This window comes from Phyllobacterium sp. 628 (assembly GCF_014189505.1).
Lineage (GTDB): Bacteria > Pseudomonadota > Alphaproteobacteria > Rhizobiales > Rhizobiaceae > Phyllobacterium.
In genome coordinates this window covers 3782791-3840461 of sequence record NZ_CP050301.1, presented here as the reverse complement: position 1 = coordinate 3840461, position 57671 = coordinate 3782791, and the positions used below count along the sequence as shown (strand labels likewise).

The 57671-nt window shown below is 56.0% G+C and carries 47 protein-coding genes, 1 tRNA gene and 4 pseudogenes (1 of these 52 running past the window's edge); 26 read left to right on the top strand and 26 right to left on the bottom strand.

Annotated elements, in window-relative coordinates; genetic code table 11:
- The 6 genes from HB779_RS20425 to HB779_RS20400 all read left to right on the top strand — a co-directional run.
- A protein-coding gene (locus tag HB779_RS20425) for a bifunctional diguanylate cyclase/phosphodiesterase (protein WP_188344040.1) crosses the window boundary here: on the top strand, nucleotides 1-681 show its 3' portion. Its footprint begins 1626 nt before the window's first position; the window shows 681 of its 2307 coding nt (coding positions 1627-2307); its start codon lies off the left edge, out of view; it ends in the stop codon at nucleotides 679-681.
- A gap of 120 nt (nucleotides 682-801) precedes the next feature.
- Complete coding sequence (locus HB779_RS20420) at nucleotides 802-948, top strand: DUF3096 domain-containing protein (RefSeq protein ID WP_091878304.1); 147 nt, start codon at nucleotides 802-804, stop codon at nucleotides 946-948.
- A gap of 146 nt (nucleotides 949-1094) precedes the next feature.
- Complete coding sequence (locus tag HB779_RS20415) at nucleotides 1095-1316, top strand: aa3-type cytochrome c oxidase subunit IV (protein WP_188344039.1); 222 nt, start codon at nucleotides 1095-1097, stop codon at nucleotides 1314-1316.
- A gap of 163 nt (nucleotides 1317-1479) precedes the next feature.
- Entirely contained in the window at nucleotides 1480-2814 is a 1335-nt protein-coding gene (locus HB779_RS20410) for a Re/Si-specific NAD(P)(+) transhydrogenase subunit alpha (protein WP_188344038.1), read from the top strand.
- Nucleotides 2814-3224, top strand: a complete 411-nt coding sequence (locus HB779_RS20405; RefSeq protein ID WP_188344037.1) for an NAD(P) transhydrogenase subunit alpha — start codon at nucleotides 2814-2816, stop codon at nucleotides 3222-3224. The genes HB779_RS20410 and HB779_RS20405 overlap by 1 nt, the downstream gene beginning before the upstream one ends.
- Before the next feature lie 10 nt (nucleotides 3225-3234).
- A complete protein-coding gene (locus tag HB779_RS20400) occupies nucleotides 3235-4635 on the top strand; it encodes an NAD(P)(+) transhydrogenase (Re/Si-specific) subunit beta (RefSeq protein ID WP_188344036.1) in 1401 nt (466 codons plus the stop codon).
- A 48-nt stretch (nucleotides 4636-4683) separates the two neighbouring features.
- Here the strand turns inward: HB779_RS20400 and HB779_RS20395 are convergent, their stop codons facing one another.
- The 3 genes from HB779_RS20395 to rpsU form a co-directional block, all read right to left on the bottom strand.
- Nucleotides 4684-5283: an NAD(P)H-dependent oxidoreductase gene (locus tag HB779_RS20395; RefSeq protein ID WP_188344035.1), complete on the bottom strand. Its 600-nt coding sequence runs from the start codon at nucleotides 5281-5283 to the stop codon at nucleotides 4684-4686.
- Nucleotides 5284-5294: 11 nt separating this feature from the next.
- Nucleotides 5295-6143, bottom strand: coding sequence for a tetratricopeptide repeat protein (locus HB779_RS20390; protein WP_244642719.1), 849 nt, complete (start codon nucleotides 6141-6143; stop codon nucleotides 5295-5297).
- Between the two features lie 114 nt (nucleotides 6144-6257).
- On the bottom strand, nucleotides 6258-6509 hold the full coding sequence (gene rpsU, locus HB779_RS20385) for a 30S ribosomal protein S21 (RefSeq protein WP_188344033.1): 252 nt from the start codon (nucleotides 6507-6509) through the stop codon (nucleotides 6258-6260).
- Nucleotides 6510-6917: 408 nt separating this feature from the next.
- Here rpsU and HB779_RS20380 point away from each other — a divergent pair, with 408 nt between their 5' ends.
- The 5 genes and pseudogenes from HB779_RS20380 (at nucleotide 6918) to HB779_RS20360 (ending at nucleotide 13645) form a co-directional block, all read left to right on the top strand.
- Nucleotides 6918-8171, top strand: a complete 1254-nt coding sequence (locus HB779_RS20380; protein ID WP_188344032.1) for a sarcosine oxidase subunit beta — start codon at nucleotides 6918-6920, stop codon at nucleotides 8169-8171.
- Between the two features lie 18 nt (nucleotides 8172-8189).
- On the top strand, nucleotides 8190-8558 hold the full coding sequence (locus tag HB779_RS20375; protein WP_188344031.1) for a sarcosine oxidase subunit delta: 369 nt from the start codon (nucleotides 8190-8192) through the stop codon (nucleotides 8556-8558).
- A gap of 4 nt (nucleotides 8559-8562) precedes the next feature.
- Nucleotides 8563-11574, top strand: a complete 3012-nt coding sequence (locus HB779_RS20370; protein ID WP_188344030.1) for a sarcosine oxidase subunit alpha — start codon at nucleotides 8563-8565, stop codon at nucleotides 11572-11574.
- A complete protein-coding gene (locus tag HB779_RS20365) occupies nucleotides 11567-12127 on the top strand; it encodes a sarcosine oxidase subunit gamma (RefSeq protein ID WP_188344029.1) in 561 nt (186 codons plus the stop codon). Before HB779_RS20370 ends, HB779_RS20365 begins: the two co-directional genes overlap by 8 nt.
- Nucleotides 12128-12465: 338 nt before the next feature.
- Nucleotides 12466-13645 (top strand): annotated as a pseudogene (locus HB779_RS20360) (alpha/beta hydrolase).
- Here HB779_RS20360 and HB779_RS20355 read toward each other — a convergent pair.
- The 4 genes and pseudogenes from HB779_RS20355 to cpdR form a co-directional block, all read right to left on the bottom strand.
- A pseudogene (locus HB779_RS20355) lies at nucleotides 13642-14131 on the bottom strand (MaoC family dehydratase). The pseudogenes HB779_RS20360 and HB779_RS20355 sit on opposite strands and share 4 nt — an antisense overlap.
- Nucleotides 14132-14283: 152 nt before the next feature.
- Nucleotides 14284-15672 carry a peptidase S41 gene (locus tag HB779_RS20350; protein WP_244642439.1) on the bottom strand — a complete coding sequence of 463 codons (1389 nt, stop codon included), beginning with the start codon at nucleotides 15670-15672 and terminating at the stop codon, nucleotides 14284-14286.
- Between the two features lie 180 nt (nucleotides 15673-15852).
- Nucleotides 15853-15927: transfer RNA gene (locus tag HB779_RS20345), tRNA-Val, on the bottom strand.
- 101 nt (nucleotides 15928-16028) lie between these two features.
- A complete protein-coding gene (gene cpdR, locus HB779_RS20340; protein ID WP_091878276.1) occupies nucleotides 16029-16391 on the bottom strand; it encodes a cell cycle two-component system response regulator CpdR in 363 nt (120 codons plus the stop codon).
- 270 nt (nucleotides 16392-16661) lie between these two features.
- Between cpdR and HB779_RS20335 the strand changes: the two genes are divergently transcribed.
- A complete protein-coding gene (locus tag HB779_RS20335; RefSeq protein WP_188344028.1) occupies nucleotides 16662-17552 on the top strand; it encodes an N-formylglutamate amidohydrolase in 891 nt (296 codons plus the stop codon).
- 248 nt (nucleotides 17553-17800) lie between these two features.
- Complete coding sequence (hisN, locus tag HB779_RS20330; protein WP_188344027.1) at nucleotides 17801-18574, top strand: histidinol-phosphatase; 774 nt, start codon at nucleotides 17801-17803, stop codon at nucleotides 18572-18574.
- On the opposite strand, the gene HB779_RS20325 is transcribed toward hisN, so the two are convergent.
- Both HB779_RS20325 and HB779_RS20320 read right to left on the bottom strand, forming a co-directional pair.
- On the bottom strand, nucleotides 18474-19559 hold the full coding sequence (locus HB779_RS20325) for an alpha/beta fold hydrolase (protein WP_244642438.1): 1086 nt from the start codon (nucleotides 19557-19559) through the stop codon (nucleotides 18474-18476). The two genes, hisN and HB779_RS20325, sit on opposite strands and share 101 nt — an antisense overlap.
- A 197-nt stretch (nucleotides 19560-19756) precedes the next feature.
- The gene (locus tag HB779_RS20320) at nucleotides 19757-20191 is read right to left on the bottom strand and encodes an antifreeze protein (RefSeq protein WP_188344026.1); all 435 of its coding nucleotides are present in this window, start codon (nucleotides 20189-20191) and stop codon (nucleotides 19757-19759) included.
- Nucleotides 20192-20488: 297 nt separating this feature from the next.
- On the opposite strand from HB779_RS20320, the gene HB779_RS20315 reads away from it, so the two are divergent.
- On the top strand, nucleotides 20489-20965 hold the full coding sequence (locus HB779_RS20315) for an Hsp20 family protein (RefSeq protein ID WP_188344025.1): 477 nt from the start codon (nucleotides 20489-20491) through the stop codon (nucleotides 20963-20965).
- Nucleotides 20966-21010: 45 nt separating this feature from the next.
- On the opposite strand, the gene HB779_RS20310 is transcribed toward HB779_RS20315, so the two are convergent.
- Nucleotides 21011-22060, bottom strand: a complete 1050-nt coding sequence (locus HB779_RS20310) for a low specificity L-threonine aldolase (RefSeq protein WP_188344024.1) — start codon at nucleotides 22058-22060, stop codon at nucleotides 21011-21013.
- Nucleotides 22061-22513: 453 nt separating this feature from the next.
- Here HB779_RS20310 and gltB point away from each other — a divergent pair, with 453 nt between their 5' ends.
- Nucleotides 22514-27232: a glutamate synthase large subunit gene (gltB, locus tag HB779_RS20305; protein WP_188344023.1), complete on the top strand. Its 4719-nt coding sequence runs from the start codon at nucleotides 22514-22516 to the stop codon at nucleotides 27230-27232.
- Between the two features lie 116 nt (nucleotides 27233-27348).
- Nucleotides 27349-28803: a glutamate synthase subunit beta gene (locus HB779_RS20300; RefSeq protein ID WP_188344022.1), complete on the top strand. Its 1455-nt coding sequence runs from the start codon at nucleotides 27349-27351 to the stop codon at nucleotides 28801-28803.
- Between the two features lie 43 nt (nucleotides 28804-28846).
- On the opposite strand, the gene HB779_RS20295 is transcribed toward HB779_RS20300, so the two are convergent.
- Both HB779_RS20295 and HB779_RS20290 read right to left on the bottom strand, forming a co-directional pair.
- Complete coding sequence (locus tag HB779_RS20295) at nucleotides 28847-30064, bottom strand: DUF459 domain-containing protein (RefSeq protein WP_188344021.1); 1218 nt, start codon at nucleotides 30062-30064, stop codon at nucleotides 28847-28849.
- A 14-nt stretch (nucleotides 30065-30078) separates the two neighbouring features.
- On the bottom strand, nucleotides 30079-31305 hold the full coding sequence (locus HB779_RS20290) for a lytic murein transglycosylase (RefSeq protein WP_188344020.1): 1227 nt from the start codon (nucleotides 31303-31305) through the stop codon (nucleotides 30079-30081).
- Between the two features lie 278 nt (nucleotides 31306-31583).
- Here HB779_RS20290 and galU point away from each other — a divergent pair, with 278 nt between their 5' ends.
- Both galU and HB779_RS20280 read left to right on the top strand, forming a co-directional pair.
- Nucleotides 31584-32486, top strand: a complete 903-nt coding sequence (gene galU / locus HB779_RS20285) for a UTP--glucose-1-phosphate uridylyltransferase GalU (protein ID WP_188344019.1) — start codon at nucleotides 31584-31586, stop codon at nucleotides 32484-32486.
- 168 nt (nucleotides 32487-32654) lie between these two features.
- Nucleotides 32655-33071, top strand: a complete 417-nt coding sequence (locus HB779_RS20280) for a hypothetical protein (RefSeq protein ID WP_188344018.1) — start codon at nucleotides 32655-32657, stop codon at nucleotides 33069-33071.
- Between the two features lie 88 nt (nucleotides 33072-33159).
- Here the strand turns inward: HB779_RS20280 and HB779_RS20275 are convergent, their stop codons facing one another.
- Nucleotides 33160-34920 carry an outer membrane beta-barrel protein gene (locus HB779_RS20275; RefSeq protein WP_188344017.1) on the bottom strand — a complete coding sequence of 587 codons (1761 nt, stop codon included), beginning with the start codon at nucleotides 34918-34920 and terminating at the stop codon, nucleotides 33160-33162.
- Between the two features lie 152 nt (nucleotides 34921-35072).
- On the opposite strand from HB779_RS20275, the gene HB779_RS20270 reads away from it, so the two are divergent.
- Complete coding sequence (locus HB779_RS20270; RefSeq protein WP_188344016.1) at nucleotides 35073-36068, top strand: SIS domain-containing protein; 996 nt, start codon at nucleotides 35073-35075, stop codon at nucleotides 36066-36068.
- Between the two features lie 322 nt (nucleotides 36069-36390).
- On the opposite strand, the gene HB779_RS20265 is transcribed toward HB779_RS20270, so the two are convergent.
- The 10 genes from HB779_RS20265 to HB779_RS20225 all read right to left on the bottom strand — a co-directional run bounded on the left by HB779_RS20265 (nucleotide 36391) and on the right by HB779_RS20225 (nucleotide 47787).
- The gene (locus HB779_RS20265; protein ID WP_371823881.1) at nucleotides 36391-36693 is read right to left on the bottom strand and encodes an NfeD family protein; all 303 of its coding nucleotides are present in this window, start codon (nucleotides 36691-36693) and stop codon (nucleotides 36391-36393) included.
- A gap of 20 nt (nucleotides 36694-36713) precedes the next feature.
- The gene (locus HB779_RS25800) at nucleotides 36714-36851 is read right to left on the bottom strand and encodes a hypothetical protein (RefSeq protein ID WP_371823880.1); all 138 of its coding nucleotides are present in this window, start codon (nucleotides 36849-36851) and stop codon (nucleotides 36714-36716) included.
- A 24-nt stretch (nucleotides 36852-36875) separates the two neighbouring features.
- Complete coding sequence (locus tag HB779_RS20260; protein WP_188344015.1) at nucleotides 36876-37886, bottom strand: SPFH domain-containing protein; 1011 nt, start codon at nucleotides 37884-37886, stop codon at nucleotides 36876-36878.
- A 134-nt stretch (nucleotides 37887-38020) separates the two neighbouring features.
- A complete protein-coding gene (hemH, locus tag HB779_RS20255; protein WP_371823943.1) occupies nucleotides 38021-39064 on the bottom strand; it encodes a ferrochelatase in 1044 nt (347 codons plus the stop codon).
- A 199-nt stretch (nucleotides 39065-39263) separates the two neighbouring features.
- Nucleotides 39264-41153: a bifunctional metallophosphatase/5'-nucleotidase gene (locus HB779_RS20250; RefSeq protein ID WP_188344013.1), complete on the bottom strand. Its 1890-nt coding sequence runs from the start codon at nucleotides 41151-41153 to the stop codon at nucleotides 39264-39266.
- A 180-nt stretch (nucleotides 41154-41333) separates the two neighbouring features.
- On the bottom strand, nucleotides 41334-41726 hold the full coding sequence (locus HB779_RS20245; RefSeq protein WP_188344012.1) for a hypothetical protein: 393 nt from the start codon (nucleotides 41724-41726) through the stop codon (nucleotides 41334-41336).
- Nucleotides 41727-41887: 161 nt separating this feature from the next.
- The gene (locus HB779_RS20240) at nucleotides 41888-42487 is read right to left on the bottom strand and encodes a LysE family translocator (RefSeq protein ID WP_244642437.1); all 600 of its coding nucleotides are present in this window, start codon (nucleotides 42485-42487) and stop codon (nucleotides 41888-41890) included.
- Between the two features lie 949 nt (nucleotides 42488-43436).
- Nucleotides 43437-44879, bottom strand: a complete 1443-nt coding sequence (locus tag HB779_RS20235; RefSeq protein WP_188344010.1) for a homospermidine synthase — start codon at nucleotides 44877-44879, stop codon at nucleotides 43437-43439.
- A gap of 152 nt (nucleotides 44880-45031) precedes the next feature.
- Complete coding sequence (locus HB779_RS20230) at nucleotides 45032-45919, bottom strand: DUF3445 domain-containing protein (RefSeq protein ID WP_188344009.1); 888 nt, start codon at nucleotides 45917-45919, stop codon at nucleotides 45032-45034.
- Nucleotides 45920-45921: 2 nt separating this feature from the next.
- Nucleotides 45922-47787, bottom strand: a complete 1866-nt coding sequence (locus tag HB779_RS20225; protein ID WP_188344008.1) for a M3 family oligoendopeptidase — start codon at nucleotides 47785-47787, stop codon at nucleotides 45922-45924.
- 350 nt (nucleotides 47788-48137) lie between these two features.
- On the opposite strand from HB779_RS20225, the pseudogene HB779_RS25795 reads away from it, so the two are divergent.
- Nucleotides 48138-48431, top strand: a pseudogene (locus tag HB779_RS25795) (DUF882 domain-containing protein); the annotation flags it as partial.
- A 70-nt stretch (nucleotides 48432-48501) separates the two neighbouring features.
- On the top strand, nucleotides 48502-50094 hold the full coding sequence (locus HB779_RS20220) for a DUF882 domain-containing protein (RefSeq protein WP_371823879.1): 1593 nt from the start codon (nucleotides 48502-48504) through the stop codon (nucleotides 50092-50094).
- A gap of 407 nt (nucleotides 50095-50501) precedes the next feature.
- Here the strand turns inward: HB779_RS20220 and HB779_RS20215 are convergent, their stop codons facing one another.
- Complete coding sequence (locus HB779_RS20215; RefSeq protein WP_188344007.1) at nucleotides 50502-51143, bottom strand: 2-dehydro-3-deoxy-phosphogluconate aldolase; 642 nt, start codon at nucleotides 51141-51143, stop codon at nucleotides 50502-50504.
- 35 nt (nucleotides 51144-51178) lie between these two features.
- Nucleotides 51179-51835, bottom strand: coding sequence for an N-acetylmuramidase family protein (locus tag HB779_RS20210; protein ID WP_188344006.1), 657 nt, complete (start codon nucleotides 51833-51835; stop codon nucleotides 51179-51181).
- Between the two features lie 123 nt (nucleotides 51836-51958).
- Here HB779_RS20210 and HB779_RS20205 point away from each other — a divergent pair.
- The 5 genes and pseudogenes from HB779_RS20205 (at nucleotide 51959) to modC (ending at nucleotide 56484) form a co-directional block, all read left to right on the top strand.
- Nucleotides 51959-52887: pseudogene (locus HB779_RS20205) on the top strand (rhodanese-related sulfurtransferase).
- A gap of 93 nt (nucleotides 52888-52980) precedes the next feature.
- Entirely contained in the window at nucleotides 52981-53697 is a 717-nt protein-coding gene (locus HB779_RS20200; protein WP_188344005.1) for a tellurite resistance TerB family protein, read from the top strand.
- Nucleotides 53698-53975: 278 nt separating this feature from the next.
- Entirely contained in the window at nucleotides 53976-54728 is a 753-nt protein-coding gene (gene modA, locus HB779_RS20195) for a molybdate ABC transporter substrate-binding protein (RefSeq protein WP_188344004.1), read from the top strand.
- Between the two features lie 2 nt (nucleotides 54729-54730).
- Nucleotides 54731-55414 carry a molybdate ABC transporter permease subunit gene (gene modB, locus HB779_RS20190; protein WP_188344003.1) on the top strand — a complete coding sequence of 228 codons (684 nt, stop codon included), beginning with the start codon at nucleotides 54731-54733 and terminating at the stop codon, nucleotides 55412-55414.
- Nucleotides 55411-56484, top strand: coding sequence for a molybdenum ABC transporter ATP-binding protein (gene modC, locus HB779_RS20185; RefSeq protein WP_188344002.1), 1074 nt, complete (start codon nucleotides 55411-55413; stop codon nucleotides 56482-56484). The genes modB and modC overlap by 4 nt, the downstream gene beginning before the upstream one ends.
- Here modC and HB779_RS20180 read toward each other — a convergent pair whose 3' ends face one another.
- Complete coding sequence (locus tag HB779_RS20180) at nucleotides 56485-57654, bottom strand: pyridoxal phosphate-dependent aminotransferase (RefSeq protein WP_188344001.1); 1170 nt, start codon at nucleotides 57652-57654, stop codon at nucleotides 56485-56487.
- Between the last annotated feature and the right edge of the window lie 17 nt (nucleotides 57655-57671).

Sequence of the window (57671 nt, the reverse complement as noted above, 5' to 3'; positions counted from 1 at the left end):
CATCCGGAGTTTGGCCCGATCTCGCCGGCCGAGTTTATTCCCATGGCGGAAGAGATGGGCCTGATCTCTGATCTGACCCGGAACGTTATCGAACAATCCATCCGGGATTGCAGCCAATGGGGTTCACGCATTGCTGTGTCGATCAACCTGTCATCCCATGATCTGCAAAATATGGATATGGCTGATATTATCCGCTCTGCCCTGCAGCGTTACAATGTCGAGCCGGAAATGATCGAAGTTGAAGTGACTGAAGGGGCGATCATCACGGACCGCGAGGCGACGGGTGGCGTTCTTGAAAGTCTGAAAGAAATGGGCCTGCAGGTTGCCATCGATGATTTTGGCACTGGCTATTCAAGCCTGAGTTACCTCAAGGATTTGCCCGTCACCAAAGTGAAGATCGACCGTTCCTTCATAACGGATATTACCGAGGAAGGCCGCTCGCTGAAGCTTCTGCGCGGTATTGTACAGATGACCCATGAGCTGGGCCTGTCCGTGACAATTGAGGGATTGGAAACACGGGAGCAATTTGCCCTGATCAACCGCTGGATCGGCGCCGAATATGTGCAGGGCTTTCTCTATGGCGCTGCCACGACGGCCGAGAATATTGCAAAGAATTTTGACATCGAGATGGTGCAATTGCAGGTGCAGCCGAAGGGTAGTTCAAGAGCCAGCATGAATTGAGCAGAAACTCTTGAAAGAGTTGCGCACCATCTTATCGATTATCGCGCTTGACGTGCCCGGTTTCTTATCGAAAACTCGCGCCGTTGACACAGCAGAGTTTCACAGGGAAGAACAGCTGCCATGATTGCACAAATCGCCATTGCGCCACTCGTAGCCTTGATCGCCGGGATCATTATTCTGATCGCGCCGCGCCTGCTCAACTACGTGGTTGCTCTGTACCTGATCATCATTGGTGTAACCGGACTTTTCCCGCATCTGCTCAGCTGACGCACGGCAGAGAATCGTTCAATCGGTAAAATTGGCATAGAGCCCAATTTTATCGGGCGAGGGGCTTTTCAGCGACCATCTGCGCATTGCGCTGTTGCAGGGTTTTCGCTATTGCCAATGGGACCAAGACTTTATGAGGTTTGAAGATGGCTGAACATCACGATACTGCACCGGCTGAACTGGGCGCACCTATGGACTACAATGAGCATGAAAGGACCTACAATCTTTTCCTCGCTCTGTCGAAATGGGGCGCGATTATCTGCATAGCCTTGGTTGCAGCAATGGCATTCGGCTTTTTCGCCGGCGGGTTTTTCTCCGCTATCATTCTGTTTATTGTTATTTGTGCGGCTGCCTGGTTCCTTCTTTAAAACGCGCTCCACACAGCGTTGTTCATATACCGGGCGGATAATCCTGCAGAAACCGCTTTTATGAGCGGACCCTTCTTCAGGATTGCCAATCGTCATGGCGGGACAGGCGCGCTGGTCTTCGGACCACTGTCTGTATAGTGGCAACATGTTGGGGGTGAGGGGCTTGGCTCAAACACTATTCATACCGAAAGAGACTGACGTTCACGAGTCGCGGGTTGGCGGTTCGGCGGAAACCGTCAAGAAACTTATCGGTCTCGGTTTTTCAGTGATTGTTGAAGGTGGTGCGGGTATTTTGTCCCGCATTCCAGATCGTGAATTTGAAGCGGCGGGCGCGAAGATCGGCAAAACAGCCGATATCAAGAACGCCGATGTCGTTTTGAAAGTCCGGCGGCCGTCGTCTGCCGAGCTCAAATCCTATAAAAAAGGTGCGGTTGTCATCGCGATGCTCGATCCCTACGGCAATGATGCTGCCGTCAAGGAATTGGCCGATGCCGGTGTCACCGCCTTCACCATGGAATTCATGCCGCGCATCACCCGCGCGCAGGTCATGGACGTGCTGTCCAGCCAGGCCAACCTTGCTGGTTATCAGGCAGTGGTTGATGCGGCTGAAGAATATGACCGCGCGCTGCCTATGATGATGACAGCGGCCGGTACAGTACCCGCTGCCAAGGTCTTCATCATGGGTGTTGGTGTTGCCGGTCTGCAGGCGATTGCTACGGCCCGCCGTCTCGGCGCGGTTGTCACGGCAACGGACGTGCGTCCCGCGGTGAAGGAACAGGTCGCCTCGCTGGGTGCCAAGTTCCTTGCGGTCGAAGACGAAGAATTCAAGGCGGCTGAAACCGCTGGCGGTTATGCCAAGGAAATGTCGAAGGAATATCAGGCCAAGCAGGCTGCGCTGGTTGCAGAGCATATTGCCAAGCAGGATATCATCATTACCACGGCCCTTATTCCCGGACGTCCGGCACCAAGGCTCGTAACGCGGGAAATGTATTCCCGCATGCGTCCAGGCTCGGTGATCATTGATCTGGCGGTTGAGCGCGGCGGCAATGTCGAAGGCGCGGTTGCAGGCAAGATCGTGGATGTTGATGGTGTGAAGATCGTCGGCCACCTCAATGTGGCTGGCCGTATCGCGGCTACCGCGTCGCAGCTTTACGCCAAGAACCTGTTCGCTTTCGTTGAGACGCTGGTCGACAAGGATGCGAAAGCCATCAAACTCAACTTCGAAGATGAACTGGTCAAGGCCACTGCGCTGACCCATGACGGCAAGGTCATTCATCCGAATTTTGCTTCGACGGCGACCGCACCTGTGGCAAAGCCTGCAGCCAAAAAAGCAGCGGCACCGGCGAAGGCAGCGACCGTAAAGACAGAGGCCCCCAAGGCTGAAGTCAAAGCGGAGGCCAAACCGGCAGCAGCCAAGAAAGCTGCACCCGCCAAAGCGGCCCCGAAAAAAGCTGCACCCAAGAAGACTGCCCCGAACCCGGCTGAAGGAGAGGCATGATGGCTGATACCGCACTCGAAAAAGCGCTTGAAAGTCTTAATCAGGCCGCAGACATGGTCCGTCAGGCCGCAGAAACCATGCCGGATGCGGCTGGTGCTGCAGCCCATGCAGTCACCGGTGGTGCCGTTGATCCTTTCGTGTTCCGCCTTGCGATCTTCGTCCTGTCGATCTTCGTCGGCTATTACGTTGTCTGGTCGGTGACCCCGGCGCTGCACACGCCGCTTATGGCAGTGACCAACGCCATTTCCTCAGTCATCGTGGTTGGCGCCCTGCTTGCCGTCGGTCTGTCAGCCAGCGGTTTTGCTACCGGCTTCGGCTTCATTGCCCTCGTGCTTGCCAGCGTCAACATTTTTGGCGGCTTCCTTGTGACCCATCGCATGCTCGCCATGTACAAGAAAAAAGAAAAGTGAGACCTGAGCAATGAGCGTAAATCTCGCAGCTTTTCTTTATCTCGTCTCCGGCGTCCTGTTTATTCTGGCGCTGCGCGGCCTGTCGCATCCAACCACCAGCCGTCAGGGTAATTTCTACGGCATGATCGGTATGGGTATATCGATCATCACCACATTGACCCTGGCTGAACCAAGCTTTCGCGGTCTCGGGTTGATCGTCATCGGTCTCGCCATCGGCGGCGGTGTCGGTGCCTATACGGCCCGGCGTATCGCCATGACAGCGATGCCGCAGCTGGTTGCGGCCTTCCACTCGCTGGTTGGTCTTGCCGCCGTCATGGTGGCTGCCGCTGCAATCTACTCGCCCAATTCCTTTGGGATCGGTGAAGTCGGTTCCATTCACGGGCAGGCGCTGGTGGAAATGTCGCTGGGCGTCGCCATTGGTGCGATCACCTTCACCGGCTCGATCATCGCCTTCCTGAAGCTCGATGGCCGCATGTCCGGCAAGCCGATCATGCTGCCGGGCCGTCACGTGCTCAATGCCGGTCTGGCAATCGCCATCGTTGCCCTGGTTGTGGCGCTGGTGATGAGCGAAAGCCATTTTGTTTTCTGGTTGATCGTTCTTCTTTCACTGGCTCTTGGCGTTCTGATCATTGTTCCCATCGGTGGCGCAGACATGCCCGTCGTTGTGTCGATGCTGAACTCCTATTCGGGTTGGGCTGCGGCCGGTATCGGTTTCACGCTGGGCAATCTGGCGCTGATCATCACCGGTGCGCTGGTGGGTTCCTCCGGTGCGATCCTGTCCTACATCATGTGTAAGGGCATGAACCGTTCGTTCATCTCGGTTATTCTTGGTGGCTTCGGCGGTGAAACCGGCGGTGCTGCGGCTGGGGAAGTCGAACAGCGTCCGGTCAAGCAGGGTTCTGCAGACGATGCGGCCTTCATCATGAAGAACGCGTCCAAGGTCATCATCGTGCCGGGTTATGGCATGGCAGTGGCGCAGGCCCAGCACGCCTTGCGTGAAATGGCCGACAAGCTCAAGGCTGAAGGTGTTGAAGTGAAATATGCCATTCATCCGGTCGCTGGCCGTATGCCCGGCCATATGAACGTGCTTCTGGCCGAAGCCAATGTGCCTTACGACGAAGTGTTCGAACTCGAAGATATCAATTCCGAGTTTGCGCAGGCTGATGTGGCTTTCGTTATCGGTGCCAATGACGTGACCAACCCGGCCGCGAAGACAGATCCGAAATCGCCGATCTTCGGCATGCCGATCCTTGATGTCGACAAGGCCGGGACGGTTCTGTTCATCAAGCGCGGCATGGGTTCCGGCTATGCCGGTGTCGAGAACGAACTGTTCTTCCGCGACAACACGATGATGCTGTTTGCCGATGCCAAGAAGATGGTCGAGAACATCGTCAAGGCACTGGATCACTGATCCTGCCGCCATCGTGACAAATAAAAACCCGCCGGATTGGCGGGTTTTTTATTGCAGGGTTTGCTGGATTGCTTGCCCGATCCTCTGTTCAAAGACCGCCAGTCGGACGGGGGATAGGCTCTCGCAATTATAAAGGGACAGCATGGTAAAGCGCGCCTTGGGTGCGCAGGTTCCGATGACAGCTGTTTTGAGAATACGGCGCACGGGACGAAGCATAACAAGCCGGTCAATCCACCAGGGCGAGCCAAGCGTGGTGACGACTATGCAGTTCTTCATGTTGTTAAGGCGCGGAAGCATCCGGCCAAAATCAGGAGCGTGATCATACGCCGTGCCCGGAACAAAGACCCGGTCGATCCAGCCTTTGAGGATTGCCGGTAGTCCAAACCACCATGTCGGGAAGATGAGGATGAGCACATCGGCCGCCTGCAATGCGACCGCGTCTTCGCCTACAGCACTGCCAGCATACTCAGAGGCGTAATAGCTCTGACGCTCTTCGGGCGAGAGACGTGGATCAAAGTCGCGCTGGTAGAGATCAAAGAACTGGAGCGTGTTGGGTGACGCGGCAATCTGCTCTGTCACCAGTGCGGTCAGATGACCGCAAAGACTGTCTTTGAGTGGATGAGCGGAAACAACGAGAAACCGCTTCATTGGATGGGATATCAGGAGCCGCGGGTGCGGGCGAGGCCGTCCAGCGCTGGCTTATATTTTGGATCAAGCTGTGCAGCCTTGGAATAGGATTTGGCCGCGCGGGCCTTGTCGCCGCGATGTTCGTAGATCAGAGCCTGATTGGCCCAGCCTTCGGCTTTCGTGCCGTCCAGTTTGATGGCGTTGTTGAAATCGTCAAAGGCGTTGTCATCGTCGCCCATTGCCACATAGGAAATGCCACGGCCATTATAGGGCTCGGCCGCATCCGGCTGCAGCGAGATCGCCGTGGAGAAATCTTCAATCGCCTGCTTGTGCTGACCACGCGCCTGATAGATCAGACCGCGATTGTGATAGGCGCGCGGATCTGTGGTATTCAACTGGATCGCCTGCTGGAAATCATTGAACGCCTGATCCAGCTGTCCGGCAAGACGATACATGTTGCCGCGGCCAATATAGGCAGCGTCATACTGCCCATTGATCTGGATGGCTTTGCTGTAGTCCGACAGGGCTTGAGGATTGTTGCCCATGTTGCGGTAGACCAGCGCACGGTTGGCATAGGCCTGATAGAAATTCGGATTGAGCTGCAACGCCGTGTTGAAGTCCTTGATCGCATCGCTGTTGCGACCAGCACGGCCAAAGGCAGAACCGCGCACATTATAGGCTTCGGGATCGCGCGGGTTGTTGCGGATAACGTTGTCGAGCGAACTGATGTTCTCGGAAGAGCCCTGGGCCTTGTCGATACCGGTCATGTCGGTGGTCGATGTCTGGCATCCGGCAAGGGCCAGCGTGAGGACCGAAGCGATCACCAATCCGGCGGTGCGCAGCGTCTTGAATGTCGATTGCGGGTCGCGATACGAAACCATTTCAAAAGAATGTGTCATACTGTCAATATCCCGTTCAACCGAAAGCACAAAAAGGGCGGCGTGACGCAAGCCACTCCACCCCGTTGTTGTGTCAAGGCGTTAATAAATTGCTGATCAACGAGCCGCAGCAGGACGGGCCGGAGCCTTGCGTACTGGCATTGGCAGAAGACCTTCGCGCTGTGCCTGCTTGCGGGCAAGCTTGCGAGCGCGGCTGATGGCTTCTGCCTTCTGGCGGGCGCGCTTGATCGAAGGCTTCTCGTAGTGATCATGCATCTTCATTTCGCGGAACATGCCTTCGCGCTGCATCTTCTTCTTGAGGACGCGGAGAGCCTGATCAACATTATTTTCGCGTACGAGTACCTGCACGTTTTATCCTGTATCTCTTAGAATTTCGTTGAGCCTGAACTCTGTTCCATCCTGGTCAGTCGGACAGCAACCCAGACTTCGCGACGGTCATCCATCGCAAACTGGTGTGCCCATTATCAGAATGGCAATGGAATGTCCATGGCGAAGCTTTTAAAAGCGCCGATATTCTTTTAGCGCGACGCAATACGCCTGCCGCAATTTTAGAATATCCGGCATGGAACGCCAATCTCCGTCGCAAAATGGCAAAAGACCTTTGAGCGGATGCGTTACTGATGCATAAAAGCGCGATCCTGCGCCCGCAAAATCGATGTCGATTTCAGGACAGGGTCAAGCTCTCGAAAATCGTCGGAACAAATCGCTCTGCCAAGGTCAGCATTAAGGACCAAACGCTCTGCAAAGGATTGAATGATGCGGAAATATTCAGTGTTTGCTCTGGCCCGCGAGGCATTGCGCGCCCACAAGGGATGGGATCAGCAATGGACATCGCCCGAACCCAAGTCAGAATATGACGTCATCATTGTTGGCGCTGGTGGACACGGACTGGCTACAGCCTATTACCTCGCCAAGGAACATGGCATTACCAATGTGGCTGTTCTGGAAAAGGGCTGGCTGGGCGGCGGCAATACCGGCCGCAACACCACGATTATCCGTTCCAACTATCTCTATGACGAATCGGCCGGCATTTACGAGCACGCCGTCAAATTGTGGGAAGGTCTCAGCCAGGATCTGAACTACAACGTCATGTATTCCGCGCGCGGCGTCATGATGCTGGCGCACAATATCCACGATGTGCAGGTGTTCAAGCGCCATATTCATGCCAACCGGCTGAACGGCATCGACAATGAATGGCTGACACCGGAACAGGTCAAGGAATTCTGTCCGCCGATCAATCTGTCCGCTGATGCACGCTATCCGATTATCGGTGCGGCCTTGCAGCGGCGCGGCGGCACAGCCCGTCACGATGCCGTCGCCTGGGGTTATGCCCGCGCTGCCGCCGACCGTGGCGTCCACATTATCCAGAACTGTGAAGTGACGGGCGTTCGCCGTGCGCCCAATGGTGCGGTTCTCGGCGTTGACACCAATCGCGGTCCGATCAATGCCAAGAAGGTCGGCATCGTTGCTGCCGGTCATACCTCGGTCATCATGAATATGGCTGGCGTGCGCATGCCGCTCGAAAGCTATCCGCTGCAGGCGCTGGTGTCGGAACCGGTCAAGCCGCTCATTCCCTGCGTCATCATGTCGAACACTGTGCACGCTTATATTTCCCAGTCTGACAAGGGTGAAATGGTCATCGGTGCGGGGACGGATCAGTACACGTCCTATTCGCAAACCGGCGGTCTGCACATTATCAACCACACGCTGGATGCGATCTGTGAAATGTTCCCGGTGCTGACGCGCCTGAAAATGCTGCGCTCGTGGGGCGGTATTGTCGACGTCACCCCGGATCGCTCGCCGATTCTCGCGAAAACACCGGTACCGGGCCTTTATGTCAATTGTGGCTGGGGAACCGGTGGTTTCAAGGCAACGCCCGGCTCCGGCAATGTGTTCGCCCATACGATTGCCCGCGATGAGCCGCACCGGATCAATGCGCCGTTCACGCTCGAGCGCTTTACCACCGGCCGCCTGATCGATGAAGCTGCCGCTGCTGCTGTTGCGCACTGATATTTAGGAAACGAAACAATGCTTCTTATCAAATGCCCTTACTGCGAAGAAGAGCGCCCGGAACTGGAGTTCCGCAATGCGGGTGAAGCGCATCTCGTGCGTTCCCCGGCTATTTCGGAACAGTCGGATGACGACTTTGCGGCTTTCCTGTATTTCCGCCAGAACCCGAAGGGACTGCAGTTTGAGCGCTGGCGGCACATTCATGGTTGCGGACGTTTCTTCAACGCAGTGCGCGATTCCGTCTCGGACAAGTTTCTGACTGTTTATAAAGCAGGCGAACCGCGCCCGGATGTTGCAGCGCTGCTTAACCCGGATGCTGCTCCGGCCGAAGTCTCTGTTGAACCTGCAAAGAAACGCGCCCCCCGCGCCAAGAAAGGGGAGCTGTAAGATCATGAGCACCACATCCCATTCCGGAAGCAACCGCATCGCTGGCATTGGCCGGCTGACCCCGGCAAAAACTGTCCGCTTTACCTTTGACGGGCAAAGCCTGACAGGGCTCGAGGGCGATACGCTGGCGTCGGCATTGCTCGCCAATGGCATTCATCTCGTGGGCCGTTCGTTCAAATATCACCGTCCGCGCGGCATTCTTTCCGCCGGTAGTGAAGAGCCGAATGCGCTGGTCGATATTGAACGCGACAAGTCGCGCCAGCAGCCAAATGTGCGGGCGACCGTGCAGGAGATCTATGACGGTCTGAAGGTCAAGTCGCAGAACCGCTGGCCATCGCTGACGTTCGACATTGGTGCCGTCAATGATGTCTTCTCGCCGATGCTGCCTGCCGGTTTCTACTACAAGACATTCATGTGGCCGAAATTCGCGTGGAAATCGATCTACGAGCCGAAAATTCGCGCCGCCGCTGGTCTTGGTGTGGTGCCGGGTGAAGCCGATACGGACCGCTACTCCAACCGGTTTACCCATTGTGATGTGCTGGTTGTCGGTGGCGGCGCTGCTGGTCTGGCCGCCGCATTGAGCGCGGCGCAAACCGGCGCCAAGGTCATCCTGTGCGACGAACAGCCGAAAGCTGGTGGCGCTTTGCGTTATGAAGCCGACGTTACAGTCGACGGCAAGCCCGGCTACGACTGGGCGACGGAAACATTGGCCGCTTTGCGCGGCATGGACAATGTTACGGTTCTCACCCGCACGACAGCCTTCGGTTACTATGCCCAAAACTTTGTCGGCCTCGTCGAGCGTATCAGCGATCACCTCAGCAATCCGGGTTCAGATTTGCCGCGCGAACGGCTATGGCAGGTCCGCGCCAGGAAGGTTATTCTGGCAACCGGCGCAATCGAACGGCACATGGTGTTTGCCAATAATGATCGGCCGGGCATTCTGCTGGCATCAGCTGCTCGGACGTACCTCAACCAATACGGCGTTGCTGTCGGCCGCAAGGTCGGCGTTTATACCGCCAATGATTCTGCCTATGCGGCGGCAATTGATCTGAAGCGCGCCGGTATCGATGTGCCTGTCATCGTTGATACGCGTGACAACCCGTCTTCCTCGATCATCGAAGAAGCCCGCTCGCTCGGTATTGATGTTCTGACCGGCCACGCTGTTTTCAGTGCAGGCGGCAAGCGCCGGGTTTCGTCCATCTCGATCCGCCCGAACAATGGCGGTAACGAACGCAAGGTCGTGGTCGATGCGCTGATCATGTCCGCAGGCTGGACACCCTCGGTGCATCTGTTCTCGCAGTCGCGCGGCAAGGTAGCCTGGGATGCCGCCAACGAGCGTTTCCTGCCCGGCACCTACGCGCAGGATTGCGTCTCGGTCGGTGCCTGCAACGGTAGCGACGGATTGCAGGAAGCAATCGATGAAGCAACGGCTGCGGGCAGCAAATCTGCGGCCGAGACCGGGTTTGCCACGAAGGGCAAAGTAAAGGCAATCAAGGCAACCGGGGGTACGGACTGGATCATCGGTATGATCGGCTCGGCGCCGGGCGCCGGTGCGGACACGACCGTGAAGGCCTTTGTCGATTTCCAGAACGATGTAACGGCCAAGGACGTGCGCCTTGCGGTGCGCGAAGGCATGCATTCCATCGAGCACGTCAAGCGCTTTACCACCAACGGTATGGCGACGGATCAGGGTAAAACGTCCAATCTGCACGGGTTGGCCATTGCCGCCGAAGCGCTCAACCGGCCCATCCCGGCTGTTGGCCTGACAACGTTCCGCGCGCCGTTCACACCGGTAACCTTCGGTGCCATCGTCAATCACGCACGGCATGACCTGTTCGATCCAACGCGGCGCACGCCGATGCATGCATGGCATGCGGCGCAGGGCGCAGCCTTTGAAGATGTCGGTCAGTGGAAGCGCGCCTGGTACTACCCGCAGGCGGGTGAAGATATGCATGCGGCGGTGAACCGCGAATGCGTGGCCGTGCGCAATCAGGCCGGTATTTTCGATGCTTCCACCCTCGGCAAGATTGAAGTTGTCGGGCCGGATGCCGCGAAATTCCTCGAATTGCTCTATACCAATCCATGGGAAAAGCTCGGGGTCGGCCGTCTGCGCTACGGTATCATGCTGCGCGAAGATGGTTTCATCTACGATGATGGTGTTGTTGGCCGGTTGGCTGAGGACCGTTTCCATGTAACGACCACGACCGGCGGTGCGCCGCGTGTCATGCACCATATGGAAGATTATCTGCAGACCGAATTCCCGCATCTCGATGTCTGGCTAACATCGACCACCGAACAGTGGGCGGTGATCGCTGTGCAGGGTCCGAAGGCCCGCGAGATTATCGCACCTCTGGTGGAGGGTATCGATCTTTCCAATGAGGCCATGCCGCATATGAGCGTGCGTGAGGGCAAGATTTGCGGTGTTCCGACTCGGCTGTTCCGCATGTCCTTTACAGGTGAAGCGGGCTACGAAATCAATGTTCCGGCCGATTATGGTCAGGCCGTATGGGAAGCTGTTTATGAAAGCGGCAAACCGTTGGGTCTGACGCCATACGGTACCGAAACCATGCACGTCCTGCGTGCCGAAAAGGGTTACATCATCGTTGGTCAGGATACGGATGGTACGGTCACGCCGCATGATGCCGGGCTGACCTGGGCCATTGGCAAGAACAAGACGGATTTCGTCGGTATTCGCGGCCTGCTGCGCCGCGATCTGGTGGCGGACGGGCGCAAGCAACTGGTTGGCCTCAAGACCAAGGACGCCAATGTTGTGCTGGAAGAGGGCGCCCAGATCGTTGCCAACCCCAACCAGCCGGTGCCGATGACCATGATCGGCCATGTGACCTCGTCATACTGGTCGGAGAATTGCGGCCGGTCGATTGCCATGGCTGTGGTGATTGACGGAACGAAGCGGCTTGGTGAGACACTGTACGTGCCGATGCCGAATGGAGTGATTGAAGTGGAAGTAACCGGAACGGTGTTCTTCGACGACAAGGGAGAACGTTTGAATGGTTGATCTCGCACAAACATCCGCAACCCGCGCCCATCCGTTGCAGACGGGCTATGCCGGTGTCGGGTCCGTACCGGTCACGCTCGCTGACAATGCGACGCGCGTATCGCTGCGGGCGCGGCCCGATGCATTGGCAGCGCTTTCAAAGGCGCTGGGCTTGACGCTGCCAACCAAGCCGAAATCCACAGCGACAAAGGGCGACCGTACCGCCATGTGGATCGGCCCGGATGAATGGCTGATCATTGATGCGGAAGGCAGCACGATTGTTGCCGACCTTGCCAAAGTGAAAGTGCTGCATTCCGCCGTGGATGTATCACACCGCAATGTCGGGATTCTCGTTACCGGTAAAAATGCGGACGCGGTCGTCAATGGCGGTTGCCCGCAGGATTTGTCGCTGAAAGCGTTTCCGGTCGGCGCTGCCTCGCGTACGGTTCTCGGCAAGATCGAGATTGTGCTGCTGCGGACCGCAGAAGATGCATTCCGGGTGGAATGCTGGCGTTCATTCTCTGGATATGCCTACAGTTTTCTGCAGGAATCCGCCCGGGATGTTGCTGTCTAACCGTCGATATTTGACTGGCAGTACCATTGTGCGTGGTTCGACAAGCTCACCATGAGGGAGAGTGTGGATTGCAGGGTGCTATATCCTGCAACGGTCTCGATTAATTTTGCAGCCCATCCCATTCCCTCATGGTGAACTTGTCGAACCACGCACAATAGCTTTGCAGCAGATATGCAATGGCCATTTTTCCGTCTGCCTTATGATCTTTGACAGCTCCACGTAATTAATAGTGTGCAGATTGTGGCCTGTTGAACCAATCGAACACAATTGTGCCGTGCTTTGCCATAATGAGAATGCGGGGACTCTCGATTCGCGTGGTCTCGCCGCGAGTATATTTTATGGCTGTCAAAAAGCGCCTTGTTATCAATTTCACCGGCTATGAAGGATTGCATCCGGATGCCGTGCGCGGGCGCTATCTGAACTCTGCCGCTGACTTCAACAGCCTCTGGCATGCCAAGACCAAAGCAGGACCGATGTTGCCGGAGGGCCCGAACATTGCCTCCATGCATTTGGAAACATCCGGTTCTGACTGGGCCGTAGAGACCGAATTCTGCCAATATGGCACAGCGGATCTGTTCGACGTTTATTCCTCCCGCAATGTCGTGACACGCTTTGCCACCGGGATGATGGCGTTCCTCGATATTCTGCTCACCGGCACGTTCTGGCGATACCTTCGCACCAGCTGGCGTTTTTGCATCTTTTTCATGTGGCCGTTTGTGCTGGCCTGTTTTATTTCGCTGGTCGGGCTCGGCATTGGCCTTGGTCCGCTTTGGGGCGGCTTCAGCGCATATCATTTGCTCTGGACTGTGCCGCTGGCGCTTGCCGTTGCCCGGTTACTGATCCGCTGGCCGGGTCAAAAAGTTTTCCTGTCCTATCTTCTCGATGACTGGGCCGCGGCATCGGACCGGATCTATCGGCGCAATGCGGCATTGCTGGAGCGCCGTGCAGCGTTTGCTGCACATCTGGCTCGCAAATTGCGCGAGAGCGATGCGGATGAAGTCCTGATTATCGGGCATAGCCTAGGCACGGTTCCAGCCGTGGAAGCGATTGCCGACGTCTGGCGCAGCGAGCCACAGCTGATGAAACGCCGGCCAATATCGCTCATGGCGACCGGTTCTTGCCTGCTGATGATCGCTTTTCATCCGCGCGCGGCACAGTTGCGTGAAGATGTGCGGGTCGTCCTACAGGAAACGCCGGTTCTCTGGACTGAATTCCAGACGATTGCGGACATCGTGCATTTCTACAAATCAGAATCCGGCAACGGCTCTTGGCATTGTTCCGCGCAACGATCCCATTATCCGACGCATTCGCTTCAAACATATTCACAGTGCCAAGCGCTACGCCCGGGCGCGGAAGAACTTCTTCAAGATGCACCTATTGTTTCTGAAGGGCGCGCAAATCCGCAACCCCTACGATATGGGTATGTTTGTGCAGGGGCCATTTGCGTTCCGCGACCTTGCGCTGAGCGAAAGCCCGGCGCCTCTGGATGAGGCTGGGCGGATCGCTGCGGCCGCTTAAGCGAGATCGTCCATCTCGGGTGGATGTTCCAGCACAGCAATTGTCAGCCAGTTGGCTACCAGCGCAGGCTTGATCAGAATCTTCGATCTCCAGCGTCACTTCATGGTTGTTGATCACCCGGCCTGAGGGGCGGATATCCGCGTCAATCAGCTTGAATCGCGCGCGCACACGCTTGCCTGACTTGACCGGCGCCATGAAGCGAACTTTGTCAAACCCGTAATTGATGCCCATCGTCGCGCCTTCGATCATCGGCAGCGCTTCGTAGGCAAGCGTGGAAAGCAGTGAAATTGTCAGAAAGCCGTGCGCGATGGTGCCGCCGAAAGGCGTTTCGGCTGCCCGCTCCGGGTCGGTATGAATGAACTGGTGATCGTCGGTGGCGTCGGCAAATTTGTTGATCATGTCCTGGCTGACCACACGCCATTCCGAACAGCCAACTTCCGTACCAATGGCCGCCTTCAATTCCTTAAGCGTGACCGCTTTCTTCATGATGTGTAAGCTTTCCGGGTGCTGCGCGCAGATCATCGATTTGTGCTGTCGATAGACTGTTGTGAAGCAAATGTCATCCCTTGCGCGGCCAGACGCAGATGCGGGCCACGTTTGATCGCATGCGGGAGCCGAAGAAATTCCGGCTTGGCATGTTACTTTGCCAGTGAGAGGGCTTTCTCGAGAACGGGATCCCGTCCCGCGGCGTAGTCGGAAAAAGCAACGTCAACCTTGATATCGGGTGCCAGCGAGGTGAGGTTTCGCGGTCCGAATGCAACCGTCGCCCAGTAGCATTTGTCGGGGTTGGTGCAGCCTTTTTCGTAATCTTCAAACTGCGTGGCATATTCGAGCCCGATGTGTGAGTTGGGCATTTGCAGCGCGTCGCCTTCTGCCCAGAACTGGCCATTGTCGCCCATGGTTTCACCGATAAGTGTCACCTTGTCCTGTCCGTTGGCTTTCAGCATGGCGGTCGTCACGATTGCAGCGGAAAAGGTCGACCGGCTCACAAGAACAAAGATATGCCCGCCGGGTGGCAGCAGCTTTGGAAGCGCCTGTGAGAAAAGGATCGTATTGAAAAAGTCTCCACCATTGTTCAGCCGGAGGTCAAAGATGACGAATTTCGGGCGTGATGGAGGAACAATCGACGTGTTGAGAATCTTGGCATATTTCCAATGCAGCGAAGTTTCATCCAGGCTGGTCATGGAATTGGCACGGATATAGAGCACCTGTTTGTCCTGCCCGATCATCGACGTTGTAACGTCGATGCGTTTCGAATAGATCGGCGAACGCTCCTCGGCCTTGTCGAGTACGTGCGGCCAGCGTCCGGGCAGGCCGTTGTCATCGGGAATGAGCACCGAATAACCTCTGGTTGCAGGCTTGTGCTCATCACCGGGGTCGCGTGTCGTGGCCGGCTTTAGCTCGGCCACCTGGCTGCTGCCGTCACGCAGTTGAAGTGTGAGCGGAATAGAGCTGCTGTCAGCGACTGCGCCGGTACGCTTCAAAACATCCGGACTGGTGAGAAATGTCGCGCTGAGATAACGAATGCGCTGGTCCGTGCCTGAAATGAACGGGGCAACCCGTCGAAGCGCTTCCTTGGGTGTCAATGCTCCTAGTTTGTCGATGCGTGCGCCGAGCAGATTGGCGAATTGTGGATCGGTTTTGATAATGTAAAGGCCATCAGAGAACCACCAGGCCCTTACCGGCAGGTCACGCAGCAAGGTGCCGACCATTGCTGTTGTGTGACCATTGCGTGAGATCGCGACCGCTCGCATGACTTCGAGTGTAAATTCTTCGGTCGATAGCGTACCGCTCGCCGCCATGGCATCGTCCACCACTCGGTCGAAGGCTTGGTGTTCTTCCTTCGAAAAGCTTTTGTCGAGTGGTGCCCACTGGGTCTTGAGGTATGTCAGATCCTCGCGCATCTGTGCCGGCGTCAGCGCCGGAGGCTGGTTCGCTGCCATTTGTGCCGATGCAGGAACTGCAATGAGCAGAAGCATCGCAAGCAGGGGAATAAAGCGTCTCCATGTTGCCGGATGTGCGAGCATGGGTTCTCCATCGCTAATGACGGGCGTGGCAATATATGCCGGGACGGCAGGCCGCATCCGCTGGGTTGCCGGGCGATGGTAGACCAACTGGTGGCAGTTCTACAATTGCTGCCGACTCAACGAATATTCAAATCGCATTGCGCAAGGCTGGCGTTCATCACTTAATGGGGAAGGTTCGGATGGTGGGCGTGACAGGGATTGAACCTGTGACCCCTACAATGTCAATGTAGTGCTCTCCCGCTGAGCTACACGCCCATCCGACAGAGGCGCATACACCATATTGGTTTCACGCCGTCAATAGGTGTTGAGGAAGTTATCAGGCTTTCTTCAACAGAGCAGATGGATACAGGCCGAGATCAGGCAGCAACCAGCATTTTTTCGATTTCGTTGACCAGATCACGCAGATGGAAAGGCTTGGAAAGCACTTTCGCATCCTTTGGAGCCTTCGAATCGGAATTCAGCGCCACGGCGGCAAAGCCGGTGATGAACATGATCTTGAGGTCCGGATCGATTTCCGAAGCGCGCCGGGCCAGCTCGATTCCGTCCATTTCTGGCATGACGATGTCGGTGAGGAGCAGTGAAAATGGCTCTTCGCGCAACCGGTCATAGGCGCTGGCACCGTTGTCAAAAGGCGTGACGTGATATCCTGCCTTCTCCAGCGCCTTCACTAGAAAGCGCCGCATATCGTTGTCATCTTCTGCAAGAAGGATTCTCTTCATCAGTCCGTCCGAATTATCTATCGCCAATCCATCCCCAGACCGGCGTCCCATCAGAGTTAACAAGACGCTTTTTTGGTAAAGATCGCGTGAATGATTTGCTGAAAATAAGGGGGAATCCCCTGAAAGTCGAGCTTGGGTGCTGATATAGCACTGAAGATTCCTTGCAGATAGTCCGCTGATAAAGTTCGTTCGCTTTGACGGCTGATGAATTCCATATGGAGCGAACTTGTTCTAGAGTATTGCCAGACAAGCAAACTTTCGAAGTGAATGATGACCCTCGCGCGTGATTTTCCCGACAAGCTGCCTTTCGAGCTGCGCCAACCGGCTGAGCAGCGTATTCCGTTTGTCTTCAATTCACCGCATAGCGGGCGTGACTATCCGGCGGCCTTCCTGCAGCAGTCGCAGCTTGATGCGCAGACGATTCGGCGCTCTGAAGATTGTTTTGTTGATCAGCTGTTTGCGGCAAGCATCATGCTCGGTGCACCGATGATGGTGGCGCATTTTCCACGCGCCTATCTTGATGTGAACCGCGAGCCCTATGAGCTCGATGCAAAGATGTTCTCGGACCCGTTGCCGCCCTATGCCAATGCCAATTCGGCCCGGGTTGCCGGCGGGTTGGGCACTGTTCCACGCCTTGTGGGCGAAGGGCAGGAGATTTATGCGCGCAAGATGCCAGTGGCAGAAGCGCTGGGGCGGATCGATACGATCTACAAACCTTATCACGCACTGCTCGCCGAAACCCTGATCGAGACACGCAGCCTTTTTGGTTACGGCGTCATCGTCGATTGTCATTCCATGCCCACAGGCATCCGCTTTCCCGAAAGCGGCCTGCGCCCGGATTTCATCATTGGCGACCGCTTCGGTACCAGTTGCTCAGCGGAACTTGCCAGTACGGCGATCCATTTGCTGCGCGAGATGGGCTACGCGGTTGCGCATAACAAGCCCTATGCCGGTGGCTATATCACCGAACATTACGGCCGTCCGTTAAAACGACTGCATGCGCTGCAGATCGAGGTCAATCGTGGTCTTTATCTCAACGAACACAGCTATGAACGAAAGCCCGGTTTTGGTCAGCTTCAGCGCGATATCAGCCAGTTTCTCGCTGATCTCGTTTCCATTCCGGACTTTCATTTCCTCGATATTCCCTTGGCTGCTGAATAGTAAAATTCACTATGTCCGGCCTCAAAACAAAAAAAGACCGCGCTAGTGCGCGGTCCAAGTCTAGGGAGGAAACGCCCAAGGAGGGCATAGACAAGTCGCCTTGTCTGTTAACTAATCTATGCTGCATCGCACAAATGTCAAGCGAATTGTATGTTTTTTTAAGCACAAATATTATCTGCCTAAAAAAAATGCAAAAAATTAGCCGACAATGCAGTTATATGAGAAAATTTTAATCGTGAGGAACCACTTTGGCCATCGAACTTTCGTTTTTGAGGCAAATCGCGCAGGTTGCGGCGGAGCAGACATTGCCCCGTTTTCGCACAATTTCGTCCATCGACAACAAATATCAGGTCGGATTCGACCCGGTAACCGAAGCGGACAAGGAGGCCGAGCGGGCGATTCGCAAGCTGATCAATGCGACTTATCCCGATCACGGCATTATGGGCGAGGAGTTCGGTTCGGAGAATCTCGATCACTCGCATGTCTGGGTTATCGATCCCATCGATGGCACCCGCGCCTTTATCTCGGGGCTTCCTGTCTGGGGAACGCTGGCTGGATTGACCATTGATGGCGATGCAGTGGCTGGCGTCATGGCTCAGCCTTTTACCGGCGAGCTTTTCATGTGCGACGGTACTGCCTCTTATTATGAAGGTCCGGGTGGACCGCGCCAGCTCAAAACCCGGCAAAATCCTGATATTGCACAGGCGACTCTGTTCACGACGACTCCCGCCTTGTTTAAAGATAAAAAGCGCGAGGCCTATGACCGTGTTGAGCGCAGCGTCCGCATGCCGCGTTACGGGGCTGATTGTTATGGATATGCCATGATTGCTGCGGGTTTCGTCGATCTCGTCGTCGAAACTGCGCTGCACCCCTATGACATTGTTGCGCTGGTGCCGATCATTGAAAAAGCGGGCGGTGTCATCACCAATTGGCAGGGTGGCCCAGCGGAAGAGGCTGGTGATATTGTTGCAGCAGGTTCAAAGGAACTGCATGCGCAAGTGCTGGAGCTTCTGAACCGCTAACCGGCTGTCGAAAGCGAGTTGTCGCTTTCGATCTCCGCCATCTCGCCGCCTGTCCCGGGGACAAAAGCATCGAATGCCGCGAAAAACTGTTCGCGGTAGAAATCTTTTCCTGAAGGATCTCGTGTTTTGAGCCATCGATGGTGATGAGCGTGGCATTGCGCATCTGCAGCGCAAACCGCTCAATGGCCGATGTGGAAACGACGCGGTCCGCGCCTGCGGCAATAACCAGCGTCGGAATACGGATTGCTTCCACGAATTCCGGCCGGGTAACGCGTTTGATGGCTTTTGCTGCCGCTGCAATCCATCCGGCGGTTGGCCCGCCCACGGCGAGTTCCGGTGCCGATTTCAGGATTTCGGAATTGCGCAGGTAACGGGCTGCATCGGATGTAACTTCGTTGATAGCGAACGGTTTGATCAATGGTTTGCCGCCGCGCATATAAAGCCTGCCAAAACCGGTTGACCGCAAGGTATTGGCGACGCCGCCCAGCAGAATCTTACCGAGGCGGCTGCCATTGACGTCGAGCAGCGGCGTCAGCAACACCATGCGGCGAATACGGTTTGCCAAAGCAGGGGCGGCGAGGAGCGCGGCAAGGGCACCGGTGGAATGCCCGAGAACATAAAACGGGGCACGGCAATCGGGCAGCAGGACGGATTCAAACAGTTGCTCAAGGTCAGCCGCGTATTGATTGAAGTTTCTGACATGCCCGCGATTGGGATCGCGCAGCACGCGGCTGGATCCGCCCTGGCCACGCCAGTCAAAGGTGGCAACCGTGAATCCGCGTTTGGCGATGTCGCGAATGGTTTCGAAGTATTTTTCGATACATTCGTTGCGACCCTGCAGAATAATCACGGTTCCCTGTACGGGATGGGTGGTTGCGGGAAAAATTGCGTAACGCAGTTGCTTGCCGTCCTTGAGCGCCAATGTATCAACACGGGCGTCCTGTGGTATCGGATTGGCGGGAGTTTCGACAAGCGGATGTGTCATTTGATGCCAGTCAGTCCTCATCCCGTATCTTGGGGCCGCGCTTCGTGAGGCGCGCTGGTGCGTTTGCATCTTTTGATAAAAGGCACGGCCCCAAAGGTCAAACTGGCGGGAATAAAAAATGACCGGAAACTCTGTGAAGAATTTCCGGTCAGTACGTTCCGGGCGGAAGGGACGTTACACCCGCAACGATCTGGGGATTAGTAATTGTTGGATGGACGGATCTCGATGCTGAAGCCGTTGTCGCTGCGGCGATCACGATAGCCACGGCCACCCATCGGGCGGGTATCGAGGATGTCGCCATCACGGGACACGATCACCAGAACCGGCATGCCACGGCGTGAGGCACGAACAAAGTAGCGTCCACGTTCAAAATTCACATCACCGACACGGTAGCCACGGCGTTCGAGCATGCGGGCAACCTGACGTGGGCCCACCTGATCACGGTAACGGTCGTCACGGCGCTCGCCATAGAAACGGCGGTCCTGCACAAGAACGCCACCGTCGATATCACCACGATCATCCATGTAGATCGGCCGCTCGCTGCGATTATAAAAGTCGTCGGCCTTTGCAGTAGCAGCAAAGCCGGTGATCAGCAGGGCGGTAGCGGTCAGTGCGAGTACGGTCTTTTTCATGATGTCGTCCTTTCGGTGTGTCGGAGCATTTCCAACTTGGGTGTGGTTATAGCGAGGCGCGTGTGAACGTATTCCGAAGACTGCGTTCATCTTGGGTTCATCGTGATTCTTCCGAATCTTAAAGCCGAGACGCGGCTTACTTGATCGATATAGGTGCTCTTGAAAAGGCTTTGGGTTCTAACCAAATAGCAGTTGTGGCCGCCATAACGGGGCCACTGGTTCAGCGAGGCTCGCCAATAAGGGAGTCTCTTCAAGAACCAGAACACGCAACATTGTCGCTCTAAAGGAGGGCTTAACATGCGTCACGTGGATTTTTCCCCACTCTATCGTTCCACCGTTGGTTTTGACCGGCTTTTCACCATTCTCGATTCGCTGGCTCAGCCAGAAGGTGGTCAATCCTATCCGCCTTATAATATCGAGCGGACCGGTGAAAACACCTACCGCATTACCATGGCTGTTGCTGGTTTCTCAGAAGACGAGATCCAGATCGAAGCCCATCGCAACCAGTTGAAAGTAACTGGCGAGAAGGGTGCCGAAACGTCCGAGGATAATGCGGAAACCCTGTATCGCGGCATTGCTTCCCGCGCGTTCGAACGCAGATTCCATCTTGCCGATTTCGTTGAGGTCAGTGGTGCCAGCCTGAAAAACGGCCTGCTGCACATTAATCTCAAGCGCGAAATTCCGGAAGAAATGAAACCGCGCAAGATCGCTGTCACTGCCCTGTCGGAAAAGACAGCCAAGCAGATCGAAGCAAAGACTGTCACCAAGCAGTAAGCGGACAGACAGAGTGAAAGAAGCGGCGCGAAAGTGCCGCTTTTTTTATGCGATCAGATCACCAAAACGGCTGATCTCTTCTGAGGTCGTGGCAAAGCTGGTCACAAACCGGGTGATCGTCTCATCTTCTGCAACAAGACCCCGCTCCGCATGCGGTGCATGCCAGTCATAAAAGACGGCTCCGGCGCCGTGCAGTTCAGCCGCCGTTTGTTTCGTCATGATCGCGAAAACTTCATTGGCGCGGGGTTGCCAGGCAAGCCGAAGTTTCTTCGATGCCTTTATAAGGTTTGCGAGTTCGGACGCTCTGGCATTGGCGTGGCCGGCAAGTTCAAGCCAGAGCCCGCCCGCGAAATAGGCTTCGAACTGCGCCGCAATGAAACGCGACTTTGAAAAATTCTGCGCGGACCGCATGCGGATATAGGGCACCTGCTTTGCCTGTTCCGGGTTCATGAACACCATGGCTTCCGCGCACCAGCAGCCGTTCTTGGTTCCACCGAAAGACAGAATATCGACGCCCTGTTTCCACGTCATTTCCGCGGGCGAACAGCCGAGCGAGACAAGCGCATTGGCAAAGCGGGCACCGTCCATGTGCAGCGGCAGGCCATTTTCCCGGCACAGCGCTGAGATTGCAGCGATCTCGGCCAATTCATAAAGCGTGCCGCTCTCGGTTGATTGCGTAATCGAAACGCTCATCGGTTGCCCCGCATGAACGTGACCCTCGGGGAAACCGTTAAATGCCGCTTTCAGATTGTTGATATCCATGCGGCCTGTCGGACCATCTACGGCCTGGACACGTGCTCCGCTCGCGAAGAAACCCGGTGCACCCGCTTCATCAGCAATCATGTGTGCTTCGCGGTGGGCAAAGGTTATGCCACCCGGTTTGGCAATGATCGCCTGCGCCAATGAATTGGCAGCCGTTCCGGTGCCGACAAAGAAAACCGCGACATCACGTTCAAAAATCTCGCTGAAAGTCTTCTCAACCGCCCGGTCAAGATCGCTCGTGCCATAGGCGGCAGCAAAACCGCTCGCATGCTTGTTGAGATTTTCGGCAATTTTCGGATGGGCTCCGGCCCAATTATCGGATGCGAAATGCATGAAACGACCTCGGATACTGTGTTGATGGTGCCACGCTTACGCTTTTCCAGCAGGACTTGAAAGGAGCCGCTATTGCCTTTCGCACAGCGTCAATTTGTCCGCCATGGCGGAACGCTCTGTTTTCTCATGTATATTTAGAGGAAACCGCCTGAATCGAAACTAAAGTAATAAGTCGAGGGCATTTGGCGCAATGATATTTCGTCTAATGGTGTTATTTTTTGCTTTTCCATCTTGTTTGTTTGGAACTATTCTGGCATACGAGGATATGACAGCAATGCTGTCCTAATTTGCGTGATCTGAAAATGAGGATGGCAAGCATGGTGGCTTCCGTCCCCAAAACGGTGACCGCAGTTTGTACCGGAAGATATGCCGCACCAGAGGGGACAGGAATATATGCTATTCCGTCCTGCGAGAAATTGACCGCCCCAAGGGGCTCATTTGGAGGAATTGACGATGTCGGATTTGACGCCATCTGTAACGACTGAACTCGCTCAGGCCGTACAGAATCGTGCGGTCAAAACCAATAAATCGTCTGGTTTCCCCACCCGACAAGGCTTGTACGATCCACGCAATGAGCATGACGCCTGCGGCGTTGGCTTTGTTGCGCATATGAAAGGCGTCAAGTCCCACAAGATCATCGAAGACGGGCTGTTCATGCTCGAAAACCTGACGCATCGCGGTGCCGTTGGCGCCGACCCGTTGATGGGCGATGGCGCAGGCATGCTCGTGCAGATTCCCGATGCGTTTTTCCGTGCCGAATGGGCGGAAAAGGGCGTCGAACTGCCTGCCGTCAATCATTACGCGGTTGGTTACCTCTTCATGCCGCAGGACGCGGATGAGCGTGCCCGTATCGAGACGGTTATCGCCGAGGTTATCGCCTCGGAAGGCCAGACGCTGATCGGTTTCCGCGACGTTCCGGTCGATAATTCGTCCCTGTCCAAGGCGCCGCATATTGCTGCGACCGAGCCTTATCACCGTCAGGTTTTCATCGGCCGCAACCCGAACATCGAATCCAACGAGGATTTCGAAGGCCGGCTGTTCATCCTGCGCAAGGTGATCTCGAACCGCATCTATCAGGACAATGGCGGCAAGGAGAGTGACTTCTATGTCGTATCCATGTCGGCGCGGACCATCGTCTATAAGGGCATGTTTCTCGCCTATCAGGTGGGTGCCTACTATAAGGATTTGAAGGATCCGCGTTTTGTCAGCGCGGTTGCGCTGGTGCACCAGCGGTTCTCGACCAACACGTTCCCGTCATGGAAGCTGGCACACCCGTACCGCATGGTCGCGCATAACGGCGAAATCAACACGTTGCGCGGCAACGTCAACTGGATGGCAGCACGTCAGGCATCGGTGGACTCCGAGTTCTTCGGCAACGATATTTCCAAGCTGTGGCCGATTTCCTACGAAGGCCAGTCCGATACAGCTTGCTTCGATAACGCGCTGGAATTCCTGTTCCAGGGTGGCTACTCGCTTGCTCATGCCATGATGATGCTTATTCCGGAGGCTTGGTCCGGCAACAAGCTGATGTCGGATGACCGCAAGGCTTTCTACGAATATCACGCTGCGCTGATGGAGCCATGGGATGGCCCCGCTGCTGTTGCCTTCACCGATGGCCGCCAGATTGGTGCGACCCTCGACCGCAACGGTCTGCGTCCAGCCCGCTACATCGTGACCGATGATGATTTTGTCATCATGGCGTCGGAGGCTGGTGTTCTGCCGGTGCCAGAGGAAAAGATCGTCAAGAAGTGGCGGCTCCAGCCGGGCCGCATGCTGCTGATCGACATGGAAAAGGGCGAGATCGTTTCCGATGACACGATCAAGTCGGAAATCGCCACCCGCCATCCCTACAAGTCATGGCTGAAGAACACCCAGCTTATTCTTGAGGAATTGAGCCCGGTTGAACCGCGCGCGCTGCGCAAGGATGTCAGTCTGCTCGACCGCCAGCAGGCCTTTGGCTATACACAGGAAGACACGAAGATTCTGATGTCGCCGATGGCGACAACGGGTCAGGAAGCCATCGGATCGATGGGTACGGACACGCCGATCTCGGCCATGTCTGACATGTCGAAGATGCTTTACACCTATTTCAAGCAGAACTTCGCGCAGGTTACCAACCCGCCGATCGATCCGATCCGCGAAGAGCTGGTGATGAGCCTTGTTTCGTTCATCGGTCCGCGCCCCAACATTTTCGATCTGGTCGGTTCCTCGCGCCGCAAGCGTCTGGAAGTGCGCCAGCCAATCCTGACCAATGGCGATCTGGAAAAAATCCGCTCCATCGGCCACACGGAAGACCGTTTCGATACGAAGACGCTCGATATTGCTTACAATGTCGAGGAAGGCGCTGCCGGTCTTGCCGGTGCGCTGGAGCGTCTGTGCGAGCGTGCGGAAGCTGCTGTGCATGGCGGTTACAACATCATCATCCTTTCCGACCGCCAGGTTGGACCGGACCGGATTCCGATCCCGGCACTCTTGGCAACCGCTGCTGTCCACCATCACCTGATCCGCAAGGGTCAGCGCACATCGGTGGGTCTGGTCGTGGAATCGGGCGAGCCGCGCGAAGTGCATCATTTCTGCTGCCTCGCCGGCTATGGCGCGGAAGCAATCAATCCCTATCTCGCTTTCGATACGCTGCTTGATATGCACAAGCGCGGTGAGTTTCCGCCGGAAGTGGATTCAAAGGAAGTCGTATCGCGCTACATCAAGTCCATCGGCAAGGGCATTCTCAAGGTCATGTCCAAGATGGGCATTTCCACCTATCAGTCCTATTGCGGCGCGCAGATTTTTGACGCGGTTGGCTTGAAGTCGGAATTTGTTGACCGGTTCTTCTTTGGAACCGCGACAACGATTGAAGGCGTCGGCCTTGAGGAAGTGGCGGAAGAGACGGTTCGCCGTCATAAAGACGCTTTCGGCAACGATCCCGTTCTGCTCAACACGCTGGAAGTTGGCGGCGAATATGCCTACCGCATGCGCGGCGAGGCACATTTGTGGTCGCCGGATGCGGTTGCCAAGCTGCAGCATGCCGTACGCACGGACTCAGCCACCACGTTCAAGGAATATTCCGATCTGGTAAACAGCCAGTCGGCGCGGGCGCAAACCATCCGTGGCCTGTTCAAGATCAAGCTGGCAGGTGATAGCGGCCGCAAGCCTGTATCCATCGACGATGTCGAGCCAGCCAAGGAAATCGTCAAGCGTTTTTCCACCGGTGCCATGTCCTTCGGCTCGATCAGCCGCGAGGCGCATACGACACTGGCCATTGCCATGAACCGGATCGGCGGCAAGTCGAACACGGGTGAGGGCGGCGAAGAGCCGGATCGTTTCTATCCGATGCCGGACGGCAAGCCGAATCCTGAACGCTCTGCCATCAAGCAGGTGGCATCCGGGCGTTTCGGTGTGACGACAGAATATCTCGTCAATTCGGACATGATGCAGATCAAGGTGGCGCAGGGTGCCAAGCCCGGCGAAGGCGGTCAGCTGCCCGGCCACAAGGTTGATGCGACTGTTGCCAAGACCCGTCACTCAACGCCCGGCGTCGGCCTGATTTCGCCGCCGCCGCACCATGACATCTATTCCATCGAGGATCTGGCGCAGCTCATCTACGATCTGAAAAACGTCAATCCTGAAGCCGATGTGTCGGTCAAGCTAGTCTCGGAAGTCGGTGTCGGCACAGTTGCTGCCGGTGTTGCCAAGGCGCGTGCCGATCACATCACCATTTCAGGCTATGATGGCGGCACTGGCGCATCGCCACTGACATCGTTGAAGCATGCCGGTTCCCCCTGGGAAATGGGTCTTGCCGAAACCCAGCAGACGCTGGTGCTCAACGGCTTGCGTTCGCGCATCGCCCTGCAGGTCGATGGCGGTCTGCGTACGGGCCGTGACGTGATCATCGGCGCGCTGCTGGGTGCCGACGAATTCGGCTTCTCCACTGCACCGCTGATTTCCGCCGGTTGCATCATGATGCGCAAGTGTCACCTCAATACGTGCCCGGTTGGCGTTGCGACGCAGGACCCGGTCCTGCGCAAGCGGTTCAAGGGTACGCCGGAACATGTCATCAACTTCTTCTTCTTCATGGCAGAAGAGGTGCGGCAGTTCCTCGCCGAGATGGGTTACACCCGGATGGAAGAGATTGTCGGCAAGGCCGAACTTCTCGAAAAGCGCGAGATGATCGACCATTGGAAGGCCAAGGGTCTCGATTTCACCCGCATCTTCCACAAGCCGGAAGCACCGGAAGAAAAGACGCGCTGGACCGAGCGGCAGAACCATCCGATTGTCGATATTCTTGATCGCAAGCTGATCGAACAGGCAAAGACCGCACTGGAAAGCAAGATTCCGGTGAAGATCGAAATGCCGATCAAGAACGTTGACCGTTCGGCCGGAGCCATGCTTTCGGGCGAAGTGGCCAAGCGTTATCGCCACAAGGGACTTCCCGAAGATACGATTTCGGTCAAGTTCAATGGCACGGCGGGTCAATCCTTCGCGGCATTCCTGGCGCGCGGTATTTCGTTCGAGTTGATTGGCGACGGCAACGATTACGTCGGCAAGGGACTTTGCGGCGGCCGCATTGTCATCCGTCCGCCGGATAATACGAAAATCGTGCCGGAAGACTCCATCATTGTCGGCAATACGGTGCTTTACGGCGCCATCGAAGGCGAGGCCTATTTCCGCGGCGTCGCGGGCGAGCGTTTTGCCGTGCGCAACTCCGGCGCCATTGCCGTTGTTGAAGGCACGGGCGATCACGGCTGCGAATATATGACCGGCGGCGTTGTTGTGGTTATTGGTCAGACAGGCCGGAACTTTGCAGCGGGTATGTCAGGCGGTGTAGCTTATGTGCTTGATGAAGCCGGGGATTTCGCCCAACGCTGCAACATGGCGATGGTCGAGCTTGAGCCGGTGCCGGAAGAGGATGATATCCTTGAAAAGCTGCATCATCACGGTGGCGATCTGGCTCACAAAGGCCGCGTCGATGTCTCGGGCAATATGACCAGACACGATGAGGAACGTCTCGTGCAGCTCATTTCGAACCATATGCACTATACGGGCTCTGGCCGGGCGAAAGAAATTCTCGACAATTGGGAAACTTTCCGGCCGAAATTCGTAAAGGTCATGCCGGTCGAATATCGCCGCGCGCTCGAAGATATGGAGCGCATGCGGATGGGTGTTGCAGCGGAATAAAATCAACGCACTCCATGCTTCGAGCGTCATCAAACTGATGCTCGGCATGGGGTCCAATGCTGCCCAGACCCTAGTCAGGGAACGGGTGGTCCTCCAAGGGCGAGGGGAGCAGTTTTATGGGTAAGGTTACAGGTTTTCTAGAGATCGACCGACAGGTCGGAAAGTATCAGCCAGCGTCTGACCGTATCAGGCATTTCCGGGAATTCACCATTCCCATGACCGATGGCGAGGTCAAGAAGCAGGCGGCGCGCTGCATGGATTGCGGTATTCCGTTCTGTCATGGCCCGACAGGCTGCCCGGTTCACAACCAGATTCCGGATTGGAACGATCTCGTTTACAACGACAATTGGGATGAGGCGATCCGCAACCTGCATTCCACCAACAATTTCCCGGAATTTACCGGCCGTATCTGCCCGGCGCCTTGTGAGGAAGCCTGCACGCTTAATCTGGAAGATGTGCCGGTATCCATCAAGACCGTGGAACAGGCGATTGCTGACAAGGCCTATGAAAAGGGCTTCATCATTCCGCAGCCTGCCGCTTCCAAGACCGGCAAGAAGGTTGCCGTTATCGGATCGGGCCCTGCGGGCATGGCCGCTGCGCAGCAGCTTGGCCGCGCCGGCCACGAAGTGCATGTCTATGAGCGCGAAAGCCGTGCTGGCGGTCTGCTCCGCTACGGCATTCCTGATTTCAAGATGGAAAAGCATTTCATCGACCGCCGCGTCAGCCAGATGGAAGGCGAGGGCGTTACCTTCTTCTACGGTGTCAATGTCGGCATCGACAAGCCGGTGCAGGAACTGCTCGATACCTATGACGCCGTGCTCTATTGCGGCGGCGCGGAAACACCCCGTCCGGCAGGCATTCCTGGCGCCGATCTGGAAGGCGTTCATGATGCCATGAACTATCTTGTGCAGCAGAATCGCCGGGTTGGCCGGGAAAGCATTGAATCCGTGGCCTGGCCGAGTGATTCCATCGTTGCTTCGGGCCGTCACGTGGTGGTGGTTGGCGGTGGTGATACAGCATCTGACTGCGTTGGCACTGCTTTCCGGCAGGGCGCAGTCAAGGTCACCCAGCTCGATATCCGTCCGCAGCCGCCCGAGAAGGAAGACAAGCTCAGCGTCTGGCCCTATTGGGCGACAAAGATGCGCACATCCTCCTCACAGGCCGAAGGTGCGGACCGTGAATTTCAGGTGGCGACGCTTGAATTCATCGGCGAGAATGGTGTGCTGACCCATGTGAAGTGCTGTGAAGTCGACGAGGCGCGCAAGCCGATTGCCGGAACAGAATTCTATATCAAGGCGGATCTGGCCTTCATCGCCATCGGCTTCTCCGGTCCGTTCGAAACCAGTGTCGTCAAGGAACTTGGCGATGCGCTGGAAATGCGTGCGGACCGTCGCGGCAATCGCTCACTCGCCGCCGATGACAAGGACTATCGCACCAGCGTGGACAAGCTGTTCACAGCCGGCGATATCCGTCGCGGACAGTCGCTGGTTGTCTGGGCTATCCGCGAGGGAAGACAGGCTGCACAGGCCATCGATGTGGCGCTGATGGGCGCATCGGTCCTGCCGCGATAGGAAAAGGCTTACCCTTCAAACCAGAGGGGTAAGCACGCTCCCGTTATTGTGCCGGTATATTGGTCTTGGCCGGCCACGAATAATCATTGATCCTTCCGGGCTGGCCTTGCGGCGCAGAGCCTTCGATGAGGAGCCGGTCCTTGGCTGATTTATCAGCGGCTGTTCCAGCGCGCGGTGTTGCGCCAAGAAGATCAGTGCCGCCGTCCAACTCCGGGTCATTCAGGCTGATCGGGGCAATCCGGTCGATTTTCACCGGCGCCTGCGGTGTCTCGGGGAGAGCCTGCACCGGCGATCCCGGTTTAATGGCAGCAATGGCAGGCGAGGTCGCGGTACCCAGCATCTGCCGCAATGGTTTTTCCGCATAGAAGGCGAGCTTGCGTTTGCCCGCTGTTGTCAGACCGATGCCGTCATTGTTGCGCAGCCGGACGGTCTGCCCTGAAACATCGAAGCCGGAAAGTGTAAAACTGCCGCCCTGATCCACGAAACCTTCCCAGACATCGACAAATTTTCCGTCTGCCTTTTCGGTCGCGCTGCGATAGACCTCGTTGAATGCCAGAAGATCGTTGGTCATGTTCTTGAACTTGAACGAAGGCTGACCGACCCAAACCAAGGGATGGCCGGTTTTCTTGACCGCTTCGAGGAAGGTCCGCACGCGTGCCTGATATTCCTTGGCCCAAGCCTCGCTTTGCAACACAGGGCCATTGAGGAATTGCTGGCGGTCATTGGCGCCAATCATGACCACGACAACTGCAGGTTTTTCCGCATCGATCAGGCTGCCAATGGTTGCGGGCCAGTCGCGATGGTCGCTGCGCACAAAACCGGACGAGCCATCGCTTTTGTCGATGACCCGCACGCCGGGCGAATCCATGAATGCTGCATCAAGACCTTCGGCGAGGCCGCTGGCCATGAAATCCCCCACAACCAGAATGGTCTTGGCGTCGGTCATTTTTGATGGGATCACCGGCTGCGGTGTTGCGGGTGTATTTTGTGCAGCGGGAGCCGCCGGTTGCTGGGGTCGCGGGCGCTCGGCGCGCTTGGTCGAACGGTTCTTGGCCGGTCTTGCCGGCCTGTTGTTTTCGTCAAAGATCATCCGGTCGCTGTCTTCGCGATACACATCCCGGCGCGGACCGAACAGCATGTCAAGGATGGTACGCTGCTGCGCGGCGGCGATATCTGTAAAGACCAGTCCACCGGCAGCACCCAGCGATACGGACACGACAAGGCAACGGATGAATCCAGTTGGGCGCTTTATCGTGTCCATGGTAATTCCAAACCTTATCGCTTGCGGATAACGGTCAAGACTTCCTTGCTGGGATGACCGTCCGGATCAAGGCCCATCTTTTTCTGGAATGCCTGAATGGCGTCCCTTGAGCTTGAGCCGATTTTTCCGTCCACTTCGCCGCTATAATAGCCGAGCGCACGCAGATGTGTCTGCAATTCTTCACGTTCTCGCATCGAAATCGGCGTGAACGGACGATTCCAGTCCTGACGCAGCGCCGGAGCCCCCGCGATCTGGTCGGCAAGCAAGCCCACGCCAAGCGCATATTTATCCGCATTGTTATAGTTCTTGAGAACGAAGAAGTTTTTCGTCATCAGGAATGCCGGGCCTTCGCGGCCGTCCATCACTTTCAATTGGCCCTTTTCGCCGCCGCGCGGAAATGGTTTGCCATTGGCGCGAACGACGCCGAGACTTTGCCATTCGGCCATTGTCTTCGATCCGGCCGGGAATTTACGCCCTGCAGGCAGAGCCACTTCATAGCCCCATGTCCGCCCCGGCTCCCAGCCATTCTTTTTCAGAAGGTTGGCAGCTGTCCCGAGTGCATCAGGAATGGATGTCCAGATGTCGCGTTTGCCGTTGCCGTCCATGTCGACGGCATAAGAGAGGTAGCTGGTCGGGATAAACTGGGTGTGACCCAGCGCTCCGGCCCATGAACCGGTCAGATGGCTGCGGTCAATGTCGCCGGTCTGCAAAATTTTCATCGCGGCGATCAGCTGCGTGCGGGCATATTTCGCCCGGCGCTCATCGGCATAGGCCAGGGTGGCAAGCGAGCGAACCGCATCACGCATGATGTCAGGGCGGTTCATGGCTTCGCCGTAATTGGACTCCATGGACCAGATCGCCAGCAGGATATTGCGGTCAACACCGAACGATTTCTCGATGGCGTTGAGCCAACGGCTGTATTTCTTGGCCATTTCGCGGCCCGTGGTGATCGAATGTTCGTTGACGCGGTTATCGATGTAATCCCAGACCGGCGCGACGAATTCAGGCTGGTATGCGGCTTTTTGCAAGACCTCGGGATCGATCTCGGTTACGCCGGCAAAGGCGCGTTGGAAGGTGGAGGCTGAAATACCGCTCTGCATGGCAGTCGTGCGGAAGCCTGCTATCCATTTCTGGAATTTTGCATCGGCGGAGGCGCTGGTTGCTGTCACGGCAAAAGCCAGGCTCGCGGTTGCAGCCAAAATCATAATGCGCTTTGCGAAAGCCGATGGACTCTCAAACATGGTGTCTCCTTGAAGTGTGTTGCCACCTATTCCGGTCAAACGATAAATTACGCACATCAAAGTTAGGAATTAGTTTACCATGGCATTGGGTTGGGCGCCATTTCGATCAGTGAGCGGTTTCTGACCCGGACGGATTGCCTAATATTTGGACATTTATGTGCGAACATTACCGCTGGAAAAAAATGTTTATTGCGCCGCACAAACTATTTTCATTCTTTGCGGGTCAAATGTCTATTACCAATGTTATTTGAATAGAATGTAGAGATGGGGAGCATAGTGTGACTACAGCGAAAAGAATCCGCAAAGCCGTTTTTCCAGTTGCAGGTTTCGGCACCCGCGTTCTTCCGGCCACGAAATCGATTCCGAAAGAAATGCTGACGGTCGTCGACAAGCCGGTGATCCAGTATGTGGTGGATGAGGCGCGCGAAGCCGGCATTGAACATTTCATCTTCGTCACCGGCCGCAACAAGGCAGTCATCGAGGATTATTTCGATGCGCAGTACGAACTTTATTCAACCCTGTCGGAACGTGGCAAAACCAGTCTTCTGGATGAATTGAAGAGCATTCAGCCCGGACCGGGAACCACAAGTTTTACCCGCCAGCAGGTGCCGATGGGTCTTGGCCATGCGGTCTGGTGCGCCCGCGATATCGTCGGCGATGAACCTTTCGCACTGCTGCTGCCTGACATGATCATGCAGCCGGAGAAAAGCGGATGTCTGGCCGATATGGTTGAACTCTACAATCAGTCGGGTGGCAATATTGTTGCGGTGCAGGAATGCGATCCGGAAGAAGCGCACAAATACGGCATTGTCGGCAAAGGCAAGGCCGTCGGCAATGGCTTTGAATTGACCGAAATGGTCGAGAAGCCAGCCAAGGGTACGGCGCCGTCGAATCTTTACATCAATGGCCGTTACATCCTGCAGCCCGAGATTTTCAACATTCTCGAGTATCAAGAACGCGGTGCCGGCAATGAGATTCAGCTGACCGATGGCATGCTGAAACTGGCGAAGGAACAGGATTTCTTCGGCTACCATTTCCAGGGCCGCACCTACGATACGGGTTCCAAGGAAGGATTCGTCGAGGCCAATGTGGCTTTTGCCCTGTGGCGCAATGACATTCGCAACGGTGTCATCGACAATATCGGCGAGATGCTGAAGACGATCCAGCCGCGTAAGGATTAATCGAATTTGGGAGAGGGTGTCTGCGAATTATCCTTCTCTTGGTCGACCGCCGATGTGATCGCACTACTTTGCATAACGTCGGCGGCCTTTTTACGCTTTGATATGGATTAGGCTACTGATGATTTCGAAAGTCGATTCCAGTTGGCAGGTTCCTGGGCAAAATCAGGCATGGGCCTTCGCAGCTTTACTCTGTGTTTTGGTATCGCCAATAACGCTGATTTTGAAAACACTCGCTTTTATGGCTGGTTTGAAGCCATTTCTCTTCCTATCGGTATTGTTTTTAATATTGGCAGTTGTTGGCTTTTTGCTCGGGCCGATTTCGGTGGTTTGGAGCGTATATATTGCGATGACCAAGGTCATCTTTGGTCTTTCTGGGGAACACAAATACTTTTTATGTTGCTCAACAAAAAATCGGGCAGAGGCAGAATTGGGTACATTCCTGCCGGTAGTGATGTTTCCTGCAGGTATGACAAGTTGTTTGCTTCTAGCGAAGATGGTGTTTTGGAAATCGCTTACGATCCGACAAATGGTTTTGATTATTTTGGCGTCGACGGCCGTCGCTCAAAGCTTACTGTGGTACTATGAACGACAGGAAATTATAGTTCAGTGCTCAACGGTTCAGTGTAATTTCTGAGCGCCATCTTAGAACTTATAGACGAGCCGGATTTCGCGTTTACCGCTGCAGCGTCAGCCCCATATAGACACTGCTTTCGCTGGTCTGGCGGGTATCGACTTCGCTTCGCGTGATGCGATGGCGGGCGCTGACATCAAGCCCGAGGAAACGGTTGAACCAGTAGGTTGTCCCGACCTCCACGCCAAAACCCTTGTCCAGACCGCTGCCATCCTTATTGTCACGCAGCGATGCGGTCAGTTCGGCATTGACGCTCAGATTGGAGCGGATCTGGCGTTTAACGCCAAGCCTTCCCTCATAAAAGATTGAGCCGCTGTCATTTGGTGCAGTCGCGCCTTCAACGCGGGTCAGGAGGCCAAGATTGACGTCCGTGCCGCGTTGGGGCGACCATTTGATTGCTCCGTCAACACTGACACCGTCCACGTCTGATAGCCGCTCGTCATCAATGCCCTGACGCAGATAACCCAGAGCAAATTCGCCGGAAAGCTTTTCGCCGAAGTCGGCTTCGATGCCGCCACGCAGCGCCGTGCGCAGGCCGGAGCGGCGAAAGCCGTTTGAATCCTCGGTTTCATCATACATCAGCTTGCCGATTTCAACTTCGGCAAAGGGTTTGATGGCCGGAGACATCTCGAACCCACCGCGCAGGGCAATGCTGGCAAACGTATTATCGCGGTCCTTCTGGCTGATGGAGGTACCATCGGAGAAGTCGGCCTTGCCGTAGGTCGTATGATCGACCTTGCCTTTCAACTGACCGAAGAACCGGCCAAATTCGTGTCTGACGCCAAGGTTTGCGTCAAGTTCCTGTACTGCCGGGCGGTTGGATGTGCCAACGATCGTGGTCGGTGCACTGGCATCTTCCTGCCTGTAGCGATAACCGCCTTCGCCTGTTACCGTCGTGCGTTCGCCAAGATCAAGCTGAAAGCCGCCACGCAATGAGGCATCGGGAGCTGAGTAATCCTCGCCCGACAAGGACTTGTCATAGGTGCCGTCGAAATCGAGGAAAGCCGAATGGCGCGCCCAATCTGTTGTGGCGCGGGCCCGCAGGCGGGTTTCCGACAGGACCGCGCTCTTGCCGTCCGAACTGCCATCGGCATTGGTGGTGGCGCGAATGCCCTGCGAGATGGACGGCCGAAGCGTGACAATGCCGGCCCTTATGCCGAGTGGCGCAAAGGGTTCGGGGTCAGGCTTGATAATGCGGCGTTCTATCGCGGGTTCGGGCAAATTGTCCTTGTCCGCGCGCTGCTCTTTCGGGTTACCCGCCGTGTCGTCAAGCGCGCCGGTTGTCAGCCCATCGGTTGCCCGGCCGCCGCGCGCCGGGGTCTGACCCGGACGCCCTCGCTGGTTTGCGGCCGTTGTGCGGTCTGCTGGAATGGGTATCGCGCCGGGCTGTGCAGCCGCGTTTGTGTTGAGGCCGCCAGCACTGTTCGTCAACCCCGACGCTGGTGCACCATTATTGGAGGGAACGCCAGTCCCGCTGGGATTGCCGGGATCATTGTCCGGCAAGGCGCCGGGACTGACAGGCTGATAGGGATCAGAAGGTATGCCTTCGCCGGTATCAACCGCTTGCTGGGGCTGAGTGGGTGCCGGGCGCGATAACGGACGGCGCGGAATGCTTTGCTGCTGTGTCTGCAACACATCTTCATCGACCGAGCCGCGTAGCGGCACGGCTTGCTGGGCAAATGCTGTTCCATGAAAAGTAAATGCAACGCCGCTCATCAGCCCCGCCGACAGACAGAGGATGATCATCGATTTGAAGCTACCGCAACCGGGCGGTGCTTCGATGCGTGGTTGCCGATGATGCATGAAAGCGTATTGCCATTGAGTTCGAACCTTTATGGAGCGTAAACTGTCATGGTTAATGACTGGTTTCCTGTGTTGCCGCAGATGTGCGTTTCGAAACCTTATCGCCAACAAAAAATGGACAGCGCTCGAACAAAGCGTTAACGGTTCTGCCCATGCAGGCAATAAACGACATCGAACTCGACAAGTCCGCAGCGGTTGATTCCGCAAAACGGACGATTTCAACCGAAAAAGACGGGCTGAGCGCTTTACGCGATGCGCTGGATGGCGGCTTGGCTGAAGCCTTCGGCAAGGCCATTGAAAGCATTGCATCGATCAAAGGCAGAATCATTGTCACTGGCGTCGGCAAAAGCGGTCACGTTGGTTCCAAGATTGCAGCGACCTTTGCTTCCACCGGCACACCGGCTTTCTTCGTCCATCCTTCCGAAGCCAATCATGGCGATCTCGGCATGATTGCCCATGATGATGCCATTCTGGCTTTGTCCTGGTCTGGTGATACGGCTGAGTTGAAGGGGATCGTCAGTTATTCCAGGCGTTTCCGTATTCCTTTGATCGCGGTGACTGCCGGTGAAACGTCGGCGCTGGCGACGGCGGCGGATGTTGTCTTGCTGTTGCCGCGGATCACCGAAGCTTGTCCGCATGGGCTTGCGCCGACCACATCCACCTTGCTGCAACTGGCGATGGGCGATGCGATTGCGGTCGCCTTGCTGGAAGCGCGCGGTTTCACGGCGGGTGATTTCAAGACATTCCACCCCGGCGGCTCGCTTGGGGCAAGCCTGACCCATGTGCATGAAATCATGCATCGCGGTCAGGAAATTCCGCTCGTTCCATTGGGGATGCTCATTCCCGAAGCCATGAGAGTGCTGTCCGACAAACGCTTTGGCTGCATTGCCGTTCAGAATGAGGATGGGACGCTGGCAGGCATTATCACGGATGGCGATCTATCGCGCAATCTTCACCGCAATCTGATGACGGTGAAGGTGGAAGAGATCATGACGCGCAAGCCGAAGACCGTCCCGACGACCATGCTGGCGAGTGCCGCGCTTGCGCTGCTCAATGAATATAATATCGGTGCGCTGATGGTTACGGAAAACAATTTCCCGGTTGGGATCGTGCATTTCCACGATCTGCTGCGGATCGGCGCTGCCTGATTTTTGTGGCTGCAAATCGATGATGCGTGGTTCGACAAGCTCACCATGAGGGAGTTGGAGGGCTGCATCTTGGGGCGCCTCTCTCTCCGTCATCCTCGGGCTTGACCCGAGGACCTACGGCTAAGAAGCGCTACTATTTCAACTGGTTCGATGCATTCCAGATTATTGGGTTCTCTATGAAGGTGATTTTGCCATTCATCTTCCTGGACCTCAGCGAGTGCGTGGATAAATATGTGCTACTCAGCCGTGGGTCCTCGGGTCAAGCCCGAGGATGACGGAAAGAGTAGTGGCTAAGCAACATGAGGGTGGTGCAAAACTTACCTTAAACCGCCTCAACCACCAATGTTCCCTGATCGGTTCCGGTAATCCTTACACGGCTTCCCGCGGCAAGATCAGGGCCTTTGACGCGCCACAAGCTGTCACCAATGCGTGCCCGGCCACGACCATTCACCGTTGCCTCCTCCAGTACCACGATCTGCCCGATCAACTGTTCGTTGCGCCGGTTGAGCAGGGGTTCGTCCGATGGCACATCCGTTGCGCCCATAAAGCGGCGGCCGATAAACACAGAGATGACGGAGAGAATCAGAAACAGGATAATCTGTATCTGCCAGCCAATGGCAAACATTGGCCCGAGCACCAATATGGTCAGAAACCCGACGATAATCGCGGCAATACCAAACCACAGCAAAAGATGCCGGGCGCTGCCACTTCCAGAATGAGCAGGATAAAGCCGAGTACGACCCAGTTCCACGAGCCGAGTTCATAGAAGAGATGTTCCAACATCAGTGCAACTCCTCCGCTGGCCTTTTATGACGACTGGCCGGATCCGCCGCTCGTACCCGGAACCGTGCGGCCACGGGGCGGCTGTGCCGGTGGGGTTGGGCGCTCTGCCTGTGCAACATCACCGAACACTTCCTTCGCAATGGCGCCAATGCCACCGAGCGTACCGACCAGCGATGATGCTTCCATCGGCATCAGGATAATCTTTTGATTGGTGCTGGAGGCGATTTTGCCGAAAGCTTCTGTGTATTTCTGGGCGACGAAATAGTTGATGGCCTGAACATTCCCGTTGCTGATGGCTGCCGAAACCAGTTCGGTTGCCTTGGCTTCGGCCTGCGCCAGACGTTCACGGCCTTCGGCTTCACGGTAAGCGGCTTCGCGCTTGCCCTCGGCTTCGAGAATTTGTGCCTGCTTCAAGCCTTCGGCGCGGAGGATTTGCGCCGCCCGATTGCCTTCCGCTTCCAGAACCAGTGCACGCTTTTCACGTTCCGCCTTCATCTGCCGCGCCATTGAATCCAGCAGATCCTTGGGCGGGTTGATGTCCTTGATTTCGACGCGGGTCATCTTGATGCCCCAGGAATGCGCGGCTTCATCCACCACACGCAACAGACGGTCATTGATCGCGTCGCGATTGGACAAGAGCTCATCCAGATCCATCGAACCCATGACGGTACGAATGTTGGTCATGGTGAGGTTGAGAATGGCGTTCTGCAGCCCGCTAACCTGATAGGCAGCCTGCGGTGCATTGAGAATCTGATAGAAGGCAATGCCATCGACGGCGATGTTGGCGTTGTCCTTGGTGATGACTTCCTGTGTCTGGACGTCCAGCACCTGCTCCATCATGTTCAGCTTGGCGCCGATGCGATCAAAGAACGGGACGATGAGGCTGAGGCCGGGCGCAAGCGTGCGGGTATATTTGCCGAAGCGTTCGATCGTATAATTATACCCCTGCGGCACGGTCTTCACGCCCGCAAACAAAACCACCAGAACCAGAAGGACCAGTACTGGAATGGTAAAATCGAAACCGCTGAACGGCATTATCTTCCCCCTTGACTGACGTTGGGACCAACGTCACCTCATATCATCGTCCTTTATGCGGACGACGCCAAGATAGACCAAAGTCTTGACTTCAGAAAGGCTTAAGCGGTGATTTATAGGGGCGCGGCGTTGGATTAGATCCAGCCCTGCAATTCACGCCGGACCAGCTCTTCGATCACCCGCATGCCGTCGTCGGAATCATTGAGGCAGGGGACGTGGGTAAAATTGATGCCGCCATTTTCATGGAAGGTTTTTGCCGCCTCCACTGCTATTTCCTCAAGCGTTTCCAAGCAGTCGGCGACAAAGCCAGGATTGAACACGGCGATAGACTTCACCCCGTCTTTGGCGAGTTTCTCGACCGTCTTGTCGGTGTAGGGCTGCATCCACTCTTCCGGTCCAAAGCGTGACTGAAAACAGGTGATCAGCTTCTTTTCATCCCAGCCCAGCCGCTCGCGCAGCAGGCGCGTCGTCTTCCAGCAATGGCAGGGATAGGGATCACCGCGCTTGAAATAGCTTTGCGGAATGCCGTGATAGGAGGCAATCAGCACTTCCGGTTCAAAATCGAGTGTCGCAAAATGCTTCTCGATGGAAACCGCCAGAGCATCAATATAGACCGCCTCATCCTGATAGGAAGGTACAGTCCGCGTTGCCGGCATGAAGCGCATCTTGATCAGAGCCTCAAAGAATTTATCGTTCACGGTGGCTGTGGTCGTTGCCGAATATTGCGGATAAAGCGGAAACATGACGATCCGCTTGCAGCCCTGCTGGTCGAGCCGTTCCAGTGCCTGTTCAATCGAAGGCTGGCCGTAACGCATACCCCAGTCGACGACGATATTCGGATGCGAGGCAAAAGCCTTTGCAAGTTTTTCACCTTGCGCACGGGTATAAGTGCGCAACGGCGACTCATTGCGTTCGTTGTTCCATATCTTGGCATAGAGCGCGCCGGATTTTTTCGGACGGGTATTGAGCACGATGCCGTAGAGCACAGGCAGCCAGATGGCGCGTGGCCATTCGATCACGCGCTTGTCCGACAAAAATTCTTTGAGATAGCGCCGCACGGATGTTGCATCTGTGCCATCGGGCGTGCCGAGATTGACGAGGAGCACGCCGACCTTCGACGTTTCGATGCGCGGATGGTCGCCGGGCTTGTTTATTGCCACACCAACCTCACCAGACATCGTCATCCGCATCAACTCCTGTTTTGCGTGTGGAACCTAGTGGCGAAGGCGATGATTGCAAGGGCGCGAAAAGCCGCAGCAAAGGAGGATAAATCGCCATCAGCGAAGAAAATCAGGTGAGATATGAAAGAACCCGGCACAACATTCAAGTTATGCCGGGTTGAAATGTCTTCCCTCGGACCGTTTGTCCTGGTGGCGATCAGCGTGCCGGAATTTTCATCTCGCTGCCAATCGGCAGTTTCATGATGACCATTTCCGGATTGGCTTCCGCCAGCTTCTTCCAGTCAAATCCATTGCCATAAACTTCCTTGGCAATATTCCAGAAGTTGTCACCGCGCTTGATGATGTAGGTGGTCGGTTGGCCTGATGGCTTCTTGGTAAGGAGAGCGACGGTTTTAGTGGTTGGTTTGGCAGCTTCAACTGTGGGCTTGGCCGGTTCCGCCGCTTGAGGCGCAGAGGCTGCCGGTTGGGCCGCGGCAGCAATCACCGTTATGCGGCCGTCCGTATAGGGTTTGTAGGGCGTTTTCTTGGCCAGATAATCTGCAACAACGGCTTCAAGGCCTGGGCCGAAATCATAGGCATTTTGCGCATTGGTGGCGAAAATCTTGTAACCGTCACCGCCAGCCCGCATGTAGTTGTTGGAAACCACGCCATAGGTTGCAGCCGTGTCGATCGGCTTCCAGCCGCCGCCATCCGTGACTTCCACCGCAGAGACGCGCTGTCCGACAGGCTTTGACACGTCGAATGCATATTTAAGACCCGAGACTTGCGCAAAGCGGCCGGCGCCCTGATCGATCTGGCTGACACCGTTTTCCAGTGCAGCAACCACATCTGCGCCCTTGAGCTGAAATGTCGACAGCGTGTTCTGGAATGGCAGAACTGTGAGCACTTCGCCCATCGTCACGTCACCCGCATCAATCGACGCGCGCAAGCCGCCGCCATTGATAATAGCCATGGTCATGCCCTGATCCTTGACCCGGTCCAGCATGGCGTCGGCGACCAGATTGCCCATGGAGCACTCCACCGCACGGCAAACCTCGCGCGCCGCCTCGATCACACCGCCGGATTCAGCGACCTTGCGGGCTTTGAGTTCTTCGATTGGTTTTGCCAGTTCCTTGATCCGCGCGGCATAGGCCGCATCGGGGACCACAGAGGAATCGAGCAGGATCGGCGCGCCCTCGCTCTTGGTGACGTTGCCGTCATCATCGAAGGTGACTTTCAACTCGCCGAGATATTTTGAGTAGGATTTGGCCTGGACAATCGGCACATCGCGGCCGGAAGGGCCTTTGACAAGGGTTGGATAGGGGCCAAGCGCCTGCGGATCGGTGTTCGACAGCAATGTGTGGCTGTGTCCACCGACAATCACATCGATGCCGTCAACAGCAGCGGCAATTTCCTTGTCCTTGACATAACCGTCATGGTTGAGCGCGATGATCTTGTTGATGCCTTGGGCCTTCAAGGTTTCGACCGCCTTTTTCAAGGTCTCGATTTCGTCGGCAAATTTTACCGTTGGTCCGGGGGTTGATATTTCCGCCGTATCGCGGGTGAGGGCTGAGACAATCCCGATCTTCTGGCCGCCAATTTCCTTGATCAGATAGGGCTTGTATTTGCCCGCTATGGGCGAACCTTCGGCAGCTTCTGTATTGGTGGAAATAACCGGGAATGTCACTTTGTCGAGGAACTTTGCCAGCGTTTCCGCAGTGTCATCGAATTCATGATTGCCAAGCGCCATGGCGTCGAAGCCGATGCCGTTCATGAACTCGGCAGTGTCGTCGCCCTTGTAAGTCGTATAGAACAGCGATCCCTGAAATTCGTCGCCCGCATCGAGCACGATAACATTGCCGCCATCCTTCGACAGCGCGGCGCGGCGCTCGTCGATTTTGGCTTTCACCCGGGCGATACCGCCAAAACATTCGTTCTTGCTGGTTTCTTCAGGCGTGCAGGTGGAATCGTATTTGTTGATTTCTTCAATACGCGAATGCTGATCGTTGATGTGCAGAATATTCAGCGTGTAGTCGGCCATTGCCACACCGGCCGTCATGGTGAGGGCGGAGGTACTGAGCAAAATTCTGGTGAGGATTTTGGACATGATCTGCTCCCTGTTGCGATCGCCTGATGCTGTCACCGGTCCATTGATCTGTGTGACAGATGTGGACGATGGTTTCATTTGTTGCGATGGCTTGCAAGGGAACGGCGGCATTTTTTGCCGCCTCTGCTACAAAAGGGAGGCTGGCGCAGATCAATCGGCGCCAGCATAGCAGGTTTTAAATCAACCGGCCTGGCCTGGGGCGCGGCGTGTCAATGTAAACTGTGCGCCCGATGATGGGGTACAATTGAGCTGACCCGCATTAACGAGCGAGCAGTTGATTTTAGACTGGGTACCTCGGATTAGAGAGCGAAGGTTAATTTCGATCAGATTTCCCGAAACAAAGCGATAGCTGCCTTCAGCCACCTTTTCTTTGGTATCATTGGCACGACTTTCGAAGACGCCGCCATTAAAATTTGAGAAGGCGAAGCCTGATGTATCCGACCATTGGCCCTGAACGGCATCGACGGGACGGGAAACTTCCACCGGTCCGCTGTCCTGATTGGAGCCAGTCTGGCAAGCAGCAAGTGCCAGCGTCATGGTCGCAGCGCTGAAGGCCATTGAAAAACGTTTCATCCGATCACTCTCCTGATGAGGTTGCCCTTTAAATGCCGTGAAAACCAAGCGAAAACAAGACTTAAGTTTTATGGAATTTGCGAGTATTTCCGCTCGAGCCTGCATTGCGCGTCTCTGCCGGTATCAGGAATGATTGCATGCCATCAAAGTTCCACGGTATTTCAGATCAGTGCAATAAAGGCTGTCGCAGCAATCGTACCGCCCATGACAATATTGAGACCGCGCTCGGCCTGCGGCTTCATATTGGCTTTCTGGATGATGACGCCCAGCCATAACCAGAGAATATCGACCACGATCATCACCATGACGCACACCAGCCATTTGACGCTGACATCAGCGGACGTATTGGCACTGATGATCGGATAGGACGCCATCAGTGATATGAAAGCAATATAGGCTTTCGGATTGGTGATCCCCAACAGAAAACCGCCGAGCGTGGTTCCGGCAAAGCGAGAGCCTTTGCCGGATTGAACGCCGACCGGTGCTGTGATGATGCTATAGGCGAGATAGAGCAGGTAGAGGGTGGCGAGAATAGTCATCGCCGTCATCAGCGCTGGTAAGGTCTGGACGATTGAAAACAATCCCGCGGCGCTGATACCGGCGGCAAGGGCAAGTCCGGCTTGCAGGCCCGTGTAGAAACCAAGGCCGCCGGCAAAGCCCTTTTCCCGGCCTACGGCAATGAGCGCTGCAATGCCCGGACCGGGTGAGCCCAAAAGAACAATCGCAGCAAGAGAGAACAATCCGGCATTGAGAAGATTCATCGGAAGGCTCCATAAAGACATAACAATGTGTTTATATCTTAATATGTGTAAGTGTTTATGTTGTCAATTATGGAGGTGGAGGCGGTGGGGAGGAGAATGATTGAGTTGATGAGTGCATAGCTGTGTCGGATTGCAGGGAACGATTGTGCCGTATTGGATGTTGCAGAAGGCACCACCCCTTACCCTCCCACCTGTGGGGAGGGTCGGACCGCTAGGTCCGGGGTGGAGACCAAACAGTGGGAGAGTGCAAAAACAGGGGTGGGTGGTTCGACAAGCTCACCATGAGGGAGAGTGAGGATTGCAGGGAGCTATATTCTGCGATCTTTCCGCTGCACCGACAATCAGCTTTGCAATCAACCCAACCCCTCATGGTGAGCCTGTCGAACCACGCACAATAGCAGTGCAATCTCTCCTTCTCATCGCCCAAGTTATTGTAAAAACGTACGAAATGAAGAAAACCCTGCAAACTTATCCACACTCTCCAAACCTGTTGTATTATCCGCATGTCCTTTCCGGCGGGAATGCTTCCGGAACCGTTCGAAAGTCGGAAAGGACCGGCGCCTCCGCGCTTCGGGTCGACGGAACCCGAAGCTCCGGGGAGGTTCCGTCCAATGTTCCAGGGCCGGTACTATGGCCGGCATGTGTCTTGACGGGCACTCGCGGCAAAGTCGCGCGATACGGGACGCAAATGTCCCAATCAGGCGAAAATGCCTGATATCGGTCAGTGCGCCACGGTGGAACGGACGGAAACAGAAATCGCTGGGCGGGTAGTCCGAAAGATCGCAACCCCCATTCTACCAATCCAAGACCGCGTTCCAAGGACCGCCCGTCTTTCCCACCTTTCAACAGCCAGACGCATCAGCGGGCGTGGCAACGGGGAAACTTTGCCTCGAGCCCGGCCCGCGCAACCTTCAAAGAAAAACGGCAACCCGAGGGTTGCCGTTGTCTTTTAATGTACAAGGATATTGCGGAATTGCCAGGGATCGCTGGTATCGATGTCTTCCTTGAAGAAACCAGGACGGTTTTCCAGCGGCGTCCAATCGGTATAGTGACCTTTCAAAGGCCCAAGATAGGGCTTTTGAATTTCGAGGCAGCGGCGGAAATCGATCTCGTCGGTTTCGACAATACCGGCATCCGGGTTTTCCAGTGCCCAGACCATGCCGGACAGAACCGCAGAACTGACCTGCAAACCGGTCGCATTCTGATAAGGCGCCATCTTGCGGGCTTCTTCGATGGTCAATTGAGAGCCATACCAGTAGGCATTCTTGTCATGGCCATAGAGCAATACGCCCAGCTCATCGGCGCCATCGACGATTTCGCTTTCCTCAAGCACGTGATGGATCGGCTGCGGCTGACCGGCAGCACCAAACATTTCATCGAGCGAAAGGGTTGCGACGTTGGATGGGTGATAGGCGTAATGGCAGGTTGGGCGATAGGCCGCCTTGCCTTTCTTGTCGAAGACCGTGAAGAAATCCGCAATCGAGATCGCTTCATTGTGCGTTACCAGAAGGCCGAACTGCGGGCCTTCGGTCGGGCACCAAGTGCGGATACGGGTATCGGCACCGGGCTGTTCGAGGAAGATCGCGGCCTTGTTGCCCTTCTTCTGCTTGCGGGCGTTCTTGGGTAGCCATTTTTCATGGGTGCCCCAGCCAAGTTCCGCCGGCTGCAAACCTTCGGAAATGAAGCCGTCCACGGACCATGTATTCCAGAAAACACCAAACGGCTTGGGCCCGTTGGCGCGCTGCGTATCGCGCTCGGCAATGTGGATGCCCTTGATGCCGGTCTGTTTCATCAAGCGTGCCCAGCCATCGCGGTCATTGCGCGCTGGTTCCGCATGCTCGATGCCAAGATCATTGGCAAGATTGACTACAGCCTGTTTGACGAACCACGACACCATGCCGGGATTGGCGCCACTGCAGGAGACCGCTGTCGGTCCGCCCGGCTTGCGGCGCTTTTCAGCCAGAAGTGTTTCGCGCAGAGCGTAATTGGTGCGCTTGGCATTGTCGCCGCCAGCATAGTAAAAGCCGGCCCATGGTTCGATCACTGTGTCGATGTAAAGCGAGCCAACCTTGCGGCAAAGGCGCATAATATCGACAGACGATGTATCGACCGAGAGATTGACGCAAAAGCCCTGTCCATCGCCTTCGGTCAGCAATGGCTTCAACAGCGTCTTGTAATTTTCTTTGGTAACAGCTTCCTGAATGAAGCGGATGCCACGTTCGTCAAGAATCTTCTTGTTGGCATCACTGGGGTCGATAACGACCAGGCGGGATTTATCGAATTTGAAGTGGCGCTCGATAAGGGGCAGGGTACCCCGTCCGATGGAACCAAAGCCGATCATGACAATCGGGCCCGTGATTTCTGCATGTACAGGCCAATTCGCCTTCGCCATTTTTTTGCTACTCCTAATTTTTTAATCTCCATCAATGAGGGCAGCGGTTATTTCACCGCTTCAAAGAAACCATAGAGCATAGTGATGACAAAGAGCAAACAACCCTTGGTCCGAATGGGGCTAAAACTGTAACTACTGTTAATTGAGTTGAATTATAGCGTCTTCAAGGCGCTGACTAACCGGTCGCGGATAGCAATAATGCCTTTGTAGTGCGCTTGCGCTTCGTTGAGCGACAGGAGCTGAGCCGCAAAGGCTTCGGCGACTGCGCGGCATTCCGGATGCTTTTTGAGAGCCTGTACTGGATCAAGATGAATTCGGATCGTAAACAGGATGTCGCCCGAAACCGGCAATTTGCGTAAAGTCTGCCGCTCGACCCGGACAAAGCTTTGCGCCACGATATGCTCGTTGGAATAGCGCGCGCCTTTCTGGTGGCTGGAAAGCGGGTGGTAGAGATCACCATCCGGCTGCAGTGACCAGTTCATGCGATAGACCGAACGGTCCGGCCGCAGATTGTCAAACATCCGGCTGATCAGCCCGGCATTGCGCGTGCCCGTGCCAAAATCTGGGACCGGAGCATGGATGTCTTCCATCGAGCGTCCAAACTTCTCCAGCAAGGTCCACGAGGATGGAAAGGAGAGTGAAGCGGCTGCCAGATGCCAGCCGCGCTGCTCGTCCTTGCGCATCAGAACAAGATCTTCCTGCACAAGATTGGCTGCCCGATGCAGAAAGGGTGTTTCCGCTTCACCGGAATTATCCCATCCGGTGATTGCAATGGTCTCGCCGTCCTTTGCATAGAGAGCAGGATAGTGTTGCACGAGATGATCGCTGAGAAGCGTGAAAACCTCTTTCTGCGCTTCGCTTGTGCCGGGCTCTTCGACGAAGATTTTGTCCGCGTGCAGCCCAAACAGACGCCGCTTCTCCCGGAGATAAGGAACGAGATTGTCGTCAATCTCGATCCAATCCTTCAAGTCAAGCTGGTGCAACCCGATGGTGAAAGGTTGCGCCGAACCATCATAGGGCGTGTGAGCCGGAGCAGCCATTCTCAGCTATCCATTGCCTCCAGCTCGTCAATGATGCCTTCAATGACCGAAAGACCTTTTTGCCAGAAAGCCGGGTCAGTGGCATCAAGACCGAAAGGTGCGAGCAGTTCGGAGTGATGCTTTGTCCCGCCAGCTTTGAGCATGTCGAAATATTTTTGCTGAAAGCCCGTGTCGGCATTCTGGTAAACCGCATAGAGCGAATTCACCAGACAGTCACCAAACGCGTAGGCGTAGACATAGAACGGCGAATGGATGAAATGCGGAACGTATGTCCAGAACGTTTCGTAGCCTGGACCGAACTTGATTGCAGGTCCGAGACTTTCCTTCTGTACATCCAGCCAAATTTCGCCGATGCGGTCAGACGTCAGCTCGCCGCTGGCCCGTTCGGTGTGAACGCGCCGCTCAAACAGATAGAAGGCGATCTGCCGCACGACCGTGTTGATCATATCCTCGGCCTTTTGCGCCAGCATAGCCTTGCGTTCGCGCTTGTCCTTGGTCTTCTCCAGCAGCGAGCGGAAGGTCAGCATTTCGCCGAATACTGATGCCGTTTCGGCCAGTGTCAGCGGCGTTGACGCCATCAAGGCACCCTGACCACCCGCAAGCACCTGATGCACGCCATGGCCAAGTTCGTGCGCCAGCGTCATCACGTCGCGTGGCTTGCCCATATAATTGAGCAAGACATAGGGGTGGGCAGATGGGACTGTCGGATGCGCAAAGGCACCCGGCGATTTGCCGGGACGCGTCGGGGCATCGATCCAGTTCTTGTCGAAGAATTCCTTGGCAATATCGGCCATCTCCGGCGCAAAGCCACGATAGGCGGTTAACACCGTATCCTTCGCCTCGGTCCATGGAATGATGGCCTGCGGTGTTTCCGGCAATGGTGCATTGCGATCCCAGTTGTTGAGATAATCAAGGCCGAGCCATTTGGCCTTCAAGGCATAATACCGGTGCGAAAGGCGCGGATAGGCCGCCTGTACGGCCTCCGCCAGCGCATCGACAACTTCCCGCTCCACACGATTGGCGAGGTGGCGGCTGTCGGCAATATCTTCGAAACCGCGCCAGCGATCGGAAATTTCCTTGTCCTTCGACAGGGTGTTGGTGATCAGCGTAAAGGTTCGCAGATTTTCCTTGAAGGTCTTGGCAAGCGCATCGGATGCCTTTTTGCGGACGGCCCCATCGGCGTCCTGCAGCATGTTGAGTGTGGGCTCAAGCGCAAGGTCTTCACCATCAACGTCAAAGCGCAGGGCAGTCATGGTCTCATCAAACAGCCGGTTCCATGCGCCGCGTCCGGTGATGGATTTTTCGTGGAACAGCAGCTCGATCTTGTCATCGAGCTGATAAGGCTTGTCCTTGCGCAAATCGACCAGCCATGGCCGGTAGTGGCCGATGGCAGGATTGCCGTCCATTGCCTTTTCGATCACCGCATCATCGATGCGGTTGAGTTCGAGGCTGAAAAAGATCAGGTGCGCGCTGGCATTGGTCATCTTTTCCTGGATATCGCCATAGAGCTTGGCGCGCTTCGGATCGGACGTATCACCCGCATAAACAAGGCCGGCATAGGAGACGATCTTGCCAATCAGCTCTTCAAGAACCTCGAATTCCTTGATGGCTTCGGCAAAGTCTCCACCACGCGGTTTGGCGGCTTCATCCGCCAGTTTACCCTTCCAGCGATTGGCAAAGAGAACGGCAAGCTCATCGGCCTTTTTCAGGTCCGCCTTGAGTTCGCTGCTGTCAGCCGATGGATAAAGATCGGTGAGATTCCACTCGGGCAAAGCGCCAAGCGCTGTTTGCTCGGATTTTATTGCTGCCGCACCTGACTTTCCGGAAGGTGTGTTTGCAGCAGTGGGAGTAGCGATTTCGAAATTCATTCTGACACCGTATTTTTGACGACCAGCAGCTTGTTTAAACGCGAATCATGGGAGATAAGTTCAGGCGGCCAAAGCTTAAGAGTTCATTGGCGTTTGTTCCAGTTGCGTATGCTGCGTTTACAAAACGTGCGTGGGTAAGACTTGTGGAGGGTAGATTCTATCACCAAAACGTCTTAATTATGCTGTTAACCACCCGTTGACCATGTCACAAATCAGCTGCTTTCGTTTGGTTTATTGCCATGCTCTCAACGTATTTGTTCTTCAATAAGTGACCATTAACCATTAAATCGGATAATCCAGATATTCGGGGACTGGAAAAAACGGTCAAGGTTGGGACGACATTGTCAAACATGATTCATGCACAGAACGGCAAATCGACGGCAGGTTCTTTAGTACGCGCCAGTTGGTTTGTGTTCCTCATGGTCTTCGGGTCGATGCTGTTCGCATCGGCGCAGGCTTCCGCTGAAACCCGGACTCTGAAGCTGTATTTTATCCATACAAAAGAGCGCGCCGAGATCACGTTCAAGAAAAATGGCCGCTATCAGCAGGATGGTTTGAATAAGCTCAACCAGTTCCTGCGTGACTGGCGCCGCAATGAACCGACCAAGATGGATCCCCGTCTGTTCGATCTGGTCTGGCAGGTTTATCAGACCGTTGGCGGGTCGGATTACATCCATGTTGTATCCGCCTATCGCTCCCCCTTCGACCAATTCCATGCTCCGTTCGCGTTCGCGCGGCGTGGCAAAAACCAGCCAGCACATGCTTGGCAAGGCGATGGACTGGTACCTTCCCGGCGTGAAACTTTCGACACTGCGCGTCACTGCGCTGAAGTTCCAGGCTGGCGGCGTTGGCTACTATCCAACATCGGGCTCGCCTTTCGTCCATACGGATGTCGGCAATGTCCGCATGTGGCCGCGCATGAGCCGCCGCGAACTGCTTGCCGTGTTCCCCGATGGCAAGACCATGCATATACCTTCGGATGGCAAGCCATTGCCCGGCTATGAGCAGGCTGTTGCCGCTTATGAATCGCGCAAACGCAGCGGTGGTTCCATTCAGGTTGCCAGCAATTCTTCAAGCTCCGGCCGTCGTGGCAAGACCCTCTTTGGTTTGCTCTTTGGCGGCGGCGGTGCTGATGATGAAGAGGATTCAAGCGAAGGCGGCGTTGCAGTCGCTTCGGCTCCCACGCCATCGCGCAGTGTAGCCCGTGCGGCTCCAGCGGCGGCATCGGATGATGATGAAGGCGGTGCCGCTCCATCGTCACTGCCGGGCGTTGCTGATGCACAGCCTGCCACTGCAGCTCCTGCTTTGCCGACGCGCAATGCGCCTGCACCTTTGACAGCGCCGCGTCCTGATGCGCCGGTTGCCGCTTCGCCGGAAGACAATGCTGCCCTGGCGTTTGCTGTTCCAGTACCTCTGCGCCGCCCGGATTATGCGCCGGCGCCGGCAGCAGGTGCACCGGATACGCTGAATGCATTGGCTGAAGAGCCATCGACAGTGGTTGCCGCTTTGCCGACCCCGCGTCCTACGGATAGCGCTGGTGCGATACGTGATATGATTGCGGCCAATGTCGATACACCGGCAAATGAGCCTGCACCTGCGCAGCCGGAAATGGTCAATGCGCTGGTTCCTGTGCCATTCGACAAGCCGCAAACCGGTCCGAAGCATAGTGATATGATGGTTGCATCTGTTGTGCCAAATCCGCGTCCGGCCATGCCGACCGCAAAAGCTGCCGTCGTTGCGGATCAGGAAGAGATTCAGGTGCCGCATGATGATCTGGAAACAATCATCAAGCAGTCCGATGCCGCCCATCCGAAGGCGCCGGCTGTTGCGACTGTCCAGCCTGCATCGGCCATGCCAACCTTGCCAGCGACCACTGGCGGCCGCGTTGTTCGCAACAAGCCTGCAGCCGCTCAGAACACGCAGATGGCCTCGGCTGAACCGCAGCCCTCGTTGCGCCGCACGATGCTCGACGCCGGCGGCTCTGCCGATCCGGTTGCCATGCTTGATAGTGGTGTGATCACGACCAATAAGACATCCAAGCCGCGCCGTCAGGCAGCCCAGAACCAGGGCAACAAGGCTATTCAGGTTTCATCGGATGTGTCTGATCGTGCTCTGTCGAACCAGCAGGTGGCGGAAACTTCGCCGAATGTTGAACCGGCTGTTCTGCGCAATGAAGCAATGCGCGCTGCACCAACCACTGTCTACACAGCTGGTTTCCAGCAAGCGCTTCCCGTTGCCGATGCCAACAAGTTCACCGGCAAGGCCGTTACGTTCATGTCGATTGCGAAGTTCACCACAACCAATTGATTGTTGGCCAATAGTTCAAAAGAAAGGGCGGCTCCAGAGCCGCCCTTTTTGTTTGATATCTGATTGCAATTCGATTGTGCGTGGTTCGACAAGCTCACCATGAGGGAGAGCGCTGCTGCAAGGCGGGGCACTGATTATCTCTCCCCTTGCGGAAGAGAACGGATTTTCTTGGATTTAGCCTCTTCGCTAAATCCTTAGAAAATCCAAGGGAGGGGGTAAGCTGGTTTAACGAATTCCCCTCTCTTGCGATTTCTAGCACTTAGCCAAGAGGCTAAGATGCTGAAATCGCTTTCTCCCCCGCAAGGGGGAGATAAACGGTGTCTCTGCAATCTACAATTTCCCTCATGGTGAGCTCCTGAGCTTGTCGAAGGGCGAACCACGCACCAAGGCGATGCAGAAAAAGCGCTCTAGGCCTTTGCCAATTTCACAGCTTCCGCGGCAAGGCGAGTGATCTCATCCCAGTTTCCGGCTTTGACCAGATTTTCCGGGGCGACCCACGAACCGCCAACGCAGACGACATTCGGCAGGTCAAGATAAGTCTTCGCATTGGCTGCACCGATACCGCCTGTCGGGCAGAACAGGGTTCCGGCGAATGGTGAAGACAGCGACTTCAGGAACGAAGCACCGCCTGCCTGTTCGGCCGGGAAGAACTTGAGCATCGTATAGCCTTCTTCGCGCAACGACATGATTTCTGCCGGGGTAATGGCACCGGGAAGCAGTGGCACCTTGCCGGTGTTCGCGGCTTTGAGAAGCTGCGGTGTTGCGCCGGGGCTGACGATGAAGCGTGAGCCGGCGGCACTCGCTTCTTCATACTGGCGGGCGTTGAGGATGGTACCGGCGCCAACAATGGCCTCCGGCACTTCATTGGCCACGGCACGAATGGCTTCAAGCGCAACTGGCGTGCGAAGCGTAATTTCGATGGCGGGAAGCCCGCCCGCAGCCAGAGCGCGGGCGAGGGGAACGGCATCAGCCAGATCATGGATGAGAATGACCGGAATAACCGGCTGGCCTTTGAGGACGGGTAAAAGCAAATCGGTCTTCTGAGCCATGTCAATCTCTCCGCTGGTTCTGGGGTTCAATCGATTTAATGATGTGTGACTGTTTTGTCCACATCAAGAGCAGGTTTCGGCGAATTCAATGGTCGCATACCGGCCAATAGCGTGACGTAGCGCGCATAGGCCTGCTTCAGTTTTGTTGTGTAGTGGTTCTCAGCGTAACTTGGTCCATTATAGCAATAGGCGAACCGCTTCCAATCATGACGCCGCAATGCCGAACGCAGCGCCTTCCAGAGAATGAAGCGGATCATGATCCTGACTTGCCCCGCAAGGGAACTGCGTGCCTCTTCAACAAGTGCATCCACATTGGGGTAGCCGAGATGCTCCCAGTTTTCACCCATGACCTGGCCGATGCCCCAAGACACGGATTTGTAAGCGGCCTCCCGGTTGATTGCTGCGGCCTGTTCAAGCAACTTCCATCGCGCTTCCTGCGATGCCGGATTTTTAACGCCGCCCGCCAGGTTGCTCGATAGGCCCTTGGAGCGGGCAAACCGCCGCTCCTCAATTGGGAGAAGCCTGTCGAAATAGTGCCCCTCGAAACGAATGGGCGGTTCATAGCGTCCATTGATTTTGTAGAAGATCGTCCCGCCGCTCTCGACTTCCGCTATGGCGAGCAGTGCTGCGGGTTCGATGTTTGCCCCTGTGGCTTCGTTGCTGATTTCCTTAATTTCTTTCTCTGAAAACATGGCTCAATATCCCTCAATGACGTTTGTGCGGGGCTATTATCCGCCCGTTTTTGCCACCGTGGATAAATGTCCAGACGTAATTTTCTTGAAATCGTCGCCTTGGAGCAGTAGTTGCAGGGGATCATGACCGATCATTCTGCACATTTGCCCTTCAAAGTGGCCGCGCTCTACCGTTTTGCACGGCTGGAACACTACCAGTCGCTGCAAGAGCCGCTGGCGAAGCTATGCTGCAGCGAAGGCATCAAGGGCACGCTCTTATTGGCGGCTGAAGGAATAAATGGCACGGTCGCGGGGACAGCGGCGGCCATCGAAAAACTTATCAACGTTTTAGAGGCGGAACCGGCGATTGCGGGCATGGAACTAAAATATTCCTATGCGAGCGAAATGCCGTTCAAACGCATGAAGGTGCGTTTGAAAAAGAGATCGTCACCATGGGTGTTGACGATATTGATCCTTTGATGAGCGTCGGTACCTACGTGGCTGCGCAGGACTGGAACACGCTGATCTCCGATCCAGATACGATCGTCATCGATACGCGCAATGATTATGAAACAGCCATTGGCACATTCGCCAATGCGGTTGATCCGCAAACGAAGACCTTTCGCGAGTTTCCGCAATGGGTCGAGGAGCACCGTGACGATCTCGAAGGCAAAAAGATCGCCATGTTCTGCACGGGCGGTATCCGCTGCGAAAAGGCGACGGCCTTTGTCAAAGGCCTGGGTTTTGACGATGTGTTCCACTTGAAGGGCGGCATTCTCAAATATCTTGAGGAAGTCCCCGCCGAGGAAAGCCGCTGGGAAGGCGAGTGCTTCGTTTTTGACGAACGCGTATCCGTCGGTCATGGCCTTGTGGAGGGCGATGCTGAACTTTGCCACGCCTGCCGCAATCCAATTGCGCCGGAGGACAAATTGTCCACCCTGTTTGAGGAAGGTGTCTCCTGTCCCAATTGCTATCATGAACGCACGGATGCAGACCGGGCGCGCTTTGCCGAACGGCAAAAGCAGGTAAAACTTGCCAGGCTCCGGGGCGAAAAAGCCCATATCGGCTCCTGATGCCCGAACGAAAAAATCCCTCTGTCATTGCAATGCCATGAACCCAACCCTACCTAGGGCGGAACGTATTCGTGCAGCCATGAGGAGATTTGCATGTTCGATCCGAAGAAGATTCTCGATGATTTTCTGGGGAGCAGTATCCCCGGCACCGGAACCTCCGTTCGCGATAGCGCCGGCAAGGCAACGCAAATGGCTAAGGATAATCCTCTGGCCGCTGGCGCATTGGCAGCAGTGCTGCTGGGAACCGGCACAGGCCGTGGCATTGCAGGCGGCGCCCTGAAGCTCGGTGGTCTCGCCGCTGTCGCCGGCCTTGCTTACAAGGCCTATCAGAACTACCAGTCCGGCAAAGCTCCGGCCGAGACGCAGCAGGCTGGTGAGCCTGAACTGCTGCCCCCGCCAGATGATTCAAGCTTTCATCCAGCCACTGCGCCGCAAGGTGAGCACGAATTTGCCCTGGTGCTGGTAAAGGCCATGATTGCAGCTGCGCGTGCCGATGGTCATGTGGATGATGCAGAGAGGGCCCGCATCGTTGAAAAGCTGTCGCTGTCCGGCCTCAACAGCGATACGCAGGAATTCCTGACAACGGAGCTCAACGCTCCGGTCAATGTCGATGCGCTCGTCGCGGCTGCTGTAACCGATGCGCAAAAGGTTGAGCTCTACACGGCGTCGCGTCTGGCCATCGAAGCCAAGACCCGGGCTGAGCGTGGTTATCTCGATCTTCTGGCTGGCCGCTTGAAGCTGCCGGACAGCCTTATCGACCATATTGAGGCGACGGTTGCCAATGCGACCGTTGCACAGCCGCAGGCCTGATACCGGCATGTAATAAAATGAAAAACACCCGCCTCAACAGGCGGGTGTTTTGTCTCTCGACAAGACAAACCACTCCAGTCTAGTTTGACGTGTTCTGACTCGGCTGAGTGCTGATGTCGGAGCTTTCGGGCAGTTGCGATGGCTGCCAATGCGTCAAGGGTTTTGAGAGCGTCCGGGTCGCGCGCGCTTTGTTCGGGCCCACCATCATGTCAATGTATTGAAACTGGGCTTATGACCGGTATGAGACCGCTATGGGCCTGTCGACAGGGGTGGACCTTATGAAAAAAATTCTCATTTTGGGCTTGGTATTGCTGGCTGCATTGGCCGGGCAAAGCGGAGCTTATGCTGCGGAAAAGATAACTGTTTTTGCAGCTGCCAGCATGAAGGAAGTCATTGAAGCGGCGGCAGTCAAGTTCGAAGCCAAGACCGGCACGAAGGTAACGTCGTCATTTGCTGCTTCGTCCGTGCTGGCCAAGCAGATCGAGCAGGGCGCTCCTGCCAATATCTTCATTTCCGCTGATCTGGACTGGATGGATTATCTCGAACAGCGCGATCTGATCGACAAGCCGTCGCGCAAGATCGTTGCGGCCAATGCGCTTGTTATCCTGACCAAAAAGGACAAGGGTGACGCTGCGGCTATTCTTGGCGCTGGCCGCTTTGCCATGGGCGATCCTTCCAATGTTCCGGCTGGCAAGTATGGCAAGGCTGCCCTTGAATCGCTGAAAGTCTGGGAAGGCGTCAGCAAGAATGCGGTCTTCACAGAGAATGTGCGTGCTGCGCTTGAATTCGTGAGCCGTGGTGAGGCCAATGCGGCCATCGTTTATGCATCAGACCATACGGCCGCGCCTGATCTTGTCGAGGCCTATCGCTTTGCCGGTTCAACCCACAAGCCAATTCTTTATCCGGCTGCATCCGTCGGCAAGGAAGCATCTGCTGAGGGCAAGGCTTTCCTTGAGTTCCTTTCCAGCCCTGAAGGTCAGGAAATCATCACGTCGAAAGGCTTTGTCGGCGCTTCCGACAAGGCGGGCTAAACATGCTGGGTGAGACAGAATGGGCGATTGTTCTTCTGTCGCTGAGGGTCGCGCTGGTCGCGATCCTCGTCGCCCTGCCATTTGCATTTGCGGTGGCATGGATACTCGCCCGCTATTCCTTCTACGGTAAAAGTCTGCTGCAGGCTTTGATCACCATGCCGCTGGTTATTCCGCCCGTCGTCACCGGCTATCTGCTGCTTGTCTGGTTCGGTGCCCGCGGAACCCTCGGCGGATTCTTCAATGATGTGTTCGGGCTGACCTTTTCATTCCGCTGGACCGGCGCGGCCCTTGCGGCTGGGGTCATGGCGTTTCCGCTTCTGGTCAGGCCCATTCGGTTGTCCATCGAAGGGCTGGACCGGGGACTTGAAGAGGCTGCCCGCTCGCTGGGCGCTGGGCGTATCATCGTGTTCTTCACCGTCACGCTGCCATTGCTTCTTCCCGGTATCATTGCAGGTACTGTTCTCAGTTTTGCCAAGGCGTTGGGCGAATTCGGCGCGACGATCACCTTTGTCTCCAACATTCCGGGTGAGACACAAACCTTGTCGCTCGCCATCTATTCCCTGCTGCAAAGCCCGAGCGGTGATGCGGCGGCCTTGCGGCTGATCCTTGTGTCCGTGGTGATTTCCATCGTTGCGGTCGTTGCTTCGGAATGGCTGCAGCGCCGGTTGAGCGGAGCACGTCCATGAGCGAAACTCTGTCCGTCTCGGTCAATTCTCAAGTCGGGTCGTTTCCGATTGCAGCGGATTTCACGGCAGGCAAAGGCGTGACCGCGCTGTTTGGCGAGTCCGGTGCAGGCAAGACCACACTGCTCAAGATGATCGCCGGTGTTACACGCCCGAAGCAGGGGCGAATTGTCATCCGCAATCAGGTGCTGTTTGACAGCGCGGAAGGGATCAACCTGCCGCCGGAAAAACGCCGCATCGGTTATGTCTTCCAGGATGCAAGGCTGTTTCCACACCTCTCGGTCAAGAACAATTTGACCTATGCCCGGTGGGCGGGACGGCGCAGCGAGGGCTTGCCGTATGATGCGGTGGTGGCGCTTCTCGGGCTGCAGCATCTGCAGCAAAGATCGCCAGCCACCCTCTCGGGCGGAGAACGCCAGCGGGTGGCGATCGGCCGGGCGCTTCTCTCCAATCCATCGCTGCTGCTGATGGACGAACCCTTGTCCTCACTTGATCATTCGCGGCGTCAGGAAATCCTGCCATTTCTCGAAACCCTGCGTGATCAGACAGGCTTGCCGATCCTTTATGTCAGTCATGAGATCGACGAGGTCGCGCGGCTGGCCGATGAGATCGTGCTTCTGCAAGGTGGGCGCGTCACAGCAAGCGGCCCGGCCGAAGCGATCTTCTCGCGGCTTGGCAGCCATGATGATGCCGGGGCATTGGTCACAGGCATTGTTGCCGCAAGCGACGAAGCGTTTGGCCTGACGTCCATCGATATTGGTGGTCACCCATTCCAGCTTGCCAGACTTGATTTCATTGTGGGGTCGAAGGTGCGTCTGCGGATACGGGCGCGCGATGTCTCCATTGCCCGCACGCTGCCGGAAGCCATCAGCATCCGTAACATTTTGCCTGTGCGGATCACCGGCATGACGTCGAACGAGGGCCCCGATACGGACCTTGCCCTCGATATCGGCGGGCAGACCATCGGTGCCCGGCTGACACGCAAATCCGTTGCCGAGCTTGATCTCAAGCCCGGCGACAATGTCTTTGCACTGGTGAAGGCCGCGTCGATTGACCGGAGTGTCCTGCGCTGATTATTTTGCGAGAAACTTCTCGATCCGCTCAATGGCGCGCACGATATTCTCTTCGGAATTGGCATAGGAAAGCCGGATATAGCCTTCGCCCAAAATGCCGAAATCCGGCCCGCCGATCAGCGCGACGCCTGCCTCCTCCAGCAATGCGGTGGCCAGTTGTTTGGCAGGCCAGCCTGTCGCCTTGATGTTGGGGAAGGCATAAAACGCACCTTTGGGTGTGGCGCAGCTGATGCCTGGCAGACTGTTGAGGCCATCGACAACGATCTTGCGGCGGCTGTCAAAGGCCCGGCACATTTTCTCGACCTCGTCCTGCGGGCCGTCAATGGCGGCAATACCGGCATACTGACTTGGCGCATTGACACATGACCAGCAGTTCACAGCCAGTTTGCGCACCTTGTCGTAGAGGCTGTCTGGCCAGATCGACCAGCCCATGCGCCAGCCGGTCATGGCCCAGGTCTTTGACCAGCCGTTGAGGACAATCAGGCGGTCGCGGATTTCCGGAAAGCTCAGCAGCGAGTAATGCTCCTCGCCATCATAGGTCATGACGTCGTAAATCTCGTCGGACATGATGGCCACATGCGGGTGTGCTGCAAGGCCTTTGACGAGTTTTTCAATCTCGGCTTTTGGCGTGACGCCGCCGGTCGGGTTGGCTGGTGAGTTCAGGATCAGCAACCTTGTTTTGGGCGTGATGAGCGACAGGGTTTCCTCGGCTGAAAAAGCAAAGCCGTTTTCCTCGCGGATCGGCACAGGAATGGGCGTCGCGCCAGTGAACTCGATCATCGAGCGGTAAATCGGAAAGCCAGGGTCTGGATAAAGGATTTCAGCACCGGGTTCGCCAAAGATAACGATTGCGGCAAACATGGTGACCTTGCCGCCGGGAACGATCATGATGTTCTCAGGAGAAACCTCGACACCAGTCGTTGTCAGGGTGCGGCGGGCAACGGCCTCGCGGGCGGCAAGCAATCCGGTGGCAGGCGTATAGCCGTGGTGTCCGTCCTTGAGTGCCTTGATGGCCGCTTCAACGATATGACCGGGTGTTTTGAAATCTGGCTGTCCGATACCGAGATTGATGATGTCTTTGCCTTGCGCAGCCAGTGCGGTGGCACGGGCGAGAACGGCAAAGGCATTTTCTTCGCCGATACGGTCGAAACCGGAAATAGTCCGCAGCATTTCTTGTCTCACATACA

What these genes read in the sequence shown, in the direction of transcription:
- HB779_RS20375 (WP_188344031.1), top strand. Translation starts at nt 8,190, where the DNA reads ATGCTTCTTATCAAATGCCCTTACTGCGAAGAAGAGCGCCCGGAACTG.
- HB779_RS20200 (WP_188344005.1), top strand. Translation starts at nt 52,981, where the DNA reads ATGTTCGATCCGAAGAAGATTCTCGATGATTTTCTGGGGAGCAGTATC.
- cpdR (WP_091878276.1), bottom strand. Translation starts at nt 16,391, where the DNA reads ATGAAGAGAATCCTTCTTGCAGAAGATGACAACGATATGCGGCGCTTT.
- HB779_RS20230 (WP_188344009.1), bottom strand. Translation starts at nt 45,919, where the DNA reads ATGGCTGCTCCGGCTCACACGCCCTATGATGGTTCGGCGCAACCTTTC.
- HB779_RS20405 (WP_188344037.1), top strand. Translation starts at nt 2,814, where the DNA reads ATGGCTGATACCGCACTCGAAAAAGCGCTTGAAAGTCTTAATCAGGCC.
- HB779_RS20235 (WP_188344010.1), bottom strand. Translation starts at nt 44,879, where the DNA reads ATGGCGAAGGCGAATTGGCCTGTACATGCAGAAATCACGGGCCCGATT.
- HB779_RS20210 (WP_188344006.1), bottom strand. Translation starts at nt 51,835, where the DNA reads ATGTTTTCAGAGAAAGAAATTAAGGAAATCAGCAACGAAGCCACAGGG.
- HB779_RS20215 (WP_188344007.1), bottom strand. Translation starts at nt 51,143, where the DNA reads ATGGCTCAGAAGACCGATTTGCTTTTACCCGTCCTCAAAGGCCAGCCG.
- HB779_RS20280 (WP_188344018.1), top strand. Translation starts at nt 32,655, where the DNA reads ATGGGCCTTCGCAGCTTTACTCTGTGTTTTGGTATCGCCAATAACGCT.
- HB779_RS20220 (WP_371823879.1), top strand. Translation starts at nt 48,502, where the DNA reads ATGCTCCGTTCGCGTTCGCGCGGCGTGGCAAAAACCAGCCAGCACATG.
- HB779_RS20180 (WP_188344001.1), bottom strand. Translation starts at nt 57,654, where the DNA reads ATGCTGCGGACTATTTCCGGTTTCGACCGTATCGGCGAAGAAAATGCC.
- modB (WP_188344003.1), top strand. Translation starts at nt 54,731, where the DNA reads ATGCTGGGTGAGACAGAATGGGCGATTGTTCTTCTGTCGCTGAGGGTC.
- HB779_RS20415 (WP_188344039.1), top strand. Translation starts at nt 1,095, where the DNA reads ATGGCTGAACATCACGATACTGCACCGGCTGAACTGGGCGCACCTATG.
- modA (WP_188344004.1), top strand. Translation starts at nt 53,976, where the DNA reads ATGAAAAAAATTCTCATTTTGGGCTTGGTATTGCTGGCTGCATTGGCC.
- HB779_RS20325 (WP_244642438.1), bottom strand. Translation starts at nt 19,559, where the DNA reads ATGACACATCCGCTTGTCGAAACTCCCGCCAATCCGATACCACAGGAC.
- HB779_RS20315 (WP_188344025.1), top strand. Translation starts at nt 20,489, where the DNA reads ATGCGTCACGTGGATTTTTCCCCACTCTATCGTTCCACCGTTGGTTTT.
- HB779_RS20225 (WP_188344008.1), bottom strand. Translation starts at nt 47,787, where the DNA reads ATGAATTTCGAAATCGCTACTCCCACTGCTGCAAACACACCTTCCGGA.
- HB779_RS20245 (WP_188344012.1), bottom strand. Translation starts at nt 41,726, where the DNA reads ATGAAACGTTTTTCAATGGCCTTCAGCGCTGCGACCATGACGCTGGCA.
- modC (WP_188344002.1), top strand. Translation starts at nt 55,411, where the DNA reads ATGAGCGAAACTCTGTCCGTCTCGGTCAATTCTCAAGTCGGGTCGTTT.
- HB779_RS20365 (WP_188344029.1), top strand. Translation starts at nt 11,567, where the DNA reads ATGGTTGATCTCGCACAAACATCCGCAACCCGCGCCCATCCGTTGCAG.
- gltB (WP_188344023.1), top strand. Translation starts at nt 22,514, where the DNA reads ATGTCGGATTTGACGCCATCTGTAACGACTGAACTCGCTCAGGCCGTA.
- HB779_RS20400 (WP_188344036.1), top strand. Translation starts at nt 3,235, where the DNA reads ATGAGCGTAAATCTCGCAGCTTTTCTTTATCTCGTCTCCGGCGTCCTG.
- HB779_RS20260 (WP_188344015.1), bottom strand. Translation starts at nt 37,886, where the DNA reads ATGCCGTTCAGCGGTTTCGATTTTACCATTCCAGTACTGGTCCTTCTG.
- HB779_RS20275 (WP_188344017.1), bottom strand. Translation starts at nt 34,920, where the DNA reads ATGCATCATCGGCAACCACGCATCGAAGCACCGCCCGGTTGCGGTAGC.
- HB779_RS20350 (WP_244642439.1), bottom strand. Translation starts at nt 15,672, where the DNA reads ATGCTCGCACATCCGGCAACATGGAGACGCTTTATTCCCCTGCTTGCG.
- HB779_RS20310 (WP_188344024.1), bottom strand. Translation starts at nt 22,060, where the DNA reads ATGCATTTCGCATCCGATAATTGGGCCGGAGCCCATCCGAAAATTGCC.
- HB779_RS20300 (WP_188344022.1), top strand. Translation starts at nt 27,349, where the DNA reads ATGGGTAAGGTTACAGGTTTTCTAGAGATCGACCGACAGGTCGGAAAG.
- HB779_RS20290 (WP_188344020.1), bottom strand. Translation starts at nt 31,305, where the DNA reads ATGTTTGAGAGTCCATCGGCTTTCGCAAAGCGCATTATGATTTTGGCT.
- HB779_RS20370 (WP_188344030.1), top strand. Translation starts at nt 8,563, where the DNA reads ATGAGCACCACATCCCATTCCGGAAGCAACCGCATCGCTGGCATTGGC.
- HB779_RS20335 (WP_188344028.1), top strand. Translation starts at nt 16,662, where the DNA reads ATGACCCTCGCGCGTGATTTTCCCGACAAGCTGCCTTTCGAGCTGCGC.
- HB779_RS20295 (WP_188344021.1), bottom strand. Translation starts at nt 30,064, where the DNA reads ATGGACACGATAAAGCGCCCAACTGGATTCATCCGTTGCCTTGTCGTG.
- HB779_RS20380 (WP_188344032.1), top strand. Translation starts at nt 6,918, where the DNA reads ATGCGGAAATATTCAGTGTTTGCTCTGGCCCGCGAGGCATTGCGCGCC.
- HB779_RS20395 (WP_188344035.1), bottom strand. Translation starts at nt 5,283, where the DNA reads ATGAAGCGGTTTCTCGTTGTTTCCGCTCATCCACTCAAAGACAGTCTT.
- HB779_RS20390 (WP_244642719.1), bottom strand. Translation starts at nt 6,143, where the DNA reads ATGGTTTCGTATCGCGACCCGCAATCGACATTCAAGACGCTGCGCACC.
- HB779_RS20270 (WP_188344016.1), top strand. Translation starts at nt 35,073, where the DNA reads ATGCAGGCAATAAACGACATCGAACTCGACAAGTCCGCAGCGGTTGAT.
- hemH (WP_371823943.1), bottom strand. Translation starts at nt 39,064, where the DNA reads ATGTCTGGTGAGGTTGGTGTGGCAATAAACAAGCCCGGCGACCATCCG.
- HB779_RS25800 (WP_371823880.1), bottom strand. Translation starts at nt 36,851, where the DNA reads ATGTTGGAACATCTCTTCTATGAACTCGGCTCGTGGAACTGGGTCGTA.
- HB779_RS20240 (WP_244642437.1), bottom strand. Translation starts at nt 42,487, where the DNA reads ATGAATCTTCTCAATGCCGGATTGTTCTCTCTTGCTGCGATTGTTCTT.
- HB779_RS20250 (WP_188344013.1), bottom strand. Translation starts at nt 41,153, where the DNA reads ATGTCCAAAATCCTCACCAGAATTTTGCTCAGTACCTCCGCCCTCACC.
- HB779_RS20420 (WP_091878304.1), top strand. Translation starts at nt 802, where the DNA reads ATGATTGCACAAATCGCCATTGCGCCACTCGTAGCCTTGATCGCCGGG.
- HB779_RS20265 (WP_371823881.1), bottom strand. Translation starts at nt 36,693, where the DNA reads ATGTTTGCCATTGGCTGGCAGATACAGATTATCCTGTTTCTGATTCTC.
- HB779_RS20320 (WP_188344026.1), bottom strand. Translation starts at nt 20,191, where the DNA reads ATGAAAAAGACCGTACTCGCACTGACCGCTACCGCCCTGCTGATCACC.